We start from the raw sequence: 57,671 nt of genomic DNA, 5'->3' as shown, positions 1-57,671 counted from the left end.
AATGGAAGACATCGAGCGGATCGAAGTGTTCCGTGGCCCCAATACCGTCAGCTACGGCGCCAACGCCCTGATGGCGGTGGTCAACATCCTCACCCGCAACCCCGCCGACAGCCATGGCACGCGGCTGAAGGTCACCCGCGGCCAGGACGGCATCAACGACTACTACGTCAGCCATGGTTTCGGCTGGGACGGTGGCGACCTGCGCCTGTCGCTGTCCGGCATGCAGGACGACGGCTTCGACAGCGACCAGTTCGGCCAGGACTACCGCGACAGCCGACGCCTGAACCGCTTCAACCTCAGCGTCAGCCACAACCTGGCGCCCAACCAGACCCTGGAATGGCAACTGGCGGCCAAGGAAGGCAGCAACCAGCGACCCTACACCTACGAGCCGGTGTTTCCCTTCGTCACCGCCCGTGGCGACAACGCCGACGTCAACGCCAAGGACTACGCAGGTTCGGTGCGCTGGAACATCGATTTCAACCCCGAGCACAGCCTGTACGTCCAGGGCTCGGCCCAGCACTTCGACCGCCAGCAGGTGTGGCGTGCCTGTGACGCGGCCCTGGCGTTCAGCCCCGAACTGACCCGGTTGTGGCAACTGAACCCCGACTACGCCGAGCAGGTGGCCCGCCGGGCTTTCGACCCGCCCAACAGCAGCGACCCGGTGCAGCAGGCCCTGCGCGACCAGATCAAGAACCAGTGGGACAACCTCGGCGGCAAGCAGGTGGTGTGCGGCGACGTCGACCAGAGCACCCGCGAGACCCGCTACGACCTGGAGATCCAGGACACCCTCAGCCTGACCGACAACCTGCGCTTGCTCAGCGGCATGAACTACCGCTACGACCGGGCCGATTCGCAGACCTATTTCAACGGCGCCCTGGACGACCAGACCTGGCGCCTGTTCGGCCAGTTGGAATGGCGCGCCGATGAGCATTGGATCCTCCAGGGTGGGGCGATGTTCGAGGACACCCGCCTCTCCGGCAGCTCACTGACCCCGCGCCTGGCGGTCAACTACCTGATCACCCCGCGCCACGGCCTGCGCGCGGTGTACTCCGAAGCGGTGCGCTCGCCCGACATGTTCGAGAACAACGTCAACTGGAGCTACCGGGTCAACAACCTCAGCCCCACCGCGTTCGGCCAGCAGCACGCCGAGTATTTCGTCAAGACCCGTGGCCCGGGCAACCTCGACCAGGAGCGCATGCGCTCGCGGGAGCTGGGCTACAACGGCCACTTCAGCGACATCGACCTGAGCATGGACGTGAAGCTGTTCTATGACGAGATCACCGGCATGATCAGCGAGCCGCTGCGCAACAACCAATACATCGCCAGCAATGCCAACAAGGCCCGTTTCAGCGGCAGCGAGGCGCAACTGGACTGGCGCCCTACCCTGCACGACCGCTTGCGCCTGACCTATGCCTATGTCGACGCCTGGGCCAGCAATCCCGCCGACCGCCGTCTCAGTGCCCGCAACAGTGGCTCGGCCGGGTGGATGCGCGACTGGGGCGACGGCTGGTCCAGCGCGCTGTTCTACTATGGCGACGACGCCCTCAACCAATACCGCTACGAGCGCCTCGACCTGCGCCTGGCCAAGCGCATTCGCCTGCAGGGCACCAGCCTGGAACTGGCCGCGCTCTGGCAGCAGCGCCTGGACGACGAGCCGATCACCGCCCCGCAGAATCGCTATGACAGCCGCCACCGCCTGAGCGTCAGCGCGGAGCTTGAGTTCTGATGCGCCGGCTGCTGGGCCTGCTGCTGTTATGCCTGTGGCCGCTGGGGTCGCTGTCGGCCGGCGAAGTCCTGCTGGTCGGCGCCGAAGACCAGCCCGGTATCCGCAGCTTCGTCGCGGCCCTGGACGCACGTCGCAGCCACGACCAAGTACGTTTCCAGACAGTGGCCGAGCTGCCACGCCCGGGCCAGTTGAAAGCCGACATCCGCCTGGTGCTGCTCGACGGCGTCGCCCTCGACTGGCGCATGACCGAGGCGGCCGGGCCACCCGCCCTGGCCTTGCGGGTCAGCCGGGTGCAGGCCGAACAGCGCCTGGGCAAGGCCCGCCCGGTCTTCCTCAGCCTGCTGTGGAGCGACCCGCCCCCGGCCCGGCAACTGCGCCTGACCCGCTACCTGCTGCCCCAGGCACGACGGGTCGGGGTGCTGTACGGCGAGCACAGCCGCTTCCTGCTCGACGAACTGCGCCTGGCCGCCAGCCCGCTGGGCCTGGAGATCGTCGCCCAGGACTGGCCCGACCCGCGCGACAGTCGTCCGTTGCAGCACCTGCTGGGTAGCAGCGACGTGCTGCTGGGCATCGACGACCCCCACCTGTACAACTCCACGACCGCCAAGAACGTGCTGCTCAGCAGCTATGGCCGGCAAATGGCCTTGATCGGGCCGAGCGCCGGCTTCGTCCGCGCCGGCGCCCTGGCCAGCACCTACAGCGACCAGGACGACTGGCTGACGGTGCTCGACCGGCTGCTCGACCAGGCGCCGGCCCACTGGCCGCGCAGCCTCTACCCCGAGCACTTCGGGGTCAGTGGCAACCAGCAGGTGGCACGGGCCCTGGGCCTGGAGCCGATCGATCCGAAGGCCGCCGCCCTGGCCCTGGCCGAAGGAGAACCCACCCCATGAGCAGACGCCTGAGCTGGGACATCCACACCCGTACCCAGATCATCAGCCTGGGCCCAGCGCTCCTGTTGACCCTGCTGCTGATCAGTTTCTTCACCTTCGTGCGTATCCAGGACCTGCGCCAGGAGCTCAACCACACCGGCCAACTGATCGCCAACCAACTGGCCCCGGCCTCCGAATACGGGGTGATCTCGGGCAACAACGAGGTGCTGGAGAGCCTGATGCGGGCCACCTTGAGCATTCCCCACGTGCGCTTCCTGGAGGTGCAGGACAGCCGCAACCACATCCTGGTGTACGTGGAACAGGGCAGCGAGAACAGCAGCCGCTCCCAGCGCGTGGAAGTGTTCCAGGCCCCCATCCGCCTGCAGCAGATCCGCCTGGACGACGACTTCCTGCAACAGGGCGACATGCCCACCCCGAGCGTCGGCGACGATTACCTCGGGCGGGTGATCGTCGGCATGTCCGACGATGCCTTCAGCCAGCGCCAGCAGGAAATCGTCATCAAGGCCGGCATCCTCGCCCTGTTCGCCCTGCTGTTCACCTTCCTGCTGGCGCGACGCCTGGCCAGGAGCCTGGCCAAGCCGATCAGCGACATGGGCCACGCGGTCAAGGCGATCCAGCAGGGCGAGTTCAATGCGCCGGTCCCGGTGGTCGACGACAGCGAACTGGGCCACCTGGCCCGTCACATCAACAACCTGGCCAGCGCCCTGGAGCAGGCCAGCCACGAGCAGAAACAGGCCATCGCGCAATTGATCCAGGCCCGCGAGGAGGCCGAGCAGGCCAACCGGGCCAAGTCGGACTTCCTGGCGATGATGAGCCATGAGCTGCGCACCCCCATGAATGGCGTGCTCGGCATGCTGCAGTTGCTGGAAACCACCCAGCTGACCAGCGAACAGGCCGAATACACCGCGGTGGCCAGCGAATCCACCGGCCACCTGCTCAAGGTGATCAACGACATCCTCGATTTCTCGCGGATCGAGCGCACCGCCCTGGAGCTGGAACACATCGGCTTCAACCTGGGCGAACTGATCGCCAGCAGCGTCCAGTCGTTCCAGCACAGCGCCCAGCAGCGCGGCCTGGACCTGCGCCTGCAACAGCAGACGGGGATCGAACGGCTAGAGGTGACGGGCGACCCGACGCGAATCCGCCAGATCCTGCTGAACCTGATCGGCAACGCCCTGAAGTTCACCGAACAAGGCGAAGTGCACGTGCAGACCCACTGGCAGGTGCTCGATCAGCAACAGGTCTGGTTCACCTGTGCAGTGCGCGACACCGGTATCGGCATCGACAACGAACGGCTGGAGATGATGTTCGTCGCCTTCCAGCAGGCCGACAGCTCGATTTCCCGGCGCTACGGCGGCACCGGCCTGGGCCTGGCGATCGCCCGCACCCTGGCCGAGCGCATGGGGGGCCGCTTGCGGGGCGAGAGCCGTGAAGGCCTGGGCTCGACCTTTACCCTGGAGATCCCCCTGACCTTGGCCAGCGCCCCTGCGGCCCTGCTCCCAGGCAACGTAGAGCAGGGCCAGCCTGCCGCCTTGGGCGGCCGGATCCTGTTGGTGGAGGACAATCCGGTCAACCAGAGCGTCATCGAGGCCATGCTGCGTAGCCTGGGCTTCGATGTCAGCGTGGCGCTCGATGGCCTGCAGGCCATCGAGCAGGTGCAGCAGCAGTCGTTCGCGGCCGTGCTGATGGACTGCCGCCTGCCCCGGATGGACGGCTACGAAGCCACCCGGCGCATCCGCCTGCTACCCCGCGGCGCCCAAGTACCGATCATCGCCCTGACCGCCAATGCCCTGCAGGGCGACCGCGAGCGCTGCCTGGCCATCGGGATGAACGATTACCTGAGCAAACCCTTCAAGCGCACCGACCTGCAGCAGGTCCTGCAACGTTGGCTGCCCGGGCAGACAGCTGCGACTGGCGATAAAAGCTAAATTGCGGCAGTCTAGAGGCTGGACAGAACCCATCACTGGGCCTGAAAATACCGGTTTCAGTGCACACCTGTACTTCTTTTGCCAGGTGCGCTGTGACTTTCACCACAACGCAATAGTCTACCTGTAGGCTGCCGCCCCGGACTCAGAGGGTTCCGGGCCGGCCGGGAAGATTCATCCCCTGCCGCAGGGGGTTATTGAGGAGCTCGCATGACCAAACAACACGCCTTTACTCGGGAAGACCTGCTGCGCTGCAGTCGCGGTGAGCTGTTCGGCCCCGGTAATGCGCAACTGCCCGCCCCGAACATGCTGATGGTCGATCGCATTACCCATATCAGCGAGGAAGGCGGCAAGTTCGGCAAAGGTGAATTGGTCGCCGAGCTGGATATCAATCCGGACCTGTGGTTCTTCGCCTGCCACTTCGAAGGCGATCCGGTCATGCCGGGCTGCCTGGGCCTGGACGCCATGTGGCAGCTGGTCGGTTTCTTCCTCGGCTGGCAGGGCCTGCCGGGCCGTGGCCGTGCGCTGGGCTCAGGTGAAGTGAAGTTCTTCGGCCAGGTCCTGCCGGAAGCGAAGAAGGTCACCTACAACATTCACATCAAGCGCGTCCTGAAGGGCAAGCTGAACATGGCCATCGCCGATGGCTCGGTCAGCGTCGATGGCCGCGAGATCTACACCGCCGAAGGCCTGCGGGTCGGCGTGTTCACCTCCACTGACAATTTCTAAGGGTTATTCGCATGCGCCGCGTCGTTATCACTGGTCTGGGCATCGTATCGTGCCTGGGCAATGACAAAGCTACCGTCACCGAAAACCTGCGCAAGAGCCGTCCGGGCATTCGTTTCAACCCGGAATACAAGGAAATGGGGCTGCGTAGCCAGGTTTCCGGTTCCATCGACCTCAACCTCGAAGAACTGATCGACCGCAAGGTCTTCCGCTTCGTCGGCCACGCCGCCGCCTATGCCTACCTGGCCATGGAACAGGCGATCAAGGACTCGGGCCTGACCGAAGAACAGGTGTCCAACCCGCGCACCGGCCTGATCGCCGGCAGCGGCGGCGCCTCGACCCTGAACCAGATGGAAGCGCTGGACATCCTGCGCGAGAAGGGCGTCAAGCGTGTCGGCCCGTACCGCGTCACCCGTACCATGAGCAGCACCGTCTCGGCGTGCCTGGCCACGCCGTTCAAGATCAAGGGCCTGAACTACTCCATCGCCTCGGCCTGCGCCACCAGCGCACACTGCATCGGCACCGCCATGGAGCAGATCCAGATGGGCAAGCAGGACATCGTCTTCGCCGGCGGCGGTGAAGAAGAGCACTGGAGCCAGTCGTTCCTGTTCGACGCCATGGGCGCCCTGTCCACCAAGCGCAACGAGACGCCGGAGCTGGCCTCGCGCGCCTACGACGCCGACCGTGATGGCTTCGTCATCGCGGGTGGTGGTGGCATGGTGGTGGTCGAGGAGCTGGAACACGCCCTGGCCCGTGGCGCCAAGATCTATGCCGAGATCGTCGGCTACGGCGCCACTTCCGACGGCTACGACATGGTCGCCCCGAGCGGCGAAGGCGCGATCCGCTGCATGCAGCAGGCGCTGTCCACCGTCGACGCCCCGATCGACTACCTGAACACCCACGGCACCTCGACCCCGGTCGGCGATGTCGCCGAGATCAAGGGCGTTCGCGAAGTGTTCGGCGACAAGGCACCGAAGATCAGCTCGACCAAGAGCCTGTCCGGCCACTCCCTGGGCGCCGCCGGTGTCCACGAAGCGATCTACTGCCTGCTGATGATGGAAAACAACTTCATCGCCGGCTCCGCCAACATCGACGAGCTGGACCCGGAAGTCGCCGACATGCCGATCCTGTGCAAGACCGAGGAAAACGCCAAGGTCGACACCGTCATGAGCAACAGCTTCGGCTTCGGTGGCACCAACGCCACCCTGGTGCTCAAGCGCTGGCAGGGCAAGTGATGCCTTGAAGGCCTGTTGAAAACGCCCCGACCGGTTCGGGGCGTTTTCTTTTGTACCGCCTCCCAGGCCGCCCTCACAGCCTGTGCGGGGCCGCTTCGCGCCCCAATACCATCCAGACCGCTCAATGCCCTTTGGGCAGTACCGCCAGGAAATTGCCCCGCGCCACCTTGTCCGCCACCTCTGGCGGCAAGGCATCCAGGAACGGGTCGAAGGCGTGCATCTGCTCCCCCAGGCTGGAGAACCGCCCGACCACATCGGACCCTAGCATGAAACGATCGGGAAACCGTTTCACGAGCTCGACCCAAGCCTGCCTGGGCTTACCCTGCCCATCCAGCAGGTAGGGCTCCAGCACGCTCCAGGACAGGTCGACATACAGGTTCGGATAGTCCTCCAGCAGCCGACCCAGCAGCGGCAGGAGGAAGTTCATGCGCGTCTGGTGGCGGTGGATCTCCATGCTGGTCCCGGCATGGGCCCAGATGAAGCGGGTATGCGGATGGTTACGCAGCGGCTCCTCGATTTCCGCCAGGTACAGCGGATTACGCTCGCGCTTGGAAGTGACGTTGGAGTGGATCAATACCGGCAGGTCACGCTCAGCCGCCAGGTGGTAGATCCGGGTCATGGCCTCGTTGTTGGCCCTGGGGGTGTCGCCGGTGGTCAGGGCGGTGAGGTCGTCGTGGCGGGTGAAGACCTCGCCGATCCCCTGCCAGAGCCCGGGATACAGGTCGAGCATGCGCTCGATATGGCTGACGGCGTTCTTGTCCACCGGGTTGAAGCCACTGAGAAACGGATGGAAGCGACGCCGTTGCTCCGGCGGCAGGCGCTCCAGGGCGGCCGCCACATAAACATCGGTAGCGCTGTACCAGTAGGCATCGGCATCATCCCCGGCGTAATAGCGTGGGCGCTTGGGCTCATCCTCGTGCCATTTCTTGGCCACCGGGATGCCCGAGATCATCGATTGCTCGATCCCCGCCTCGTCCATGGCCTTGAGCAAGGCCGGCATGCCCTCGCTCTCCTGGAAGAAATCGACGTAATGCAAGTGGGCGTCACTGTAGCGGTAGTCACGTGCCTGCGCGGCCAGGCACAGCCCTCCAGACAACAGCAAGCAGGCCAGTGCTCTGGCGATCATGGGCAGCTTCCTTCTCCAAGTACGAACAGAGTAGACCGGCAAGCACAGCGGACGGTTCAGCGACGGCCGCCAACCCGCTATGCTTGGGGCATCCACCGCCTTGCCTGGAGCCCTGTCATGAGCAGCCCACTGGTCATCCACCCACGCGCCGAATCGGTCGAGGGCCAGCCCATCCTGCGTCCGCTGCCTTCGGCCCAATGCCGCAGCGTCGGCCCCTTCGTGTTCTTCGACCACATGCTGGAGACCGACTACGCACCGGGCAGCGGCATGGACATCCGCCAGCACCCGCACATCGGCCTGTCGACCCTGACCTACCTGTTCGAGGGCGAGATCCTGCACAAGGACAGCCTGGGCTCCGAGCAACGCGTGCTGCCCGGCGAGGTCAGCTGGATGACCGCCGGCCGCGGTGTCGCCCATGTCGAACGCACTCCCGTGGACAGCGTGGCCGCAGGGTCGCGCCTGCATGGCCTGCAGGTCTGGCTGGCATCGCCACGCGAGGCCGAGCAGGGACCGGCCAGCTACAGCCACCACCCAGCGGACAGCCTGCCGGTCAGCGACAGCCTCGGTGTGCGCATCTGCATGATCGCCGGCGAAGGTTTCTGCCTGCGATCCCCAGTACCGGTGCTCTCCCCTACCCTCTACGCCCATGTGCGGATGCAGCCGGCCACGACCCTGAACGTGCCGACGGAGCATGCGCAGCGTGCCCTGTACCTGCTCGATGGTGAACTGCTGCTCGGAGAGGATGAGGTCGACCCGTGCAGCCTGGTCGTGCTGCCGGAGGGCGAAGAGGTGACGCTGTACGCGCAAAGCGAATGCCAGCTGGTGCTGATCGGCGGCGCACCACTGGATGGGCCACGGCGGATGAACTGGAACTTCGTAGCCAGCGATCCGGAGCTGATCGAACAGGCCCGTGCGCGCTGGGCGGCGGGTGACTGGCCCAGGGTGCCGGGGGAGACTTCGCGGATCGAATTGCCTCGGTGACGAGGGGCCGCTGCGCGGCCCCACCCTGGCACCTCAGCCCTGGAAGACCTCCGCCAGCAGGTTGTGCATGGCACGGAAGGCCCGCTCCGAGGTACGCCGGTCATACTGCATCTTGCCCGGCACGTTCGCCCCAGGATCGGTGAACGAATGCACCGCCCCACCATAGCTGACCAGTTGCCAGTCGACCTTGGCGGCGCTCATCTCATCCTCGAAGGCCGGCAACTGCTCCTTGGCCACCAATGGGTCGGACGCCCCGTGCAGCACCAGCACCGAACCCTGGATACGCTTGGCATCGGCCGGGTTCGGCGTGTCCAGGGTGCCGTGGAAGGAGACCGTGGCCTTGAGGTCGGCCCCGGCACGGGCCAGTTCCAGGGCGCAACAGCCACCGAAGCAGAAACCGAAAGCCGCCACCTTGCCCGGCTCCAGCAGCGCCTTCGATTGCCCCAGCAATTGCGCCAGGGCTTCTTCCATGCGCTTGCGCAGCTCGCCGCGATCGTTCTTCAGCGGCATCATCGCCGCCCCCGCCTCATCGGGGTTGGATGGCCGCACCGATTGCCCATACAGGTCGGCGATCAGCACCACATAGCCTTTCTCGGCCACTTCCTTGGCGATCCGCTCGGCACCCTCGCCAATCCCCATCCAGTTCGGCGCCATCACCAGGCCCGGCTGGGGCAACGCGCCCGGCGTGTAGACCAGGCGGCTCTCATAAGCCTTGCCCGACAGGTGATAGACCAGCGACTCGGCGATTACCTTGCTCATCAAACCCTCCTTGCACCATGAAAAAAGCCCGCCGAAGCGGGCTTTCCTTGCATCAACTCAAGCAGACAGCTCGACCAGCAGCTTGTTCAGGCGACGAACGTAGGCCGCCGGATCCTTCAGGCTGTCACCGGCCGCCAGGGCCGCCTGGTCGAACAGGATGTGCGACAGCTCGGCGAAGCGATCCTCGCTCTGCTCGTTGTCCAGCTTCTCGATCAGCGGGTGGCCCGGGTTGAACTCGAAGATCGGCTTGGCTTCCGGTACCTTCTGCCCGCTGGCTTCGAGGATCTGGCGCATCTGCAGGCCCAGGTCCTGTTCGCCGATGGCCAGGATCGCCGGCGAGTCGGTCAGGCGGTGAGAGACCCGCACCTCGGCGACGCTGTCGCCCAGCGCGGTCTTCAGGCGCTCGACCAGGCCTTCCTTCTCCTTGGCAATCTCTTCCTGGGCTTTCTTGTCTTCTTCGGAATCCAACTGGCCCAGGTCCAGGTCGCCGCGGGCGACATCGACGAAGCCCTTGCCGTCGAACTCGTTGAGGTAGCTCATCAGCCACTCGTCGATGCGGTCGGTCAGCAGCAGGACCTCGATGCCCTTCTTGCGGAAGACTTCCAGGTGCGGGCTGTTCTTGACCTGCGCGTAGGTTTCGCCGGTCAGGTAGTAGATCTTGTCCTGGCCTTCCTTGGCGCGGGCCAGGTAGTCGGCCAGGGCGACGCTCTGCTCGCCACTGTCGTCATGAGTGGAGGCAAAGCGCAACAGGCCGGCGATCTTCTCCTTGTTGGCGAAGTCCTCGGCCGGGCCCTCTTTCATCACCTGACCGAAGTTCTTCCAGAAGCCCTTGTACTGCTCGGGCTCGTTCTTCGCCAGCTTCTCCAGCATGTCCAGCACGCGCTTGGTCAGGGCCGTCTTCATCGAATCGATGATCGGGTCCTTCTGCAAGATCTCGCGGGAGACGTTCAGCGACAGGTCGTTGGAGTCGACCACACCCTTGATGAAACGCAGGTACAGCGGCAGGAACGACTCGGCCTGGTCCATGATGAACACGCGCTGCACGTACAGTTTCAGGCCGCGTGGCGCTTCGCGCTGGTACAGGTCGAACGGCGCACGGGCCGGCACGTACAGCAGCGAGTTGTATTCCAGCTTGCCTTCGACCTTGTTGTGGCTCCAGGCCAGCGGGTTCTCGAAGTCGTGGGCGATGTGCTTGTAGAACTCCTGGTACTCCTCGTCCTTGACCTCGGTGCGCGGACGGGTCCACAGGGCGCTGGCGCGGTTGACGGTTTCCCATTCCTGGGCCGGCTGCTCCTCGCCCTCGGCGGCCGCAGGCTGCTGCTTGGGCAGCTCGATCGGCAGGGCGATGTGGTCGGAGTATTTCTTGACGATGTTGCGCAGGCGCCAGCCGTCGGCGAACTCTTCCTCGCCCTTCTTCAGGTGCAGGACGATACGGGTGCCGCGCTGGGGCTTGTCGACGGTGGCGACTTCGAACTCGCCCTCACCCTTGGACGACCAGTGCACGCCCTCGGCGGCTGGCAAGCCGGCGCGACGGCTGAAGACGTCGACCTTGTCGGCGACGATGAACGCCGAATAGAAGCCGACGCCGAACTGGCCGATCAGGTGCGAGTCCTTCTTCTGGTCACCGGTCAGGCTCTTCATGAAGTCGGCGGTGCCGGACTTGGCGATGGTGCCCAGGTGGGTGATGACGTCCTCGCGGCTCATGCCGATACCGTTGTCCTCGAGGGTCACGGTGCCGGCGTCCTTGTCGAAGCTCACGCGGATCTTCAGATCGGCATCGCCCTCGAGCAGTTCAGGCTTGGCCAGGGCCTCGAAACGCAGCTTGTCGGCGGCGTCGGAGGCGTTGGAGATCAGTTCGCGCAGGAAGATCTCCTTGTTCGAGTACAGCGAATGGATCATGAGGTGCAGCAGTTGCTTCACCTCGGTCTGGAAGCCCAGGGTTTCTTTTTGAGTCTCCACACTCATGGTCTTCAAAACTCCGATCTGATTGCAGTTGTCGCCTGGCGGCCGCGGTGGCCTGCGTTGAATGGCGGATGTCCTGCAGATGGGGGCTCGCCTGGCTATTTCAAGGGCTTTTCCGGTTCGATCTTGAAATGGGCCCGGGCAGTGGCGATCGGCGAGTCGCGATCGCCCTGCCAGGCGGTGATGGCGACGTTGGTCACCCGGCGGCCCTGGCGCCACAGCTGGCACTGGGCGAAAGTGTCGCGGTAGTGCCCGGCCCGCAGGTAATCGATGGAGAAGTCGATGATCTTCGGGATACTGGCGCTTTCGCTGTAGATCAGCAGGTACAGCGCCGCCGACAGCTCCATGAAGCCTGCGATCACGCCGCCATGGATCGCTGGCAGCAATGGGTTGCCGATGTTGTCCTGGCTGGCAGGCAGGCGGAACAGCAGGTCGTCGCCCTGGCGCTCGCATTCGATGCCGATCAGCCCGGCATAGGGGATCAACGCCAGCAAGGGCCGGTAGTCACCGACGGCATGGGCCTGGTTGAGACGTTCGCGGACATCCCGTGGAATCATGCCCTGCCCTCCTTGAGGCTGTTGCCGAAATGGATTCCGCCCTTGACCTGCGAGCCCAAGCGCATGAAGGTGCCGACCACCTGGCAGATCGGCTGCGCGGGGTCGTCCTGGTAGGCCGTGCCACGGGTGAAGATCACGTCGCGGGTCACCCGGTAGCATTGGGCATGGCCGAAGATGTCCTTGCCCGCCTGGGCCGGATGCATGTAGTCGATGCGCAGGTCGAGGGTCGGGCAGACTTCGAAGCGCGGCAGCGCGCACAAGGTCGCCATGCCGCAGGTGGTGTCCATCAGCGTGGTCAGGGCGCCGCCATGGACGGCGCCAGTCTGCGGGTTGCCGACGATCGCCGGCGACCAGGGCAGAACCAGGGTCATGCCGTCGGCATCGGCATGATGCACACGCATCTGCAACAGCTGGCAATGTTTCAAGGCCGACAAGAAACGTTCGGCCATGGCCATCAAGGTCGTATCGGTCATCTGCGGCTATTTCCGTGATCGATTTCACAGCGGCATGAAAACGGTGAAAAGTCCATATAGATCCGCGTGTTATATATCTGACATGTTTGCGGAACTTATTCCGCTTACTTGAACTCGAAGGAACAAGTCAGTTATTCCACCAAGGAGAGACACCCCCATGCGTAAACCTTTTGCTTTTGCTCTGATGCTGGCCGCTGCCATGGGTCTGGCCGCTTGCGACAAAGCGAGCGAGGACAAAGCCCAGGACGCACAGCAACACGCCGAGCAAGCCCAGGAGAAGATGGGCGAAGCTCAGGATAAGATGAACGAGGCCGCCAAGGAAAACGCCGAAGCCGCCAAAGATCAGGCCGAAGCGCAGCAGAAGGCCGCCGAGGAAGCCGCCCCGGCTACGCCGGCTCCGGAAACCGCACCTGCCACCCCTGCTCCGGACACCGCGCCGACCGAGCCAGCCAAGCAGTAAGCGGCACATACAAAAAAACCCGACATTGTCGGGTTTTTTTGTGCCTGGCGCTTTAGATGAAACGCTTCAGTTAATGCTACCGGTACTTTCCTTGCCCGCGTCCTGCGGTACATGTTCCGTCGGCGTGAAGACCATGACGTCCAGTACATCGGAGTGGAATTCCCGGCGATAGAGGATAAATACCACACCAACGCTCATGGCCATGAACAGCCATGGGCTGATGAACCAGCTCAACATGGCCATGCCGAAATAATACGAACGCAGGCCGAAGTTGAACTGGTTGGCTGCCAGCGACAATACCCGGGCCGCCCGCGATGCGAATGCCTTGCGCTCCAGTTCGTTGACCTGGCGCTCACCGACCATGGGCGCCGAGCCGACCAGCACGGCGGCGAAGTTGTACTGGCGCATGCACCAACTGAAAGTGAAGAAGGCATAGACGAACACCATCGCCAGGCACAGCAGCTTGATTTCCGACATCCCCTGGGAGGCCTGCTGTACCAGCGGCAGGTCCGCCAGCAGCGACAACGCCCGGTCCGAGGCGCCCAGCACGGTGAGGATGCCGGCCAGGATGATCAGCGTACTGGAGGCGAAGAACGAGGCATTGCGCTCCAGGTTGCCGATCACGCTGGCGTCGGCGATGCGGTTGTCGCGCAGCAGCATGCGGCGCATCCAGTCTTCCCGGTAGAGGTGCAGCACACTGGCCAGGCAGGCGGTGTCACGGCCTTTCCAGATGGCATAGCGGGTGTAGCCGCCCCAGCAAAGGGCGAACCAGCAAACCGCCAGCAGGTTGCTCAGATTGCTTTGTATGAAGCTCATGCAGGCTCCTGATCGTTCCGGTGCACAGAATGATATAGACCGGCTTTCGACGCTCGGTCGACGGAAAAGGCACGCCTTGGTCGTAAAAAATCCAGGAGGAGATGGGGTTAAGACTGTCAGGCACCCTACCGGGGCCGCCCCGCGCGCCAATGTTGCTAACCGACCGGTATTGGGACCTGCGATGAAAAAACCCCGTGCCCTTGCGGACACGGGGTTTCGGTCTCGACCATCGACGGGCGCCCTTCGGCTTGTGGCCGGCGCCCACCTGACGGTGTCAACGCATCACGCCAGCGCCTCGCGCGGCTTGCCGAGCATACGGTCGCAGGCCACGGCAGCGGCCAGGGTGATCACCGACGGCACCAACCAGGCCAGGCCCTGCTCGCTCAGCGGCAGGTGCGCCATGGCATCCGGCAGGAGGTGCGCCAGGCTGCTGCCCTTGATCGCATCGACCATGCCGAACAGCAGGGATACCAGCATCACCGGCGCCAGGATGCGCACCGGCGAGTTCCACAGCTCCTTGCAGAAGCTCAGGCCCACCACCACGATGCAGGGCGGGTAGATGGCGGTCAGCACCGGGATCGAGAACAGGATCAGCTTGGTCAGGCCCAGGTTGGAGATCAGCAGCGAGAAACCAGCGAGAATCACCACCAGCGCACGGTACGACAGCGGCAGGATCTGGCTGAAGTACTCCGCGCAAGCGCAGGTCAGGCCGACCGCGGTGACCAGGCAGGCCAGGGCGATCAGCACGGCCAGGAAGCCGCTGCCCAGCGAGCCGAAGGTGTGCTGCACGTAGGCATGCAGAACCGCCGCGCCGTTGGTGGCGCCCATGGCGATGTCATGGCTGCCGGCACCCAGGCGGAACAGGCTGATGTACACCAGGGCCAGGCCCACACCGGCGATCAGGCCCGCGATGATGGCGTAGCGGGTGATCAGCTTCGGCGACTCGACGCCCCGGGAACGGATGGCGTTGACGATGACGATGCCGAAGACCAGCGCACCCAGGGTGTCCATGGTCAGGTAGCCGTTGATGAAGCCCTGGGAGAACGGTGAGGCCACGTAGGCCGGTTGCGCCTCGCCGATGGTCCCGGCCGGCAACGCGAAGGCAGCGATGCCCAGCACGGCCAGGGCGATGATCTTCAGCGGCGCGAGGAAGCGGCCGACGGTGTCGAGCAGCTTGCCCGGGTACATGGACACCGCCAGCACCACCAGGAAATACACCAGGCTGTAGATGAACAACGCCAGCGGGCTTTCACCGGTCAGCGGCGCCACGCCCACCTCGAAGGACACGGTGGCGGTGCGTGGAGTGGCGAACAGCGGGCCGACCGACAGGTAGCACACGGCAGCCAGCAGGCCGCCGAAGAACTTGCCGATCGGGCTGCTCAGGGCGTCCATGCCGCCACCGACCTTGGCCAGGGCGACCACGGTGATGACCGGCAGGCCAACGGCCGTGACCAAAAAGCCCAGTGCCGCCATCCACACGTGCGGACCGGCTTGCAGACCGACGATGGGCGGGAAGATGATATTGCCAGCGCCGACGAACAGCGCGAACGTCATAAAGCCAAGCGCCAGGATGTCCTGGCCTTTCAACACTTTCATTTAAGGAAGTACCACACTGCTGAAATCGGGATTCGTGAGGGGATTTCCCCATGGGTCGGGGGAAATGCTGCCCGGCTTGATGAGCCAGACCCGTTTAGCGTGTCGTTCCCTTTTGGGGTACGGGCACAGAGTGAGCGCGTAGGGTAACCGTTTTACCCAGCAAACGCACTGGTACAGTCGTGCTTGTCCGATGTGCGTATGTTCTTGTCGTCTGGGTGACTCTGAGCTGCGAGAATTCTCTCAGGCACCTGATGAGATGTCTGTCTGAAAATTCCTATCAAACCGATCGAATTCATCGTGCATGACGCAGGGGGCGTTGAATCCCTGCTCGCAAGAAACACAAAGGCCACCCGAAGGTGGCCTTTGTGTTGCGTGGGGGGTAAAGCGTATTACTTCTTGATTTCCCAACCGGTCAGCTCGGCCAGGGCCTTGCCGATGTCAGCCAGGGAACGCACGGTCTTCACACCGGCGTCCTGCAGGGCGGCGAACTTCTCGTCCGCGGTGCCCTTGCCACCGGAGATGATGGCGCCAGCGTGGCCCATGCGCTTGCCTGCAGGCGCGGTAACACCGGCGATGTAGGAAACGACAGGCTTGGTGACGTTGGCCTTGATGTAGGCCGCGGCCTCTTCCTCGGCGGAACCACCGATCTCACCGATCATGACGATCGCTTCGGTCTGCGGGTCTTCCTGGAACAGCTTGAGGATATCGATGAAGTTGGAGCCCGGGATCGGGTCGCCACCGATACCAACGCAGGTCGACTGGCCGAAGCCGGCGTCGGTGGTCTGCTTGACCGCTTCATAGGTCAGGGTGCCGGAACGGGAAACGATACCGACCTTGCCTGGCTGGTGGATGTGGCCCGGCATGATGCCGATCTTGCACTCGCCCGGCGTGATGACGCCTGGGCAGTTCGGGCCGATCAGGCGTACGCCCAGCTCGTCGCACTTGACCTTGGCGTCCAGCATGTCGAGGGTAGGAATACCCTCGGTGATGCAGACGATCAGCTTGATGCCGGCGTTGGCCGCTTCCAGGATCGAGTCCTTGCAGAAAGGAGCCGGAACGTAGATCACCGAGGCTTCGGCGCCGGTGGTCTCAACGGCTTCCTTGACGGTGTTGAACACCGGCAGGCCCAGGTGGGTGGTGCCACCCTTGCCCGGGGTGACGCCGCCAACCATCTTGGTGCCGTAGGCGATGGCCTGTTCGGAGTGGAAAGTGCCCTGCGAGCCGGTGAAGCCCTGGCAGATGACTTTGGTGTCTTTATTGATCAGGACGCTCATTACTTGCCCTCCGCAGCTTTGACAACTTGTTGAGCAGCGTCGGTCAGGCTGGTAGCCGCAATGATGTTCAAACCGCTTTCTGCCAGAACTTTAGCGCCCAGTTCGGCGTTGTTGCCTTCGAGGCGAACCACGACCGGCACCTTGACGCCGACTTCCTTCACTGCACCGATGATGCCTTCGGCGATCATGTCGCAGCGAACGATGCCACCGAAGATGTTGACCAGCACGGCCGCGACATTGCTGTCGGACAGGATGATCTTGAACGCTTCGGTCACGCGTTCCTTGGTAGCGCCACCGCCAACGTCGAGGAAGTTGGCCGGCTTGCCGCCGTGCAGGTTGACGATGTCCATGGTACCCATGGCCAGGCCTGCGCCGTTGACCATGCAGCCGATGTTGCCTTCCAGGGCCACGTAGTTCAGCTCGAAGCTGGCGGCGTGGGCTTCACGCGGGTCGTCCTGGGACGGGTCGTGCATGGCCTTGAGCTTCGGCTGGCGATAGATCGCGTTGCCGTCGATGTTGATCTTGGCGTCCAGGCAGTGCAGGTCGCCGTCGGCCTTGATGACCAGCGGGTTGACTTCCAGCAGGGCCAGGTCGTAGTCCTGGAACAGCTTGGCCAGGCCGGTGAAGATCTTGACGAACTGGGCGACTTGCTTGCCTTCCAGGCCCAGCTTGAACGCCAGCTCACGGCCCTGGAACGGCTGGGCGCCGACCAGCGGGTCGATGGTGGCCTTGAGAATCTTCTCGGGAGTGTCGTGCGCGACCTTCTCGATGTCCACGCCACCTTCGGTGGAGGCCATGAACACGATGCGGCGGCTGGAACGATCGACGACCGCGCCCAGGTAGAGTTCCTTGGCGATGTCAGTGCAGGATTCGACCAGGATCTTGCTGACTGGCTGGCCGTTGGCGTCGGTCTGGTAGGTCACCAGGCGCTTGCCCAGCCACTGCGCGGCGAACGCCTTGGCGTCCTCCTTGCTCTTGACCAGCTTGACGCCGCCCGCCTTGCCGCGACCGCCGGCGTGGACCTGGGCCTTTACGACCCACTCGGAACCGCCGATCTTTTCGCAGGCTTCTGCGGCAGCTTCAGGGGTATCGACAGCGAAACCCTTGGAAACTGGCAGGCCGTATTCAGCGAACAGCTGCTTACCCTGATACTCGTGAAGATTCATGCTTTTTACCGTCTTCGTTAGGTACTGCGCTTCGGCGCTGCACCGTTACCGGTGCCGCGCCACCTGTGACCGTTGACCCGCGGGTTGTCCCGAGGGCCCGGTCCGGCGGACGTTCCGCGGTGAGTCTTGCACGCAAGACCCACGACGGGCAGCCCGCCGTGGTTTCTTATAATTAACGCTTCTTACGGTTGGCCACGTGAATGGCACCGCCATTCACTGCCAGCGCGGCTTCGTGCAGCGCTTCGGACAGGGTCGGATGGCTGAAGACCATCATGCCCAGGTCTTCGGCGCTGGTGCCGAATTCCATCGCGATCGCACCCTGCTGGACCAGCTCGGCAGCGGATGGGCCGATCACGTGAACGCCCAGGACGCGGTCGGTCTTGGCATCGGCGATGACCTTGACGAAACCACCGGTATCGTTGGCCGCCATCGCACGGCCGCTGGCCGCGAACGGGAAGGTGCCCACGTTAACCTCAACGCCCTCGGCCTTCAAGGCCTGTTCGGTCTTGCCGACCCAAGCGATTTCCGGGTGGGTGTAGATGACCGACGGGATCAGGTCGTAGTTCATCTGTGCCTTGTGGCCCTTGATGCGCTCGACCACCATGATGCCCTCTTCCGAGGCCTTGTGCGCCAGCATCAGGCCACGTACCACGTCGCCGATGGCGTAGACGCCCGGCACGCTGGTGGCGCAGTAGTCATCGACGTAGATGTAGCCACGCTCGTCGATGGTCACGCCGCTGTCGGCGGCCAGCAGGTCGGTGGTCACCGGGCGGCGGCCGACCGCGACGATCAGCTTGTCGAAGACGATCTTCTGTTCGCCGTTGGCGTCGGTGTAGGTGACTTCGACTTCGTCGCCGTTGACCTTCGAGCCGGTCACGCGGGCGCCCAGCTTGATGTCCAGGCCCTGCTTGGTCAGGGTCTTCAGCGCTTCCTTGGAAACCGCGGTGTCGGCGGCCATCAGGAAGGTGTCCAGGGCTTCCAGGACGGTGACTTCGGCACCCAGGCGGGCCCATACCGAACCCAGCTCCAGGCCGATGACGCCAGCGCCGATCACGCCCAGGCGCTTCGGCACGGCCTGGAATTCCAGGGCGCCGGTGGAGTCGACGATGACTTTCTGGTCGACCGGAGCCGGCGGAATGTCGATCGGACGCGAACCGGAGGCCAGGATCACGTTCTCGGCCTCGATGACTTCGACCGAACCGTCAGGCTTGGTGACTTCGACCTTCTTGCCAGCCAGCAGCTTGCCGTGCCCTTGGATCGAGGTCACGCCATTGGCCTTGAACAGGGTGGCGACGCCACCGGTCAGGTTCTTGACGATGCCGGCCTTGCGACCGACCATCGCGGCGACGTCCATTTTCACTTCGCCAGTGGAGATACCGTGGACGTTGAAGCTCTCTTTGGCTTCCTTGTACTTCCAGGAGCTGTCCAGCAGGGCCTTGGAAGGAATGCAACCCACGTTCAGGCAGGTACCGCCCAGGGCCAGCTTGCCCTCGGCGTCGGTGTATTTCTCGATGCAGGCGGTCGAAAGGCCGAGCTGAGCGGCCTTGATCGCGGCAACGTAGCCGCCAGGACCAGCACCAATCACCACCACGTCGAATTTCTGGGTCATAAAAGATTCCTTATCAGCTTCAAGCTACAAGCCGCGAGCTGCAAGACGCCCCGCTTCCCAGGAAGCGGGTCGCTTGCAGCTCGTAGCTGCGTGATTAGATGTCCAGCAGCAGACGCGCTGGATCTTCCAGCAGGTTCTTGATGGTCACCAGGAAGGTCACGGCTTCCTTACCGTCGATCAGGCGGTGGTCGTAGGACAGCGCCAGGTACATCATCGGGCGAATGACCACCTGGCCATTGATCGCCATCGGACGCTGGATGATGTTGTGCATGCCCAGGATCGCTGCCTGCGGCGGGTTGACGATCGGGGTCGACATCATCGAACCGAAGGTACCACCGTTGGTGATGGTGAAGGTACCGCCAGTCATCTCTTCGATGGCCAGCTTGCCTTCACGGGCCTTCTTGCCGAAGGTGGCGATGCCGTTCTCGATCTCGGCCAGGCTCATCGACTCGGCGTTGCGCAGGACCGGCACCACCAGGCCACGGTCGCTGGAAACCGCGACACCGACGTCGGCGTAGCCATGGTAGACGATGTCGTTGCCGTCGATCGAGGCGTTGACCGCCGGGAAGCGCTTCAGCGCTTCGGTGGCAGCCTTGACGAAGAACGACATGAAGCCCAGGCGCACGCCGTTGTGGGTCTTCTCGAACAGATCCTTGTACTTCGAACGCAGGGCCATGACTTCGGTCATGTCCACTTCGTTGAAGGTGGTCAGCATGGCCATGTTCGACTGGGCTTCGACCAGGCGCTCGGCGATCTTGGCGCGCAGGCGGGTCATCGGCACGCGCTTCTCGGTGCGGTCACCAGCAGCGGTGACCACTGCAGCGGCAGCGGCGGCGGCAGGCTTGGCAGCCGGAGCAGCGGCAGGCGCGGCCTTCTTGTTGGCGATGGCGGCGACCACGTCTTCCTTGGTCACGCGGCCACCCTTGCCGGTGCCGGCAACGGCAGCCAGGTCGATGCCGTTTTCTTCAGCCAGTTTGCGTGCGGCCGGGGCAGCGACCGGGTCGTCCTCGCCAGCGTCGGCGGCAGCCGGAGCGGCGGCGGCAGCGGCAGGTGCAGCAGCCGGGGCAGCGGCGGCGGCGCCTTCAACGATCGAGCCCAGGACTTCGTCGGACAGGACGGTGTCGCCCTCGCCCTTGACGATGTCACCCAGCACGCCGTCGGCGGTGGCCAGGACTTCCAGGACGACCTTGTCGGTCTCGATGTCGACGATCAGCTCGTCACGCTTGACGGCTTCGCCCGGCTTCTTGTGCCAGGTGGCAACGGTGCCGTCGGCGACCGATTCCGGGAAGGTTGGGGCTTTGATCTCGATAGCCATTATCAGTGATTCCTTAAATTCGGTTTCAGGTGCGCGAAGGCATTAGACAGTGAAGGCATCCTGCAGCAGTTTTTCCTGCTGCTCGGCGTGCATCGATGCGTAACCACAAGCGGGCGCGGCGGACGCTTCGCGACCGGCGTACTCCAGGACCAGCGCCTTGTTGTGGCGGGTCAGGATACGGCGCATGTGGTGCTGGCTGCTGTACCAGGCGCCCTGGTTCATCGGTTCTTCCTGGCACCACACCGCATGCTTGAGGTTGGTGTACGGAGCAAGGATCTCGACCAGGTCGTCCTCAGGGAACGGATACAGCTGCTCGATACGCACGATGGCGATGTCTTCGCGGCCTTCGGCACGGCGTTTTTCCAGCAGGTCGTAGTAGACCTTGCCGCTGCACAGCACGATGCGCTCGACCTTGGCCGGGTCGTGGGCATCGACTTCCGGGATCACGGTCTGGAACGAGCCTTCGGCCAGTTCTTCCAGGGTCGAGATGGCCAGCTTGTGGCGCAGCAGCGACTTCGGCGTCAGGACGATCAGCGGCTTGCGCAGCGGACGGATGACCTGGCGACGCAGCAGGTGGTAGATCTGTGCCGGCGTGGTCGGTACGCAAACCTGGATGTTGTGCTCGGCGCACAGCTGCAGGTAGCGCTCCAGGCGTGCCGAGGAGTGCTCGGGGCCCTGGCCTTCGTAGCCGTGCGGCAGCAGCATGGTCAGGCCGCACAGGCGCCCCCACTTGTGCTCGCCGCTGGTGATGAACTGGTCGATCACCACCTGGGCGCCGTTGGCGAAGTCACCGAACTGGGCTTCCCAGATCACCAGCGCGTTCGGCGTGGTGGTCGAGTAGCCGTATTCGAAGGCCAGTACCGCTTCTTCCGACAGGAAGGAGTCGTACAGCTCGAAGCTCGGCTGGCCGGCGAACAGGTTCTGCAGCGGCAGGTAGGTGCTGGCGTCCTTCTGGTTGTGCAACGCCGCATGGCGGTGCGAGAAGGTGCCGCGGCCTACGTCCTGGCCGGTGATGCGCACCGGGTGGCCTTCGAACAGCAGGGTCGCGTAGGCCATGGTCTCGGCGTAGCCCCAGTTGATCGGCAGGCCGCCGGCCTGCATCTTCTGGCGGTCTTCGTAGATTTTCGAGACCTGGCGCTGGACCACGAAGCCTTCCGGCAGGTCGAGCAGCTTGGCCGACAGGTCCTGCAGGGTCTTGAGGTCGAAGCGGGTGTCGTGACGGGCGGTCCAGGCATGGCCCAGGTATGGGCGCCAATCGACGAACAGCTCGCGGTTCGGCTCCTTGACCAGGCTCTTGACCACGTGCAGGCCGTTGTCCAGCGCATTGCGGTACTCGTCGATCTTGGCCTGGGCGCGCTCGGCGTCGATACGCCCGGCCTGGATCAGGGACTCGGCGTACAGCTCGCGGGTGGTGCGCTGCTTGGCGATCTGCTGGTACATCAGCGGCTGGGTGCCGCTCGGCTCGTCGGCCTCGTTGTGGCCGCGACGGCGGTAGCAGACCAGGTCGATGACCACGTCACGCTTGAACTGCATGCGATAGTCGATGGCCAGCTGGGTGACGAACAGCACCGCTTCCGGGTCATCGCCGTTCACGTGCAGGATCGGCGCCTGGATCATCTTGGCGACGTCGGTGCAGTACTCGGTGGAACGCGAGTCCAGCGGGTTGCTGATGGTGAAACCGACCTGGTTGTTGATCACGATGTGCACGGTACCGCCGGTCTTGAAACCGCGGGTCTGCGACATCTGGAAGGTTTCCATGACCACGCCCTGGCCGGCGAACGCCGCGTCGCCGTGGATCGAGATCGGCAGGACCTTGTCACCGACACGGTCGTTGCGACGGTCCTGGCGGGCACGCACCGAACCCTCCACCACCGGCGAGACGATTTCCAGGTGGGAAGGGTTGAACGCCATGGCCAGGTGGACTTCGCCGCCGGTGGTCATCACGTTGGAGGAGAAGCCCTGGTGATACTTCACGTCACCGGAGCCCAGCTCGTTCATCTTCTTGCCTTCGAACTCGTCGAACAGCTCGCGCGGGTTCTTGCCGAAGGTGTTGACCAGCACGTTGAGACGGCCACGGTGGGCCATGCCGATCACGACTTCCTTGGTGCCGTAGGAGCCGGAGCGCTGGATCATTTCGTCCAGCATCGGGATCAGGCTCTCGCCACCTTCCAGGCCGAAGCGCTTGGTGCCTGGGTACTTGGTGCCCAGGTACTTCTCCAGGCCCTCGGCCGCGGTGACGCGCTCGAGCAGGTGGGTCTGCGCGTCGACGGAGAACTCGGGACGGCCACGGACGCTTTCCAGGCGCTGCTGGAACCAGCTGCGCTGCTCGGAATCGACGATGTGGGTGAACTCGGCGCCGATGGTGCGACAATATGTCTTCTGCAACGCGTCGAAGATTTCGCGTAGGCTCGCCTCCTCCTTGCCGATGTACAGGTCGCCGGCACGGAAGGTCGTATCAAGGTCGGCATTGGTCAAGCCGTAGTGATTGATCGACAGGTCTACGGGCGCAGGGCGCTGCCACAACCCCAGCGGGTCGAGCTTGGCAGCCTGATGACCGCGCATACGATAGGCCTGGATCAGTCGCAGTACTTCAACCTGCTTCTTCTCGTGTTCGCTGCTCACGCTCCCGGCGGAAACCGGCTGGGCGCGGCGCTGGTTCTTCGCCAGCAGTACGAAATGGTCGCGGATTGTAGAGTGCGATACATCGGTAGCGGTGCTGCCGTCGGCGGGCAACTTCTGGAAGTAAGTGCGCCACTCTTCTGGCACAGCGTTAGGGTCGTGCAGGTAGAGCTCATAAAGCTCTTCCACATATGCAGCGTTACCACCTGAAAGGTGGGCGCTTTCCCACATGCGCTGCATCACGCTTTCTTGCATGCTTGGTCACCCTCGGTTAGGGGACTGATCGGCAAGAGCCACAGCAAACCTGGAAAAGTCCGAGTACAGCGACTGAACCACGCCACCGAGGATCCTGCAGATTTTCCGGGTACCAGCCCGGAAGCCCCTGCTGGTCTCATATCTTCATAGGTAATGAGCGCGGGCTTTGTGGGCCCTTGCTCGGGTTTTACCTCGGTGCGGGCTCACCACCCGCACCTCGGCTTGCAACGGTTACAGCGGTCTTACATCAAGTGCCGCTTTGCAGCAGCATGTTACGTACGTGACCGATCGCCTTGGTCGGGTTCAGACCTTTCGGGCAAACGTTTACGCAGTTCATGATCCCGCGGCAGCGGAATACGCTGAACGGGTCATCCAGGGACGCCAGGCGCTCCTGGGTCTTGGTGTCACGGCTGTCGGCCAGGAAGCGATAGGCCTGCAGCAGCGCGGCGGGACCGAGGAACTTGTCCGGGTTCCACCAGAACGACGGGCAGGAGGTCGAGCAGCAAGCGCACAGGATGCACTCGTACAGGCCGTCCAGCTTGTCACGGTCTTCCGGCGACTGCAGACGCTCGATGGCCGGGGCCGGCGTGTCGTTCTGCAGGAACGGCTTCACCTTCTCGTACTGCTTGTAGAAGATGCTCATATCGACGACCAGGTCACGAATGACCGGCAGGCCCGGCAGCGGACGCAGGACCAGCTTGTTGCCCTTGACCACCGACGACAGCGGGGTGATGCAGGCCAGGCCGTTCTTGCCGTTGATGTTCATGCCATCGGAACCGCAGACACCTTCACGGCAGGAGCGACGGTAGGAGAAACCTTCGTCCTGCTCCTTGATCAAGGCCAGCACGTCCAGCACCATCAGGTCCTTGCCACCGGTGTCGACCTGGAAGGCCTGCATCTTCGGGGCCGAATCGGTGTCCGGGTTGTAACGATAAACTTCGACTTGCAACATAGCGGCCACCCTTAGTAAGTCCGGACTTTTGGTTCGAAGGCCGGTACGGTCTTCGGCGCGAAGTTGACTGCACGCTTGGCCACGCGCTTCTCACCCGGGTAGTACAGGGTGTGGCACAGCCAGTTTTCGTCGTCACGGTCTTCGAAGTCTTCACGGGCGTGGGCGCCACGGGACTCTTTACGGGCTTCGGCCGCGATGGCAGTAGCTTCGGCGACTTCCAGCAGGTTCTGCAGCTCCAGCGCTTCGATACGCGCGGTGTTGAAGGCCTGGGACTTGTCGTTGATCTTGACGTTGGCGATACGGTCGCGCAGGCCGGCCAGCTGCTCGATACCCTTCTGCATGTATTCGCCGGTACGGAATACACCGAAGTAGTTCTGCATGCAGCTCTGCAGCTCGCGCTTGAGGCTGGCGACGTCTTCGCCAGCGGTACGCTCGTTGAGCTTGTTCAGGCGGTTCAGGGCCACGTCGACGTCGGTGTCGCTGGCGTCGCGGTACTCGATGCCTTCGCTCAGCGCCTTCTCCAGGTGCAGGCCGGCGGCGCGACCGAACACCACCAGGTCGAGCAGCGAGTTGCCGCCCAGACGGTTGGCGCCGTGGACCGATACGCACGCCACTTCACCTACGGCGAACAGGCCTTCGATGATGTGATCCTGGCCGTTGGCGTCCATGGTGATGGCCTGGCCATGGATGTTGGTGGCGATGCCGCCCATCATGTAGTGGCAGGTCGGGATGACCGGCACCGGCGCGACGACCGGGTCGACGTGGGCGAAGGTCTTGGACAGTTCGCAGATACCTGGCAGGCGGCTGTGCAGCACTTCCTCGCCCAGGTGGTCCAGCTTCAGCAGCACGTGGTCCTTGTTCGGGCCCACGCCGTTGCCGGCGATGATTTCCTTGACCATGGAACGGGCGACCACGTCGCGGCCGGCCAGGTCCTTCGCGTTCGGCGCGTAACGCTCCATGAAGCGCTCGCCGTGGGCGTTGATCAGGTAGCCACCCTCGCCGCGGCACCCCTCGGTGACCAGCACACCGGCGCCGGCGATGCCGGTCGGGTGGAACTGCCACATCTCGATGTCCTGCACCGGCACGCCGGCACGCAGGGCCATGCCGACACCGTCACCGGTATTGATCAGGGCGTTGGTGGTGGAGGCATAGATACGGCCAGCACCGCCGGTGGCCAGTACGGTGGCCTTGGAACGCACGTAGACGGTCTCGCCGGTCTCGATGCAGATGGCGATCACACCGACGATGGCACCGTCCTGGTTCTTCACCAGGTCGACGGCGTACCACTCGTTGAGGAACACGGTGCCGTGCTTGACGTTGTTCTGGTACAGGGTGTGCAGCAGCGCGTGACCGGTACGGTCGGAGGCCGCGCAGGTACGGGCAGCCTGGCCACCCTTGCCGTAGTCTTTCGACTGGCCGCCGAACGGACGCTGGTAGATGCGGCCGGTTTCGGTACGGGAGAACGGCAGGCCCATGTGGTCCAGTTCGAAGACCGCGGCCGGGCCTTCCTGACACATGTATTCGATCGCGTCCTGGTCACCGATGTAGTCGGAACCCTTGACGGTATCGTACATGTGCCAGCGCCAGTCGTCGTTCGGGTCGGCCGAAGCGATGGCGCAGGTGATGCCGCCCTGGGCGGACACGGTGTGGGAACGGGTCGGGAAGACCTTGGTGATGACCGCGGTCTTGTGACCGCCCTGGGCCAGTTGCAGCGCTGCGCGCATGCCGGCGCCGCCGCCACCGATGATGATGGCGTCGAAGGAAATCGTTGGAAGGCTAGCCATGAATCAGATACCCCAGAGAATCTGTACACCCCAGACGAAGTACGCGAACATCGCGACGCCGCAAACCGCCTGGAACAGGAAACGTACCGCAGTCGCCGACTTGCCGAAGGACATCGGCGTCAGGTAGTCGGTGGCGATGGTCCACATGCCGACCCAGGCGTGAGCGCCCAGGGCCACCAGGGCCAACAGACTGAAGATACGCATCGCGTTGTTGGAGAACAGGCTGTGCCACTGGGCATAGTCGATGCCCGGGTGGGCCACGAGGTAGCCGATCAGGAAGATGAAATAAGCCGCGAGAACGACCGCAGAGACGCGCTGCGCCATCCAGTCATAGAGGCCCGAACGCGACAGGTTCGTGACATTGGTTACCATACCCAAACTCCCGCCAGAACGATCACCACCACGGAGATGACAATCACGATTTTCGAGCCCAGCTTGCCGCCTTCCAGCGTCTCACCGATGCCCATGTCCATGATCAGGTGGCGTACGCCAGCCACCAGGTGATACAGCAGGGCGGACAGCAGCCCCCAGGTCACCAGCTTGGCCAGCGGGCTGGTCAGACACGCCTTCACTTCCGCGAAACCTTCCTCGGAACCCAGGGACTTGCTCAATGCATAGAGCATGATGGCCAGGCCGAGAAACAGGATGACGCCGGAGATACGGTGAAGAATGGACGTGTAAGCGGTGATCGGGAGTTTGATGGTCCTTAGGTCTAGGTTTACAGGTCGTTGGCTTTTCACGGCTTTTTTCACACTGAAGAGCCCCTAGCTAACAGGGCAAAGTTGTTGGTAAGTGTACTGGTCAGGTACCCACCACCCAGGGAGCGACGACCCCCAGCGGAACGGGCTTGCAAGCCCCTGGCGGTCGGTTGCGGAGTATAGACAGTTAGGCTGCTTATGACAACGTGAGGGGCTAGCCCAAATAGCGCATTGCCTTTGGCGAACAAAAGGCGTAAACGGGCGACAATTTCGCGAAAAAACAAGGCTGCGAGGGCGTTTCAACCAGCCTTTAGGCAAATTGACATTCGAATTTATCCCTCTATAGTGGTGCGGGCCCTGCGTGGGGGGTCTGTCTGATGATTTCAAGCATTAATAGGAGGCCACATGGCTGACAAAAAAGCGCAGTTGGTCATCGAGGGCGCAGCCCCCGTCGAGCTGCCCATTTTAACCGGCACCGTTGGTCCCGATGTTATCGACGTCCGCGGGTTGGGGGCTACCGGTCACTTCACCTTCGACCCTGGCTTCATGGCGACCGCATCCTGCGAGTCGAAGATCACCTATATCGATGGCGACAAGGGTGTCCTGCTGCACCGCGGCTACCCGATCGAACAGCTCGCCGAAAAATCGGACTACCTCGAAACCTGCTACCTGCTGCTCAACGGCGAACTGCCGAACGCCGAGCAGAAGGCCCAGTTCGTCAGCACCGTGAAGAACCACACCATGGTCCACGAGCAGCTGAAATCCTTCTTCAACGGTTTCCGTCGCGATGCCCACCCGATGGCGGTGATGTGCGGCGTGGTCGGCGCCCTGTCGGCGTTCTACCACGACTCCCTGGACATCAACAATCCGCAGCATCGCGAGATCTCCGCGGTACGCCTGGTCGCCAAGATGCCGACCCTGGCGGCGATGGTCTACAAGTACTCCATGGGCCAGCCGATGATGTATCCGCGCAACGACCTGTCGTACGCGGAGAACTTCCTGCACATGATGTTCAACACCCCGTGCGAGATCAAACCGATCAGCCCGGTACTGGCCAAGGCGATGGACCGGATCTTCATCCTCCACGCCGACCACGAGCAGAACGCCTCCACCTCCACCGTGCGCCTGGCCGGTTCCTCGGGCGCCAACCCGTTCGCCTGTATCGCCGCCGGCATCGCCGCGCTGTGGGGCCCGGCCCACGGCGGCGCCAACGAGGCGGTGCTGAACATGCTGGACGAGATCGGTGACGTGTCGAACATCGACAAGTTCATCGCCAAGGCCAAGGACAAGAACGATCCGTTCAAGCTCATGGGCTTCGGCCACCGCGTGTACAAGAACCGCGACCCGCGCGCCACCGTGATGAAGCAGACCTGCGACGAAGTGCTCAGCGAGCTGGGCATCAACGATCCGCAGCTGGAGCTGGCCATGCGCCTGGAAGAGATCGCCCTGACCGATCCGTACTTCAAGGAGCGCTCGCTGTACCCGAACGTCGACTTCTACTCGGGCATCATCCTCAAGGCGATCGGCATTCCAACCAGCATGTTCACCGTGATCTTCGCCCTGGCGCGTACCGTGGGCTGGATCTCGCACTGGAAGGAAATGCTCTCCGGCCCGTACAAGATCGGCCGCCCGCGCCAGCTGTACACCGGTCACGAGCAGCGTGACATCGTTGACCTGAAGGATCGCGCCTAAGGGTTGCCTGGCAACGCCGGATGCGTGACATGAAAAAGGCCACCCTTGGGTTAACGCTGTTCACTTAAGTCTGATGTGACATCGATAGGGGCTGCCTTGCAGCCCTTCGCGGGCGAGCCCGCCCCCACAGGAGCGTGCATTCCTTGAGGTTTGCAGCGTACTTGTGGGGGCGGGCTCGCCCGCGAAGGGCCGCAAGGCGGCCCCAATTGCTTAAGTGAACGGCATTAACCCTTGGGTGGCCTTTTTCTTTGGGCTGGCGTACGAATATCCGTTTGAGCGGTGGCACCACCGCCGGGGCCGCTTCGCACCCCTAGGACCGAAAGCTCCGTAAACACCCCAACCCAGCCTCCACCGAGATGGAGCACAACCTCAAGGCTTCTCGGCCAACTGCCGCAACCCCTTGAGCGTATTGAACGGCGCATCCACCACGAACGTGTTGGCCAGCCACGAAGGCACGCTTCCCCCAGGCTCGGTATGCATTTGGTAGGTCACTTCGGTACTGTCCCCCTTGGGCACCAGCTTCCAGTACCCCTTCACCTGCGCCACCCGCACATAGCCCTTCTCCTCGGGAATGTATTTGGGATCCTCCTCGATCCTGCGGGTCACGCTGCCGTCGGCCTCGACGGTGGTGGTCACGTGCAGGACCGAATCACGCGGCGTCACCGGCCAGGGCGTATTGAACTGGGTATAGGTCCAGCTCTGGTCACCTTCATGCTTGAGCAACTTCTGCGACTTGCACTCATGGATCCAGGCACAGGCGCCCGCCACATCCTCCTGCAGCGCCTTGACCTTGGCCAGCGGCGCCTTGATCACCGTCACCCCACGGTAGGCCTTGTATTTGGAGCCAGGCACCTCGCTGAGGGACACCTTGATCCCCTCCTCGTCCTTGGCTACCTGCCAGTTCTCGGCCCAGGCGGCCGGCGCCAGCAGGACACCCATGCCACACAGCAGTGCAATACGCTTGAACGATCTCATCATCTTTGTCCTTGTTGTCGAAGTTCCAGCCTGTCACGCCGCCGTCATCCGCTCCAGCCAACCGAGAATCCTGATCGCTTCGTCACGGTCGTCGCCGCACACCTCCACGTCCGCCCTGAAACCACCACACACCTTCGGCCGCTCGGGCTTGCCGAACAGGTCGCAGAGGTTTTCCACGGTCAGGTGCAGGCAACGCTCACCCGCCGGCTTGCCCTGGGGCATGCGCGGCATCGGCGAACTGATGGAAGGTGCGATGCAGCAGGCGCCACAACCCTCTCGGCATTTCATGAAAACAGGACTCCCTGGAACAGAATGGGACGAGCGTCCCTGGATGGTAACCGCTCAAACATACGTTTGAAATTGCTGGCCGGATGAAATCTGCCCTGACCGGGCAGTCAGTTGGACCGACTACTGACGGAATTCGAAATCGATGGCTGCCCCGTCCACGTCACGCCGGCTGTCGTTGCGCAACTGCAGCTGCATCTCGTTGCTGATCAAGCGGCCATTGAGCTGGAACGGACTGTCGTCGGACATCGGCTTTACCGGGAACATGGACGGCAACAGCGGCGCGCGGCCTGGCGTCGAGGTGCCGACGTCGGGCTTGAGGTCCTTGACCATCTCCACAGGCAGGCTCAAGTCCAGCTTGGGCTTTGGCAGCGGTTTCGCCACGGCCTTACGCAGTGGTTTGCGCGCCACGGGCTTGGGCTTGGCCACGACCGCGCCGGGTTTCGATTGCGCCTGGACCGCCGGTTGTGCAGCCTGCAGCGCCCCACTGGACAGGCACAGCGGCACCAGGCAGAAGAACAGGGCAAGAGAGCGAAGCGCTTTCATCGACATCGAAGGCCAGCTGCAAAGATGCGTATGCTCTCTGTTCCTTTCGCGCCTGGCAAGCCTACAGCAGCGAACCTGCCGGCGCCTTGCACAGCTGGTGGGCCAGCAACCCGAGGGTGATCACCGCGCGCTCCGCCTCCTTGTTCCACGGAATACCGCAATTGAGCCGGATGCAGTGGTTGAACTGCTCGGTGTTGCTGAAGATCAGCCCCGGCGCGATGCTGATCCCCTGCTCCAGCGCCCGCACGTGCAACTCCTGGGTATTGACCCGCCCCGGCAGGCTGACCCAGAGGATGAAGCCCCCCGTGGGCCGGGTCATCTGCGTACCTTCCGGAAAGTGCTGCTGCACTGCCAACTGATAGGCGCTGAGGTTCTTGCGGTACTCCTGGCGGATGTAGCGCAGGTGTCGATCATAGCCTCCGTTCTCCAGGTAGGCCGCCACGCCCATCTGTGTCACGCTGCAGGCCGAATGGGTGGTGAAGGTCTGCAGGCGCTGGATCTCGTCCTGGTAGCGCCCGGCGATCATCCAGCCAACACGCACCCCTGGCGACAAGGTCTTGGAGAAACTCGAGCAGTAGATCACCCGGTCCAGGCGATCGAAAGCCTTGAGCGCCTTGGTGCGCCCCTGCTCGAACATCAGCTCGCCGTAGATATCGTCCTCGACGATCTGGATGTCGAAGTCCGAGGCCAGGCGCAACAGCTGCTTCTGGCGCTCCTCGGGAATGGTGCCGCCGAGCGGGTTGCTCAGCCGCGGGGTCAGCACCAGGGCCTTGATCGACCACTGGTTGGCCGCCAGTTGCAGGGCCTCGAGGCTGATGCCAGTGGACGGATCGCTGGGAATCTCGATGACCTTCAGGCCCAGCAGGTCGGCCAGTTGCAGCAAGCCGTAGTAGGTCGGCGATTCGGCGGCGATCAGGTCGCCCGGCCGGGTCAGCACCCGCAGCGACATCTGCAGGGCATCGACGCAGCCGTGGGTGACCACGACCTCGCGCGGATCGACCAGCACCCCGGCATCGCGCATGCGGATAGCGATCTGCCGGCGCAACGGCTCGAAGCCGGGGCTGAACATATAGCTGAACGCCCGTGGGCTATGGAAGCGCGTGACCTTGGCCAGTTGCTGGTGCAGCGCCCGCACCGGCAGGTAGTCCACGTGGGGCACCGCCGCACCGAACGGGAACACGCCATCGCGCCGTGCCTCGGTCAGCACCTGCTGGATGATACTGGCGCGGGTGACCAGGCCAGGCCGCTCGACCCGGGCGATATCCGGTGTCTGGGCGGTCAGCGCTGGGGTCTGGTGCACGTAGTACCCCGACTGCGGACGCGCGCGGATCAGCCCCTGGTCCTCCAGGTTGGCGTAGGCCTGCAGCACCGTGGCGTGGCTGACGTTGAGCTGGGCGCTCATCTTGCGTACGGACGGTACGCGCTCGCCGGGCTGGTAGACACCCCGGCGGATGTCGTCGGCCAGTTGCTGGGCGATGCGCTGGTACAGCAGCAGGTTGGTCATGGCGGTTTCTCGAAGCGCAAACGGGTTCGTTGTTCTTGTGCGGCTCACTGACGAGACAGAATACCGTAACAGTTGCAAAGTGTACTGGGACAGATCGCAGAATAGTCAACAATACAGTTGCGTGACAGCCATGCGATGGATGCTGGCGCTTCGTTCCGACGAATGAAGAACTGGCCTCGTTCGCGCCCGATATGATCTGCGCCGGCCCTTTTGGGGGCGCTTCGCGACACAAGGCCGCTTTCACAGGTACGGCGCTGGATTACAGCGCAGCGTCGTACCTGTGAAAGCGGCCTTGTGTCGCGAAAGGGCTGCGCAGCAGCCCTGGCTCGAATATCAGCGCACCGGCGCCAGCTTGCCCTTGTCGTCGGAGAAGACGATCTCCACCCGCCGGTTCTGCGCCCTGCCCCGCTCCGAGGCATTGGCCTCGACCGGGTACTGGTCGCCATAACCCTCGACCTGGATGCGCTTCTCGTCGACACCGAGGTCGACCAGCATGTCGGCCACGGCCTGGGCCCGGTCGCGAGACAGCTTGAGGTTGTCCTCGGGAGCGCCGGTGCTGTCGGTATAGCCCTCGATGCGCACCACCCGACGCGGGTTGAGCTGAAGGAACTGGACCAGCTTGAGGACTGTGCGGCTGGCCGAGTTCTTCAGGTCGGCGCGCCCGGTATCGAACAACACGTCGCCCAAGGTCATCACCAGCCCTCGGTCGCTCTGCTCGGAAGCCAAGGCGGCGATCTGCGCCTCGACCCACTTGCCCTGCTGCTGCACACTGGCCAGCTTGGCCTCGCGCAAGGCCAACTGCAGGCGCTGGCGCTCCAGATCGAGCTTGGCCAGCCGCTCCTGGTTCAGCGCCAATTTGGCGTGCTCGCCGGCAATCTCGCTGTAGCGCCGGCTCAGGTAGGCATAGTGGCGAACATCGGCCCCGGTACCGATGTAGCTGGACAGACGCTCGGCCTTGGCCAGCGACTCGCCTGCGCGGATCACATCGCGGGGAGCGCTGCGCAGCACATCGGAATCGTCCTTGACCCGCTGGAATGCGGTGCTGGCCTCATCCAGCGCCGAGGCGCTGCGCTGGCTGGCGCAGCCCTGCAACCCGACCAGCGCCAGCACCGCCAGGGCGGCCATCGATGGCTTGCCCATCATGGCTGCACCTCCAGCTGCTTGCGCAGGCGCGTGACCCGCGATTGCAGCAGCTCGAGCTGCTCCTCGCTCTTGCTGGTCAGCACCTGGGCCTCGGCCAGACGCGCATCCAGCTCGGCCTGCTCGGCACGCATGCGCGCTTCACGGTAGCTTGCACGGGTCATGTTGGCCTTGGCCCGCGCCAGTTTGTCTTCAGCCAGCTTGAGCGCCTCCACCTGGTCGGTGGCGCCGACGGCCTTGGCCTGCTCCAACGCCTGTTCGGACAAGCGCAGTTGCTCGTTGGGCGCCGGATCGTTGGCGCAGCCCGACAGGCCAAGCACGACCAGGGCCAGGATCAATGGTTGGGTTCTCACGCAATCTTCCTACTGTTTGGGAGCATCCTGCGGCCCCTGCATCTGTGCCTTCCAGCGCTCGACATTGCGCTGCAGCACCGCCTCGGATGCCCCGGAAATCGGCAATTCTGTCAGTTTTTTCGCCAGTTGTCCGCGCAACCAGGCGTCATTGCAGGCCGAATTGTGCGACACGGCCAGGTACAGGCCCGGGCGGTCCACCGGCAGGCCACGGGCGATCAGGTCGTTGCCCATGCCCAGGCTCTGCATCATGCCCATGCCCGCATAACGGCCAGCCAGCACGTAGTCGACCTGACCCAGCACCAGCTTCTGGAACGCCTGGGTCAGGTTCTGCGCCGGCTCCAGATTGAGCTGGGCCTTGGCAAAGGCTTCGAAGGCCGGCGTCAGGCGTGCCCTTTCCGAGAGGCTACCCCGATAGCGGGCCAGGTCCGCCGGGCCATCGAACACCACCGAGGCGTCATGACGAGTCCAGACCAGATACTCGTTGAGCTGCAGGGGCGGATGGATATAGTCCAGCGCGGTCAACTGGCCTACCTGCATGGGGGTATCGACCAGCAGGTCCATGCGCCCGCTGCGTACCTCCTCCAGCGCCTGCTCGCGCTTACCGGCGTGCAATACCTCGAGCGACACGCCAAGCTCCCTGGCCACCTGGCGCAGCAAGTCGACATTGGCGCCGATCAGGTGCCGGGGATCGTTCGGGTCCTGCCAGGAATACGGTGGCGCATCCGGGCTGCCGGTCGCCACCAGGCGCTCGCACTTGCCCGCCGCCATCGCCAGCGGCGACAGCAGCGCTGCCACGCAGGCCAGCGCCCTGCCCGTTCCGCGAAACTCCATGCCTCACTCCTCACGCTATCAACCCTGCAGGCTCGGCCTCGCACACAAAAAAAGCCCGGCCCCCTGCAGGAGGGCCGGGCTTCTTTATAAGTGAAGCAGGCGGATCAGACCAGCTTTTCCAGCTCCGGAACCGCTTCGAACAGGTCCGCGACCAGGCCGTAGTCGGCGACCTGGAAGATCGGCGCCTCCTCGTCCTTGTTGATCGCCACGATCACCTTGGAGTCCTTCATGCCCGCCAGGTGCTGGATGGCACCGGAGATACCCACGGCGATGTACAGCTGCGGCGCGACGATCTTGCCGGTCTGGCCGACCTGCATGTCGTTGGGCACGAAGCCTGCGTCGACCGCGGCGCGGGAAGCGCCGACGGCAGCGCCGAGCTTGTCGGCCAGGGCGTACAGGTGCTTGAAGTTGTCACCGTTGCCCATGCCGCGGCCGCCGGAAACGACGATCTTGGCAGCGGTCAGCTCAGGACGGTCGGACTTGGCCAGCTCTTCACCGACGAAGGCGGACTTGCCGGCGTCGTGCACGGCGCCAACAGCCTCGACCGCAGCCGAGCCACCTTCGGCGGCCACGGCGTCGAAGCCGGTGGCGCGCACGGTGATGACCTTGACGCCAGCGCTGGATTGCACGGTGGCAATGGCGTTACCGGCGTAGATCGGGCGCTTGAAGGTGTCGGCGGATTCGACCGAGATGATCTCGGAGATCTGGTCGACGTCCAGCAGTGCGGCGACGCGCGGCAGGATGTTCTTGCCGTTGGTGGTGGCCGGGGCCAGCACGTGGCTGTAAGCCTTGCCCAGCTCGGCAACCAGCGGGGCGACGTTTTCCGGCAGCAGGTGGGCGTAGGCGGCGTTGTCCGCGACCAGCACCTTGGCAACGCCGGCGATCTTGGCGGCGGCCTCGGCAACGCCAGCGACGTTCTGGCCAGCGACCAGCACGTGGATATCACCACCGATCTTGGCGGCGGCAGCGACAGTGTTCAGGGTAGCCGGGGCTACGGCACCATTCTCGTGTTCAGCGACAACCAGGATAGTCATTTAGATTACCTTCGCTTCGTTCTTCAGCTTCTCGACCAGTTCGGCCACCGACTTGACCTTGATACCGGCGCTGCGCGCAGCCGGCGCTTCGACCTTCAGGGTCTTGTTGGTGGAGGCGGTGGAAACGCCCAGCGCATCCGGCGTCACGGTCTCCAGCGGCTTCTTCTTGGCCTTCATGATGTTCGGCAGCGACGCGTAGCGTGGCTCGTTCAGGCGCAGGTCGGTGGTCACGATCGCCGGCAGGTTCAGCGCGACGGTCTGCAGGCCGCCATCGATCTCGCGGGTGACGTTCAGCTTGTCGCCAGCGACCTCGACCTTGGAGGCGAAGGTGCCCTGGGCATAGCCGGTCAGCGCAGCGAGCATCTGGCCAGTCTGGTTGTTGTCGCTATCGATGGCCTGCTTGCCGAGGATCACCAGTTGTGGCTGTTCCTTGTCGACCACGGCCTTGAGGGCCTTGGCCACGGCCAGGGAGTTCAGCTCTTCACTGGTTTCGACCAGGATGGCGCGGTCGGCGCCGAGGGCCAGGGCGGTACGCAGCTGCTCCTGGGCAGCGGTGGGGCCGATGGTAACGGCGACGATCTCGGTGGCCACACCCTTCTCTTTCAGGCGCACGGCTTCTTCGACGGCGATCTCGCAGAAGGGGTTCATGGACATCTTGACGTTTGCAAGGTCGACGCCGGAGTTGTCCGCCTTGACGCGAACCTTGACGTTGTAGTCGACCACTCGTTTGACAGCTACAAGAACCTTCATGGATTCCTCGTTACTCTCCGGTGAAAAGAATGTCGCCTGGGGCAATTAGGCTTTGTACGAAAAGTGCCTGCGCGATCTTTCGTACAAACCCTACCCCTGCGATTGCGCGTGGGTACAAGGGCACCTCTAAAAACGTTCCGGCGCAGAGGAAATTTCCAGTGACCGATAAGTCCTATCGCGACTGCCAGGGCAAAACCGACGGGTCATTTCCTGTCGTGGCGTGTAGACTCCACTACAAAACGGGATTCGGCCTGAAAACCCTGCTCCACGCCTGGTCTTTAGGGGTGCACCTGCGCCCGACGGTCAGCCTACGGCGAGCGTAAAACCGCTCGTATCTTGACCGTAACACCCAATCCGGTCAATACGGCAAATTGGCCAGCCTCCAGCCGCGCTCCAGTGATTTTACTGGGCTCCGGCAAATTCAAACAAACGTTTGTATTGGACCCGCCAAGTGGTGTAGATATAATGCGCGGCCAAGAGAAAACGGTGTAGTCCGTCGTTCACGAAGCTACAGCTTGCGTAGCCGTGCGTAGGCATCCGACACCCAATAAGACAAGCAACAGCGATGAGCCTTGAGTAGGAGAGAACCAGTGGAACGCGAATACATGGAATTCGACGTGGTCATCGTCGGCGCCGGCCCGGCGGGCCTGTCCGCCGCCTGCCGCCTGAAGCAGAAGGCCGCCGAAGCCGGTAGCGAGATCAGCGTCTGCGTGGTCGAGAAAGGCTCCGAGGTCGGCGCCCACATCCTCTCCGGCGCGGTGTTCGAACCCCGTGCCCTGAACGAGCTGTTCCCCGACTGGAAAGAGCTCGGCGCGCCGCTGAACACCGAGGTCAAGCGCGACGACATCTATGTGCTCAAGGATGCCGGCAGCTCGACCAAGGTCCCTGACCTGTTCGTGCCCAAGACCATGCACAACCAGGGCAACTACATCATCTCCCTGGGCAACCTGTGCCGCTGGCTGGCCCAGCAGGCCGAGAACCTGGGCGTGGAGATCTACCCGGGCTTCGCCGCCCAGGAAGCGCTGTTCGACGACAACGGCGTAGTCCGCGGCATCGTCACGGGCGATCTGGGTGTCGACCGCGAAGGCAACCCCAAGGACGGCCTGTACACCCCCGGCATGGAGCTGCGCGCCAAGTACACCCTGTTCGCCGAAGGCTGCCGTGGCCACATCGGCAAGCAGCTGATCAAGCGCTTCGACCTCGACAGCGAGTCCGACGTCCAGCACTACGGCATTGGCCTGAAGGAAATCTGGGAAATCGAACCGGCCAAGCACGAACAAGGCCTGGTGGTGCACACCGCCGGCTGGCCGCTGGATGTGCTGAGCGCCGAGAACACCGGTGGCTCCTTCCTCTATCACCTGGAGAACAACCAGGTCGTGGTCGGCCTGATCGTCGACCTGTCCTACGCCAACCCCTACCTGTCGCCGTTCGATGAGTTCCAGCGCCTTAAGCACCACCCGGTGATCAGCCAGTACCTCGAAGGCGGCAAGCGCATCAGCTACGGCGCCCGCGCCATCTGCAAGGGCGGCCTGAACTCGCTGCCGAAGATGGTGTTCGACGGTGGCGCACTGATCGGTTGCGACCTCGGCACCCTGAACTTCGCCAAGATCAAGGGCAGCCACACGGCCATGAAGTCCGGCATGCTCGCCGCCGAGGCAGTGGCCGACGCGCTGGCCGCCGGCCGCGAAGGCGGCGACAAGCTCGAGGGCTATGTCGATGCCTTCAAGGCCAGCTGGCTGTACGAAGAACTGTACGCCAGCCGCAACTTCGGCCCGGCCATGCACAAGTTCGGCCCGATCTTCGGCGCAGCCTTCAACTATGTCGACCAGAACTGGTTCGGCGGCAAGCTGCCGTTCACCTTGCACGACACCAAGCCGGACTACGCCTGCCTCAAGCTCGCGGCCGACGCGAAGAAGATCGACTACCCCAAACCCGACGGCAAACTCAGCTTCGACAAACTCAGCTCGGTGTTCCTCTCCAGCACCAACCATGAAGAAGAACAGCCCTGCCACCTGAAGCTCGCCGACCCGAACGTGCCGATCGCCAGCAACCTGCCGCTGTACGACGAGCCGGCCCAGCGCTACTGCCCGGCTGGCGTGTACGAAGTGGTCACCCAGGAAGACGGCAGCAAGCGCTTCCAGATCAACGCGCAGAACTGCGTGCACTGCAAGACCTGCGACATCAAGGACCCGGCCCAGAACATCACCTGGGTCACCCCTGAAGGCGCGGGCGGGCCGAACTACCCGAACATGTAAGATCCACTGCGGGCCCCAGGGGCCGCTTTGCAGCCCCAAATGGCGACTGAAGGCCTTGAATGACCACATGAGGCCTTCCCCGCCCCACGAAAAAGCCCCCTGGCCACATGGCTCGGGGGCTTTTTCATATCTGGCAGTGCGTACTTCCTCGATCAGGCGCTATCGCCTCATTTGTCACCACACATGATCGGCACAGGCTCCGCGGCGAACCCCAAGGGCTCCCGACGCCCGAAGTACAAGGCCGTGAGCAACCCGACCACACCCATGGCCAGACAGAAGCCGACACACACCCACGGGCTCCACGGCATCAGCGCGATCAGCGCCAGCGGCGTGGTGCTGGCCCACAGGGCGTAGGCGATGTTGTAGGTGAAGGAGATACCAGAGACACGAATCTCGGCCGGGAACAACCCGACCATCACCGACGGCACCACCCCCACCACACCGCAAGACAACCCGGCCAACGCATAGGCCAGCCAGGTCCAGCCCACCTGCCCCACCAGGCTCGCGTACAGCGCACCGATCCCCACGGGCAGCAGCAGGCTGTAGATCACCAACGCGCGCCAGGCACCGATGCGGTCGACCAGCATGCCTGCCAGCACGCAGCCGATGTTGAGAAAGACGATCCCCACGCTGCTCAAGGCGAAGGTGTCTGCGGCGGCGATGCCGAAGCGCTGTTGCATCACTGTCGGGGTGATCACCACCAGCACCACCACCGCCGAGGTCAGCACGCAGGTCAACAGTGCCGCCGGGACCAGGGCACGGCGATGCTCGCCCAGCACGCTGCGCAGCGGGAAGGCCACCGGCTGCGCCTGGCGCTCGCGCAAGGCCAGGAACACCGGCGTCTCGCTCAGCCAACGGCGCAGCCAGACACCGATGACGCCAAAAACACCACCGAGCAGGAAGGGATAACGCCAGGCGTAGTCGAGGATCTCCTGCGGGCTGTACAGCTGCGCCAGCAAGGTCGCGGTCAGGGCGCCAAGCAGGTAGCCAAACGTCAGCCCGGCCTGCAGGAAGCCCAGGGCATAGCCTCGCCGCCCGGGCGGGGCATGCTCGGCGACGAAGGTCCAGGCACTGGGCACCTCGCCACCCACCGCCGCGCCCTGCAGGATGCGCAGGGCCAGCAGGAGCAGCGGCGCGGCATAGCCGATGTCGGCGTAGGTCGGCATCACCCCGATCAGCAAGCACGGCAGGGCCATCATCAGGATGCTCAGGCTGAACACCCGCTTGCGCCCCAGGTGATCGGCGAAGTGGGCCATGAGGATGCCCCCCAGGGGCCTGGCCAGGTAGCCGGTGACGAAGATCCCGAAACTTTGCAGCAGGCGCAGCCATTCGGGCATCTGCGGCGGAAAGAACAGCTGGCTCAGGGTCAGGGCGAAGAACACGAAGATGATGAAATCGTAGATTTCCAGCGCGCCGCCCAGCGCCGCCAGGCCAAGGGTCCGGTGGTCGCTGCGGCTTAACCGGGCCTGGCGCGGGGTATCGATGGCAGTCATGGCAGGGGTCCTGCAGATCGGCAAAGGGCAAGAGGATAGCAAATGCCCGCTGCCTGTGGTCCTGCATGCCTCAGCTCGTGCGGCTGAACACGGTCTGGGCGAAGTTCATGCGTGGCCTGGGACGCGGCGCCCCGGCACAGAGCCCAGGCGGCAGGGGCACCTGCCCCACCACCACCGGCAGGTCGATGATCGCCATGAACGACTCCAGCGCCTCGCTGTCCGGCACCCTGGCCAGGCTGACATTCACCGCATGCCGTTCGGCCTGCGGCACCGCGGGTACTTTCAGGTGCTGCGCGTGGTACAACAGGGCATGCTGAATCTGCGGGCTGACGCGGCAGAAGCGCGCCAGGTCGACGCCGGCATGGCTGGCCAGCTCGATATTGCCGACCAGCAGGTTGAACGGCTGCAACGCGCTCTCGACCAGGCGTTGCAGGTCGTCGAAGCTGTCCACGGGGGCGATGCGGTAATAGCCCAGCCCATTGAGCATCTTCTCCAGTTGCAGGCGCTGGCAGGGGTGCTCTTCGGCGATGAGGATGCGCATGGATTTGTTCGGCATCATCCGGACCTGGGCAGTTGGCTGTTGAGAGACGCTCCCTGACCATACTGCGCCAGTGCAGGCTGCCGCCAGGACGGTGCCTGGCGGGGTCTTCATTGATAGTTGTCGGGAAACCAGGAGAAATCAAGTCGCCAGCACCGGGAATTTCCACGCCCTGGGGTTTTCAGCGACGCCCCTGCCTGCCAGGGACCACCTGGCCATCGACCGGCGTCTCAGGACTCCCACTGGCGCATGCGCAGCCGGCAGTGCTTCATGGCATTGACGATGTGCTTTTCCACCAGGCTGCGCGAGATCCCCAACTGCTCGGCGATCTGCTGGTGCGACAGGCCCTCGAGCTTGCGCAGCAAGAAGCTGTCGCGGCAAGGCCCACTGAGTTCGTCCAGGGCCCGCTGCATCAGGTCCAGGCGCTGGTCCAGTTGCAGGCGCTGCGATAGCGCCGGGCCATGCCAGCGCTCATCGCTGTCGAGCACTTCCAGCGGCTCGGCCTGGCGCACCAGGTGGCGCCGATGACGATCGACCACCAGGTTCAACGCGGTGCGATAGAGAAAGGCGCGCGGATGCTCGATCCGCTGTGCGTCGGTACGTTCCAGTACACGCAGGTAGGCATCATGGGCGACATCCTCCGCCGCCTGGCGATTGCCCAGGCGCGCGGATAAGAAGCTCACCAGTTCGCGATAGTAATGTTCCACGACGGCACCTGGGGTCTCCCTGCTGACGCTGAAAAACAGGGGTGCGGGACTTGAGTGATATCAACACGGCATCTTACAAATTATAATTATTCTCAGCAACATACAGCCGTCGCCTCCCTCCAGCTAAATCTCCGCTCCTTGCCTTCGTTTATCTGGGACCGCCTTGCACGCTACGATCTGGCAGCGAGCGGCCATCACCTCTGGCTGGAAGTACGCATGAGACGTTTAACCAACACCCGCCGTCGTATCCTGCTCGGTGGCCTGGGCTTGCTTGGCCTGGGTGCGCTGCTGGCCTGGAAGACCCTGCCATTCGGCGCGCTGCCGGTCGATACCGTGACCGTCACCCGCGCCGACATCGAGAGCAGCGTCACCGCCCTGGGCACCCTGCAGCCGCGCCGCTACGTCGATGTCGGCGCCCAGGCCTCCGGGCAGATCCGCAAGTTGCACGTGGAAGTCGGCGACGAAGTCCGCCAGGGCCAGTTGCTGGTGGAGATCGATCCCTCCACCCAGCAGGCCAGGCTCGACGCCGGGCGCTACTCGATCGAGAACCTCAAGGCCCAGCTCGCCGAACAGCGCGCCCAGTTCCAGCTGGCCCAGCAGCAGTACCGGCGCCAGCGCGACCTGGCCGCCGCCGGCGCCACCCGCGAAGAAGACCTGCAGGCAGCCAACGCCCAGCTCAAGGTGACCCAGGCCCGCATCGACATGTACCAGGCGCAGATCCGCCAGGCCCAGGCCAGCCTGCGCAGCGACGAGGCGGAGCTGGGCTATACCCGCATCTATGCCCCCATGACCGGTACCGTGGTCGCCGTGGACGCCCGCGAAGGCCAGACCCTCAATGCCCAGCAGCAGACACCGTTGATCCTGCGCATCGCCAAACTCTCGCCGATGACCGTCTGGGCCCAGGTGTCCGAGGCCGACATCGGCAAGGTCGAGCCCGGCATGACTGCCTACTTCACCACCCTGGCCGGTGGCAAGCGCCGCTGGACCAGCACCGTGCGGCAGATCCTGCCGATCCCGCCCAAGCCGCTGGACCAGGCCAGCCAGGGCGGCGGCAGCCCTACCAGCGCCACCGCCGGCACCACCGGCGCCCAGGTGGTGCAATACACCGTGCTGCTCGACGTGGACAACCCGGACGGCGCTCTGATGGCCGAGATGACCACCCAGGTGTTCTTCGTCGCCGGCCAGGCCAGCCAGGTGCTCACCGCGCCGCTGGCGGCCCTGGACGACGCCGGCACCGACGGCCTGCGCCTGGCCCAGGTGCTCACCCGCGACGGCAAGGTCGAACAGCGCAAGGTGCGCACCGGCCTGAGCGACCGCCTGCGCGTGCAGATCCTCGATGGCCTCGCCGAAGGCGAGCAACTGGTCATCGGCGCCCCGGCCGCCAGCGGAGGTTGAATGACAGCGCCCCTGATCGAACTCAGCGACATCCGCAAGCACTACGGCGGCATCGACTCGCCGAAGGTGGAAGTCCTGCGCGGCATCAGCCTGAGCATCCACCCCGGTGAGTTCGTCGCCATCGTCGGCGCCTCCGGCTCGGGCAAGTCGACCCTGATGAACATCCTCGGCTGCCTCGACCGCCCCACCAGCGGCAGCTACCGCTTCGCCGGCAAGGATGTCGCCGAACTGGACAGCGACGAACTGGCCTGGCTACGCCGCGAGGCCTTTGGCTTCGTGTTCCAAGGCTATCACCTGATCCCCTCCGGCTCGGCCCAGGAGAACGTCGAGATGCCGGCCATCTATGCCGGCACCCCGGCCGCCGAGCGCCACGCCCGCGCAGCTGCCCTGCTCGATCGCCTGGGCCTGGCCAGCCGCACCGGCAATCGTCCGCACCAGTTGTCTGGCGGCCAGCAGCAGCGGGTGTCGATCGCCAGGGCCCTGATGAACGGCGGCCACATCATCCTCGCCGACGAACCCACCGGCGCCCTGGACAGCCACAGCGGCGCCGAAGTCATGGCCCTGCTCGACGAACTGGCCAGCCAGGGCCATGTGATCATCCTCATCACCCACGACCGCGAAGTGGCGGCCCGGGCGCGACGGGTGATCGAGATCCGCGACGGCCTGATGATCAGCGACTCGGCGGCCGACCAGCCTGCCGGCCAAGCGCACCCCGGCCTGCAGGCCGACGACCTGCGCCAGCGCCTGGACCGCGGTGCCACCCTGCGCGGGGCCTGGAAGGGCGAATTGCTCGAGGCCCTGCAAGCGGCCTGGCGGGTCATGTGGATCAACCGCTTCCGCACCGCCCTGACCCTGCTCGGCATCGTCATCGGCGTGGCCTCGGTGGTAGTGATGCTGGCTGTCGGCGAAGGCAGCAAGCGCCAGGTCATGGCGCAGATGGCGGCGTTCGGCTCGAACATCCTCTACCTCAGTGGCCGCCACGCCACGCTGCGCGAGCCGGCCGGCATCGTCACGCTGGACGATGTCGCCGCCATCGCCCAGTTACCCCAGGTCCAGCGCATCATGCCGGTGATCGGCGACCAACTGACCGTGCGTCACGGCAACAACAACCAGCAGTTCTATGTCGGCGGCAATAACACCCAGTTCTCCGAGATCCTCAACTGGCCAGTCGTCGAAGGCAACTTCTTCACCGAAGCTGACGAACAGGCTGCCGCCGCCGTCGCGGTGATCGGCCAGAAGGTCCGGGACAAGCTCATGGAGCCTGGCAGCGATCCGCTGGGCCAGTACCTGCTGATCGGCAACGTGCCCTTCCAAGTGGTCGGCCTGCTCGCCGGCAAAGGTGCCAGCTCCGGCGACCAGGACAGCGACGAGCGCATCGTAGTGCCCTACTCCGCCGCGTCCGTGCGCCTGTTCGGCAAGCAAGACCCGGAATACGTGATCATCGCCGCTGCCGATTCGAGCCGGGTTAGCGAGACCGAGCGGGCAATCGCCCACCTGATGCGCCAGCGCCACCAAGGCAAGCAGGACTTCGAACTGACCAACGACGCCGCACTGATCCAGGCCGAGGCGCGCACCCAGAACAGCCTGTCGCTGATGCTCGGTGCCATCGCCGCGATTTCCCTGCTGGTCGGCGGTATCGGCGTGATGAACATCATGCTCATGACCGTGCGCGAACGTACCCGCGAGATTGGCATCCGCATGGCCACCGGTGCCCGCCAGCGCGATATCCTGCGTCAGTTCCTCAGCGAGGCGGTGATGCTATCGATGGTCGGCGGGGTGACGGGTATCGTGCTGGCACTGTGCATCGGTGGCGGCCTGATGCTCGCCGGCATCGCCGTGGCATTCGCCCTACCCGCCATTCTCGGCGCCTTCACCTGCGCCGTCATCACCGGCGTGGTGTTCGGTTTCATGCCGGCCCGCAAGGCTGCGCGCCTCGATCCGGTCAAAGCCCTTACCAGCGTATAGCCCATGACATTGCCAAGCCGCATCAGCCTGTTGACCCTCAGCCTGGCCCTGGCCGCCTGCAGCACACCGCCCGCCCCCGAGGCCGGCATTGCCGCGCCGCCAACCTGGCAATCCCGTGCCGACGCTCCCAGCCAGGCCCTGCCGGATGCCCATTGGTGGCAAGCCTTCGCCAGCCGCGAGCTGGACCGCCTGATCGAACGCGCCCGGCACAACAGCCACGACCTGGCCGCCGCCGCGGCACGGGTGCGCCAGGCCCAAGCCCAAGCCGTGATCGCCGGCGCTCCGCTGCTGCCGGAACTGACGTTCGGCTTGGACGGCAGCCGCCAGCGCCTGTTGCGCGGCGACGGCAACGACCAACTCGACGCCAGCAGCAGCGAGCGCACCAGCACCTCATTCGGCACGCGCTTGAGCGCCAGCTACGAGGTCGATTTCTGGGGCGGCATCCGCGCCGCCCGCGACAGCGCCCTGCATGGCCTGGACGCCAGCCGCTTCGATCGCCAGACGGTGGAGCTGACCCTGATCAGCGCCGTCGCCGATAGCTACCTGCAGGGCCTGGCCCTGGAGGAACAGCTGCGTATCGCTCGGCTCAACCTCGAAAACGCCCGGGACGTGCTGGGCCTGGTCGAGGCACGCCAGCGTTCTGGCTCGGCCACGCGACTGGAGCTGGCGCAGCAACGCAGCCTGGTGGCGGCACAAGAGCGCCAAGTGCCCCTGCTGGAGCAGCAATGGCAGGACAACCGGATAACCCTCGCCACCTTGCTCGGTGATCCGGTGCAGGCATTGCCGGACACCAACGAATCGATCGGCGCGCTGCGCTGGCCGGCGATCGGCAGCGGCGTGCCCAGCGACCTGCTCGGCCGGCGCCCCGACATTGCCGCCGCCGAGGCCCGCCTGGCCGCCGCCAGCGCCAACGTACAAGTGGCCAGGGCCGCCATGTTGCCCAAGCTGACCCTGGGAGCGGACCTGGGCAGCGGTGCACGGACCTTCGGCGATATCCTCGACAGCCCCTTCTATACCCTGACTGCCGGCATTGTCGCACCCATCTTCAACAACGGCCGCCTGCGCGCCGAACGTGAACTGGCCAGTGCCGAACAGGAAGAGCTACTGCACGACTATCGCGCCGCAATCCTGGCAGGCTTCGCCGACGTGGAAAAAGCACTCAATGCGATCCATGGCGTAGACCGCCAGCAGCAGTGGCAGGACCAGGAGGTACAGGAAGCCCGCACCGCCTTCGACCTTGCGCAGCAGCGCTACAGCGCCGGCGCCGAGACGTTGCTGACCGTGCTGGAAACCCAGCGCACGCTGTATGTCGCCCAGGACCAACAGGCGCAACTGCACCTGGCTCGGCTGCAGGGCAGCGTAGCGTTGTACAAGGCATTGGGAGGTGGCTGGCAGGTCGAGCGCTGATGCCTGTCAGATAGCGTCAAGGGGCTGGGTGATCTCCCACAGGTAATTACGCGATTCCTGTGGGAGATCACACAGCCCTACGGGCTGCGCTGTCGCGCAGAGAACTCAATTCGTAAGCGCGACGCGGCCTGTGTGGGAGCGGGCGTGTCGAGGCGTCGAACCGCCGCGAAGAATCCAACGCGGTGGCTGGCACCGGCTACGCCGGTGTTCGCGGGCACGCCCGCTCCCACAAGGACCCTGCTAAATCAATAAGTTATGTATTGTTCTATGAGAGTCCGCCCGCCGCCCAGGCGCCGCGCTGTCGCGCAGCAAACAGGATGCGCATGACTTTAGATCTGCGCTGACATCTAGATACTGAAAAGCATTCGGCGACTGATCCGCGTAAGTCAGCCGCCGAATGCTTTGCTATGGTTCCCAATGCGCGGGAAAGAGGCCGTAGACAGCACTGGTGTGCAGCTTTGCTCCCGAATGAGAGAGTGGCCCAAATGGCATCGGCGTTAGTCCCTGTCGGCACAGCTTGCTGTGACCACGTATAGAAGAGTGAACACTTCGCCGCCATTGAACCCGCGGACCTGTTTTTTCGCTAGAAAGAACAGTGGGTTACCTTTTGTTTGATAGAAGCTGGCTTGCCTGCGATGGGCCGCAAAGCGGCCCAAGATTACCTAACACTGGCATTAGGCTAAACCCGCACGGTGTCAGCGCCGCGCCAGTTTCAGGTTGCGGGCATACCAGGGCCGCTGCGGCACCTTCGGCCGCAAGCTGGCAAACAGGTCGTCATCAGCGAAGATGATGCGCAGCGCCAACTTCATGGTCTCTGGGTCCATCTCCACACTGTGCCCCGGCCGCAGCCCCGGCACCGTGGAGCAGCCATGGGTATCCGGCCCCAGCCATGGGTCGGCTACCTCTACCCAACGCCCCGGCGCGAACCACGGTACACCGTTGACCTCGGTGCGCCGCACCTGGCCGGGATGCACACGCTCATGGGCGCGAAACCAGTCCTCGATGCGATCATCGATCCAACCATGGAAGTGCCAGAACACCGGGTTTACATGGGACGAGAACGGGTCGCCGAGAAAGTCGTTTTCCGCTTCGAACCAGCGTGCGGCAAAGTCCTCCGGCTGGCGCGCGAACGGCACCGGCAAGCCGCTGGACGGGTCGCGCGGCACCGAGGCCCAGCGCATGTGCAACCAATCGTGGAGGCCCAGCTCCATCTCCGAACCGAACTGCCCGAGGGTGAGAGTACTCAGGTAATGCGGGTCGGTGTACCTCGACTCCCAGACCTGGAAGTTCCCGTAGAAGGTATCCGGCGTCTTGATATCGCGCACCCACTGGGTATACGCGGCATCGTCCGAAGCCAGCCAGGTGGGTGGCAAGGCCGTACCGTCATGGTTGTCGAAATAGCTGGCGAAGCCGACTCGGTCGCGTTCGAGCTCTGGCTGCGGGAGTGGGAAACGCGCCCACGACGGCAGGTCCTGGATGGCCCGGGCGGCACGCAGCATGTGCCGGTGCATGAAGAAAAAGTCCTCGCCCGAGCCATTGCGATCCTTGTGCCGGCCACGGGCGTCACGCTCCTGGTCGCGCGGCCCAGGCTGCCAACCCAAGCCGCGTAGGGCCGCCTGCTTGTCCTTGTCGAGGTTGTGCCACTTATCACGCGAGGCATGCCACAACTGGTGGAACAGACGGTGCTCCGGCGCAATCAGCCAGGCCAGCAAGGCCGAGGACAAAGGCGTGCGCTCGCGTGCCTCGGGGAAACTGCGCTTGAGCGCAAGAAATTTGTTGTCCTGCACGGGTAGGGTCAACGAACGCCCCAGCGCCGCGATGCGCCCATTCAGGGTGGCCTGCCCGGCATTACCGAACCCACCCCAGACTTCGTCGAGTACCACCGTGCACTGGTAGTCCGCCTGGTCTTCCCCCGGCCAGGTAGGAAACAGCCGCCAACGCAAGGCCCTGTTCGTATCCACCAGCAGGTCACCAAGCACTCGGTAACGCGGCTCCTCGGTACCCCGCAGGCGCTCAGGCGTGTCCAGGTAACCACGCAGGCCGCGGCCACTTGGGGCAACATCGAGAAACATTTCCAGTTCACCCTCAGGCAGGCCGGGCAGCCCGGCATCTTCCCCCTGCAGGGTAAAACGCCAGATACCGCGCAAGGTGTCGCCCAATTGCTGCAGCGCCGCGTCGGCCAGTTCCACCACCGCCTCGCCGGGGGTTTCCGGAAACTGCTCGTCAAACCGCTGGCGTTGCACGTGCTGCGCATACATCGCGCCGGGCACCGCCACGCCTGCCAATGCCACACCGGCGATGAACCCGCGTCGAGAAATCGTCATTGCAACTACCTGAGCATTCATTGCGGCCGTGGAGCACGGCCCGTCCAAGGCTAAAACGTTGCGCCATCGGCGAAATTTAGCGCCAAGCGTGGCTCAGCCTGGTGCGAAGCTGGCGATAAATTTACCCGGCCGTCGCTCGTTCACCTGATACCCAAGCCCTGCCCAAGCAGCACGCTTCATGTCGGCAGGCCGCCCCGATCAATCGTGCAACGAGATGGCAATGACCAAGACCCGTTCCCGCAAGGCCCTGTACATTGGCCTACCCCTGGCCCTGGTGGCCGCCCTGGGGGGTGCCGCCGGCTATTTTTCCTGGCAACAGCAGCACGCCGGCTACCCGCTGAAAATCGTGCAACAGGCCAACGACCTGCACGAGCACATGCTGTCGTTCGACAGCCATGTCACCGTGCCCCTCGATCTGGGCAGCGCCGGCCACGAACTCGACAAGGACGGCCCGGGCCAGTTCGACCTGGTCAAGGCCAACCGTGGTCGCCTGTCCGGTGCGGCACTGACCATCTTCGGCTGGCCGGAAATCTGGAACGGCCCAAACGCCCCGCACCGCCCTACCCCCGGTTTCGTCGATGCCGCCCGGCAGGAACAGGAAGCCCGCTACAAGATCATCAGCGGGATGGTCCGTGACTTCCCCAACCAGGTCGGCATCGCCTACACCCCCGACGACTTCCGCCGACTCAATGGCGAAGGCAAGTTCGCCATCTTCATCAGCATGCTCAACGCCTACCCACTGGGCCACGACCTGTCGCAGCTGGACTTGTGGGCTGCGCGCGGCATGCGCATGTTCGGTTTCAGCTACACAGGCAACAACGACTGGGCCGATTCCTCGCGCCCACTGCCGTTCTTCAACGACACCGCCGATGCCCTTGGTGGCCTGTCGCCGCTGGGTGAGCAGGCGGTCAAGCGCCTCAACGATCTGGGCGTGATCATCGACGTATCGCAGATGTCCACCCTGGCGCTTGAAGATGTCGCCCGCCTTACCCGCGCACCAATGGTCGCCTCGCACTCCGCGCCCCGGGCGCTGGTAGACATCCCTCGCAACCTCTCCGACAAGGAGATGCAGTTGATCAAGGACAGCGGCGGTGTCATCCAGGTGGTCGGCTTCGGCCAGTACCTCAAGCCCCTGAGCAAGCCGGTGATGGAAAAACTCGACGCCCTGCGCGCGCGCTTCGACCTGCAACCCCTGCAGGGCCTGGCCAACGCCCTGATGCCGGGCGATGCGGTGATCGCCATCTGGCCCGAAGCGCGTTTCGGCGAATACGCAAGCGCGCTGTACAGCACGCTGGAAGAAGAACCCAAGGCTACCCTCGCGCAGTACGTCGACGCCATCGACTATACGGTGAAGAAAGTCGGCATCGACCATGTCGGCATCAGTTCGGACTTCAACGATGGCGGCGGCCTGGACGGTTGGAACAACGTCGGCGAAATCCGCAACGTCACCGCCGAGCTGCTGACCCGAGGCTACAGCGAAACGGACATCGCGAAACTCTGGGCGGGCAACTTCCTGCGCGTCTGGGAACAGGTGCAGAAAGCCGCCCATCCCGTCGCCAATCGCTGATCAAGGCCCGCACACACATGAGTAACCGCCGCACCTTCCTCAAACAGGCCGGGCTGTTGGCCGCCAGCCTGCCACTGCTACCCCAGGCTTTGGCCCAACCCGCCAAGCCGTTGGCCGGCCCGGACAAGTGGCGCAACCTACGCGAGCTGTTTCCACTCGACCCGCAGATTGCGCATTTCGCCAACTTCCTGGTCACCGCCCACCCACGCCCGGTACAGGAAGCCATCGACCGCCACCGCGCCGACCTCGACCGCAACCCCGCCGCGCTGATGGACTGGGAAAGCCAGTACGAATGGCAGCGCGAAGATGAAGTACGCGAGTGGGCCGCGCGCTACCTGGAGGTCGGCCCGCGCCAGATCGCCCTGACCGGCAGCACCACCGAAGGCCTGGCGATGATCTATGGCGGCCTCAAAGTCGGCGCCGGGCAGGAGATCCTGATTACCGAGCACGAACACTATTCCGCGCAGAAGGCGCTGGAGTTCCGCAACCAGCGCCAAGGCACCGCGGTGCGCCAGATCCGCCTGTTCGACGACCCATGGACGGTCTCCACCGACCAGGTGCTGAGCACCCTCGACAAGGCCATCAAGCCCAACACCCGGGTGCTGGGCATGACCTGGGTGCACTCTGGCAGCGGCGTCAAGCTGCCGGTGGGCGAGATCGGTGAACTGGTGCGCCGACACAACCGCGAGCGCAGCGAAGCCGAGCGCATCCTGTATGTGGTCGACGGCGTGCATGGCTTCGGCGTGGAGAACGCCCGCTTCGCCGACTTCAACTGCGACTACTTCATCGCCGGTACCCACAAGTGGATGTTCGGCCCGCGCGGCACCGGGATCATCTGCGCCGCCTCCACCGGCATGCAGCACCTGGTGCCCAGCGTCGCCACCTTCTCCCGCGATGAGGACTTCGCCACCATCATGACCCCGGGCGGCTACCACGCCTTCGAGCACCGCTGGGCCGCCGGCGAAGCGTTCAAGCTGCACCTGCAGCTGGGCAAGGCCGAGGTGCAGCAGCGCATCCACCAGCTCAACAGCCTGCTCAAACAGCGCCTGCTCGAGCACCGCCAGATCCAGCTGGTGACCCCGCGCAGCGAACAGTTCTCCGCCGGTTTCACCTTCTTCCGCATCAAGGATCGTGAAGCCGACGCCGTCGCCGCGCACCTCACCACCAACAAGGTGATGTGCGACGCCGTATACCGCGACGTCGGCCCGGTGATCCGCCTGGCGCCAAGCCTGCTCAACGACGAGCAGCAGATAGACCGGGCCATGTCCCTCATTACCCAGCAACTTTGAACAAGGCATCTTCCATGAGCGCACCTCTGCACCGCCTCACCCTGGCCGCCGTGCTGGCCGCCTGCAGCCTGCCGGCCCTGGCCGCGCAGCCGTCGGACAAGCCCGGCACGGTGTTCCGCGACTGCGACAAGACCTGCCCGGAAATGGTCGTGCTGCCCGCCGGCACCTTCACCATGGGCACCCCGCCCGACGAGATGGGTCGCCAGGACGACGAAGGTCCGCAGCACCCGGTGACCTTCGCCAAGCCGTTCGCCATCAGCCGCTTCCAGATCACCGCCGGTGAATGGGCCGACTACCAGAAGGCCACCGGCATCGTCATCGCCGACGGCGACGATCGTCCCGGACGGCGCTGCACCAACAGCAAGCCCAGCTACCAGCAAGGCCCTCGCCAGCCGGCGGTGTGCATGAGCTACGAAGACATCGAGCACTATGTGGCCTGGCTGTCGAAGAAGACCGGCAAGCACTACGCCATGGTCAGCGAAGCCCAGCGCGAATACGCCGCACGCGGCGGCAGCACCGGCATGTTCCCGTTCGAGCCGGACGCCAATCTCGAGATCAGCAAGAACGCCAACGTCTACGGCCCCAAGGACGGCTTCAGCTACAGCTCACCGGTGGGCAGTTTCCCGGCCAATGCCTTCGGCGTGTACGACATGCACGGCAACGTCTACGAGTGGGTCGCCGACTGTTACCACGACAGCTATGTCGGCGCGCCGGCCGACGGCAGCGCCAGGAAGGAAGCCGACTGCCGGCAGATCTCGATCCGCGGCAACGACTGGGGCGAGGCGCCGATCTTCTCGCGCTCGGGCAACCGCAACACCACAGTGCGCGACGACCGTGGCGACTGGATCGGATTCCGCGTGGTCCGCGAGCTGTAAAGCGCCCGGCGGCGGTAAATTCTCCGCCAGCAGGCTCGTTCCTATCGGTGTACTTGCGCAGGACACGGGGCGCCCTTCAGCGGCGCCCCCACTCGACCATCCAAGGAACCGCAACCATGAGCCAGACCTCTTCCCCCGAAAAAATCCACGACCTCATCGGCGTCGGCTTCGGCCCTTCCAACCTGGCCCTGGCCATCGCCCTGGAAGAGCTCGCCGAGACCAACGGCCACGCCCTCGACGCCCTGTTCATCGACAAGCAGACCGACTACCGCTGGCACGGCAACACCCTGGCCACCCAGAGTGAGCTACAGATCTCCTTCCTCAAGGACCTGGTTTCGCTGCGCAACCCTACCAGCCCCTACAGCTTCGTGAACTACCTGCACCAGAAGCAGCGCCTGGCCGACTTCATCAACCTGGGCACCTTCTACCCCTGCCGCCTGGAGTACAACGACTACCTGCGCTGGGCCGCCGAGCACTTCGCCACCCAGGCGGTGTACGGCGAGGAAGTGCTGCGCATCGAACCTGAGCTGCGCGAGGGCAAGGTCGACCACCTGCGCATCGTCTCCCGCGCCCCGCAGGGCCGTGAAACCCAGCGCCGTGCCCGCTCGGTGGTGGTCGGCAGCGGCGGCACGCCGAAGATCCCCGACGCCTTCCGCGCCTTCAAGAACGACCCGCGGGTATTCCACCACTCCCAGTACCTGAGCGCACTGCAGCAGCTGCCTTGCAACGAAGGCAAGCCGATGCGCATCGCCGTGGTCGGCTCCGGGCAGAGCGCCGCCGAGGCCTTCATCGATCTCAATGACAGCTATCCATCGGTCAAGGTCGACATGATCCTGCGCGCCTCGGCCCTCAAACCGGCCGACGACAGCCCGTTCGTCAACGAGATCTTCGCCCCCGAGTACACCGACCTGGTGTTCAACCAGCCCCACGCCGAGCGCGAGAAGCTGGTCAGCGAATACCACAACACCAACTACTCGGTAGTCGACGTCGACCTGCTCGAGCGCATCTACGGCATCCTTTACCGCCAGAAGGTCGCCCATCAGTACCGCCACGCCGTACTGTGCCGCCGCACCATCGAAGAGGTGGTGGAAACTGCCGCAGGCATCGAGCTGACCTTGCGCGACCTGGCCACCGATGTGCGCCAGACCCACCGCTACGACGCGGTGATCCTCGCCACCGGCTACGAACGCCGCTCGCACCGCGAATTGCTGGCGCCACTGCAGCAGCACCTGAAGGACTTCGAGGTGGACCGCGACTACCGCGCGCTGGCCAACCCCGCGTTCGGCGCCAACGTCTACCTGCAAGGGTTCTGCGAAGCCTCCCACGGCCTGAGCGACACGCTGCTGTCGGTATTGCCGGCACGCGCGGCGGAGATCGGCCAGTCGCTCTACCAGCACCTGGGCAAGCAGGCCAGCAACGCGCCGGCCAGCCTGCGCCAGACCTGCGCCTGAGGACGGGAACCAGCCGATGAGCACTTCCAACCGCGGGGCCCTGCGTGAATTGCTGGCCCTGCTCAGGCCATTCTGGCCGATCGTCACCCTGTCCATCTTCCTCGGCATGATCGGGGGCCTGAGCGTGACCACGCTGTTGGCCACCATCAACGGCGCGCTGCACGCCGAGGGCGACCTGGGGCACAGCCTGATCCTGGGCTTTGCCGGGTTGTGCCTGCTGGCACTGGTGAGCACGATCCTGTCGGATATCGGTACCAACTATGTCGGCCAGCACATCATCGCCCGCCTGCGTAAAACACTGGGGGAGAAGGTGCTCGCCGCGCCGATCGAGCAGATCGAGCGCTTTCGCAGCCACCGTCTGATTCCGGTACTGACCCATGATGTCGACACCATCAGCGACTTCGCCTTCGCCTTCGCGCCCCTGGCGATCTCGCTGACGGTGACCTTGGGCTGCCTGGGCTACCTGGCCATGCTGTCATGGCCGATGTTCCTGCTGATGCTGGCGGCCATCGCCGTGGGCACCAGCGCCCAGTACCTGGCGCAATCGGTAGGCGTGCGTGGCTTCATGGCCGCCCGCGACGCAGAGGACGACCTGCAACGCCAGTACAACGCCGTCGCCGGTGGCGCGAAGGAACTGCGCATCCACCGCCCACGTCGCCACCGCATGTTCGTGCATGGCATCCAGGCCACCGCGGATTTCATCTGCAAGACCCAGATCCGCGCGATCAACACCTTCGTGATCGCCAAGACCTTCGGCTCCATGCTGTTCTTCGTGGTCATCGGCGTCGCACTGCTGATGCACGGTGCCGGCCCTGGACAGGACAAAGCGGTCATCAGTGGCTTCGTCCTGGTGCTGCTGTACATGAAAGGCCCGCTGGAACACCTGATCGGCACGCTGCCCATCGTCGGCCGTGCCGGCATCGCCTTCCAGCGCATCGCCGATCTTTCCCGGCAGTTCTCCTCCCCCGAGCCGCACCTGCTGCTGACCGACGCACCGGCTGCCAAGGCCACGGTGCGCAGCCTGGAACTGGTCGAAGTGAGCTACGCCTTCCCAGCGGTGGGCGATGCCGCGCCCTTCCGACTGGGGCCGGTCAACCTGCGGATCGAACAGGGCGAAATCGTCTTCATCGTCGGCGAGAACGGCTGTGGCAAGACCACGCTGATCAAGCTGTTGCTGGGACTCTACGCACCACAACAGGGGCATATCGCACTGGATGACAAGATCATCGATGCCAGCGACAGGGACCAGTATCGCCAGCTGTTCACCACGATCTTCGCCGACTACTACCTGTTCGACGATGTGATCCAGGGTGAACAGAGCATTCCCGAAGATGCCAACCAGTACCTGGAACGCCTGGAAATCTCACACAAGGTGAGCATCCAGGACGGCAAGTTCACCACCACCGACCTGTCCACCGGGCAACGCAAGCGTCTGGCGCTGATCAATGCCTGGCTGGAGCATCGCCCGGTGCTGGTGTTCGACGAGTGGGCGGCCGACCAGGACCCGACCTTCCGCCGGATCTTCTACACCGAGCTGCTGCCCGACCTCAAGCGCCTGGGCAAGACCATCATCGTGATCTCCCACGATGATCGCTACTTCGATATCGCCGACCAGTTGGTACGCATGGAAGCCGGTCGCGTGGTCACCCAGCACGTCCCGGCCTGACCACTCCGACGAGCGCGGCGCACGGCCCGGCCTGTCCGGAGCACGGCGCCGCGATCCGCCCGCAAGGAAGCTGGAACAGTCGACGCCATAGCATTACCCCCTCGGGGTTTTCATCAGATAAATCGCAAAAGACAGATTGTTGATTCTGTTTTTCCGGTTTTCAATCCGTGATGCGTCTAATTATCAGTTACTGATTATTCCAAAAGAAAAACTGCCCACTTCCTTCAGGAGTCCCTTTCACCCATGCACCGCCCGAATCTGTCCCCGACCCCTCTGGCACGCGCCGTACGTCCATCGCAGTCGAACCGTACGGTACTGCCGGGCGCCCTGCTCGCCCTGATGCTGCTGGGGAGCAGCGCAGCGCACGCCGAGCAGGTCTCCGTCAACATCACCGCCCAGCCGCTGTCCACCGCCTTGCAGCAACTGGGCCAGCAGACTCAGATGCAGATCCTCTACAGCCCAGAGTTGGTGCAAGGTTTGAAGTCCAGCCCGGTATCCGGCTCGCTGTCGACCGACGAGGTGCTGCAGCGCATGCTCCAAGGCAGCGGCCTGTCCTACCGCGTGGACGGCCACACCATCCTGCTGATGCCGCCACCCAGTGCCGGCGAGGCCGCACTGGAGCTGAGCCCGACCTCGATTTCGGGCATGGCGCCGGGCTCGGTCACCGAAGGCTCCGGCCTGTACACCACCTACATGTCCAGTAGTTCGACGCGCCTGAACCTGACCCAGAAGGAAACCCCGCAATCGGTCACCGTGGTCACCCGCCAGCGCCTGGACGACCAGAAGCTGACCAACCTGACCGAGGTGCTCGAGGCCACCCCAGGCATCACCGTGCTCCGCACCGGCATCGGCGCCGAGAACGACACCTACTGGTCGCGCGGCTTCCAGATCAACAACTTCGAGATCGACGGTGTTCCCACCTCCCCTCGCCTGGACAACACCACCCAGAGCACGGCGATGTACGACCGTGTCGAGATCGTGCGTGGCGCCACCGGCCTGATCAGCGGCACCGGCACCCCGTCGGCGACCATCAACATGATCCGCAAGCGCCCGACCGCGACCTTCCAGGGCAGCGTGACCGCCGAAGCTGGCAGCTGGGACCGTTACGGCACCGGATTCGACGTCTCCGGCCCACTGACCGACAGCGGCAACGTCCGCGGGCGTCTGGTGGTCGACTACAAGACCCAGAACTCTTTCGTCGACCGCCTCGAGCAGGATACGCAGCTGATCTACGGCATCTCCGAGTTCGACCTCAGCGAAGCAACCATGCTGACCGTCGGTTTCAGTTACCTCAAGACCCAGGTCAACGACCCGCTGCGCACCGGCTTCCAGGTCCGCTACGCCGACGGCAGCAAGACCGACTTCAGCCGCTCGAAGAACAGTTCGCCGACCTGGTCGTACAACGACCGCAAACAGACCAATGTCTTCACCTCCCTCGAGCATCAGTTCGACAACGGCTGGAGCGGCAAGGTCGAGCTCAGCCACAGCGTCATGGACTTCGACGAGCTGATCAACTACATGAACGGCGAGATCAGTTCGGTGGACGGCTCCGGCGCCTACATGTACCCCAACCGCTGGTCGGGCAAGCCTCGCCAGAACAACCTCGACGCCTACCTGACCGGCCCGTTCACCCTGTTCGGTCGCGAGCATGAGCTGATCACCGGCGTCACCCTGTCCCGCTACACCGAAAACACCCCGGATTACGGTGGCTGGTTCGGTCCCTGGACCGGCTATGACGGCACCATCGACAATATCTGGGACTGGAAAGGCCAGGGCCCGCGCCCGGACACCACCACCGTCGGCAAGACCTACATCCAGGAAAACCAGTACGCCGCCTACATGACCGGTCGCTTCCACGTGACCGACGACCTGGCCGTGATTCTCGGCGGTCGCGTCACCGACTGGCGACGCACCAGCGACTACCAGAACTGGAACGATCCGACGCTCGACAACAAGAGCGACGAAAACCGCCACGGCGTGTTCCTGCCCTATGCCGGCGTGGTCTACGACCTCAACGACACCTGGTCGGTCTACGGCAGCTACACCAAGATCTTCAACCCGCAGCCCTATGGCGTGCACGATGAGAAGTTCAAGGCCCTCGACCCACAGGAAGGCACCGGTTACGAGCTGGGCGTGAAAGGCAGCTTCAACGACGAAAAACTCAACGCCAGCCTGGCGCTGTTCCGCATCGAACAGGACAACCTGCCCGTCTATGTGCGTGCGCCGGACATCTACCGCGCCGAGCAGGACACCACCACCAAGGGCGTGGAGCTGGAGCTCAACGGCGAGCTGGCCGAGGGCTGGCAGGCGTTCGCCGGCTATGCCTACAGCGTCAGCACCGACTCCGACAACAACCGCATCGTCACCAACACCCCCCGTCACAGCGCCAAGACCTTCACCACCTATCGCCTGCCCGGCATTCTGGACAACAAGCTGACCATCGGCGGTGGCGTGAACTGGCAGAGCAAGACCGGCCAGGACCTGCACACCTTCACCCAGGGCAGCTATGCCGTGACCAACCTCATGGCGCGCTACGACATCACCCAGAACCTGAGCGCATCGCTCAACCTCAACAACGTCTTCGACCGCAAGTACTTCTCCTACGTCGACAGCTGGGGCGTGTACGGCGCGCCCCGCAACTTCATGACCAGCGTGCAGTACAAGTTCTGACCGCAACACGACCCAGGGCGCCAGGCCCTGGGTCGTGGGCCTGGCGCCACACCCCACG

The 57,671-nt window shown here is 64.2% G+C and carries 47 protein-coding genes (1 of these 47 running past the window's edge); 18 read left to right on the top strand and 29 right to left on the bottom strand.

Annotation, left to right across the window (positions count from 1 at the left end; all coding sequences use genetic code 11):
- The 5 genes from WCE05_RS15760 to fabB all read left to right on the top strand — a co-directional run.
- Nucleotides 1-1,726, top strand: the 3' portion of a protein-coding gene (locus tag WCE05_RS15760) for a TonB-dependent siderophore receptor (protein ID WP_225790400.1). 422 nt of this gene lie to the left of the window's left edge; only the last 1,726 of its 2,148 coding nucleotides appear in the window; the start codon falls outside the window, past its left edge; the stop codon is at nt 1,724-1,726.
- A complete protein-coding gene (locus WCE05_RS15755; protein WP_368816155.1) occupies nt 1,726-2,616 on the top strand; it encodes an ABC transporter substrate-binding protein in 891 nt (296 codons plus the stop codon). The genes WCE05_RS15760 and WCE05_RS15755 overlap by 1 nt, the downstream gene beginning before the upstream one ends.
- Nucleotides 2,613-4,544, top strand: coding sequence for a response regulator (locus WCE05_RS15750; protein WP_368816154.1), 1,932 nt, complete (start codon nt 2,613-2,615; stop codon nt 4,542-4,544). Before WCE05_RS15755 ends, WCE05_RS15750 begins: the two co-directional genes overlap by 4 nt.
- Before the next feature lie 207 nt (nt 4,545-4,751).
- A complete protein-coding gene (gene fabA, locus WCE05_RS15745; RefSeq protein ID WP_028690473.1) occupies nt 4,752-5,267 on the top strand; it encodes a 3-hydroxyacyl-[acyl-carrier-protein] dehydratase FabA in 516 nt (171 codons plus the stop codon).
- A gap of 11 nt (nt 5,268-5,278) precedes the next feature.
- On the top strand, nt 5,279-6,499 hold the full coding sequence (fabB, locus tag WCE05_RS15740) for a beta-ketoacyl-ACP synthase I (protein ID WP_225790397.1): 1,221 nt from the start codon (nt 5,279-5,281) through the stop codon (nt 6,497-6,499).
- Between the two features lie 121 nt (nt 6,500-6,620).
- Here the strand turns inward: fabB and WCE05_RS15735 are convergent, their stop codons facing one another.
- The gene (locus tag WCE05_RS15735) at nt 6,621-7,625 is read right to left on the bottom strand and encodes an amidohydrolase family protein (protein WP_368816153.1); all 1,005 of its coding nucleotides are present in this window, start codon (nt 7,623-7,625) and stop codon (nt 6,621-6,623) included.
- Nucleotides 7,626-7,742: 117 nt separating this feature from the next.
- Here WCE05_RS15735 and WCE05_RS15730 point away from each other — a divergent pair, with 117 nt between their 5' ends.
- Nucleotides 7,743-8,606 (top strand): pirin family protein, encoded by an 864-nt coding sequence (locus tag WCE05_RS15730; RefSeq protein ID WP_253081564.1) that lies wholly within the window; start codon nt 7,743-7,745, stop codon nt 8,604-8,606.
- Between the two features lie 33 nt (nt 8,607-8,639).
- On the opposite strand, the gene WCE05_RS15725 is transcribed toward WCE05_RS15730, so the two are convergent.
- From WCE05_RS15725 to WCE05_RS15710, 4 genes are all read right to left on the bottom strand, one after another.
- The gene (locus WCE05_RS15725) at nt 8,640-9,365 is read right to left on the bottom strand and encodes a dienelactone hydrolase family protein (RefSeq protein ID WP_368816152.1); all 726 of its coding nucleotides are present in this window, start codon (nt 9,363-9,365) and stop codon (nt 8,640-8,642) included.
- Nucleotides 9,366-9,422: 57 nt separating this feature from the next.
- On the bottom strand, nt 9,423-11,330 hold the full coding sequence (gene htpG, locus WCE05_RS15720) for a molecular chaperone HtpG (RefSeq protein ID WP_225790393.1): 1,908 nt from the start codon (nt 11,328-11,330) through the stop codon (nt 9,423-9,425).
- A 95-nt stretch (nt 11,331-11,425) separates the two neighbouring features.
- Nucleotides 11,426-11,884 (bottom strand): PaaI family thioesterase, encoded by a 459-nt coding sequence (locus WCE05_RS15715; RefSeq protein WP_225790392.1) that lies wholly within the window; start codon nt 11,882-11,884, stop codon nt 11,426-11,428.
- Entirely contained in the window at nt 11,881-12,357 is a 477-nt protein-coding gene (locus WCE05_RS15710) for a PaaI family thioesterase (protein WP_253081562.1), read from the bottom strand. Before WCE05_RS15710 ends, WCE05_RS15715 begins: the two co-directional genes overlap by 4 nt.
- A 157-nt stretch (nt 12,358-12,514) precedes the next feature.
- Here WCE05_RS15710 and WCE05_RS15705 point away from each other — a divergent pair, with 157 nt between their 5' ends.
- Nucleotides 12,515-12,817: a hypothetical protein gene (locus WCE05_RS15705; RefSeq protein ID WP_225790390.1), complete on the top strand. Its 303-nt coding sequence runs from the start codon at nt 12,515-12,517 to the stop codon at nt 12,815-12,817.
- 66 nt (nt 12,818-12,883) lie between these two features.
- Here the strand turns inward: WCE05_RS15705 and WCE05_RS15700 are convergent, their stop codons facing one another.
- From WCE05_RS15700 to sdhC, 11 genes are all read right to left on the bottom strand, one after another.
- Entirely contained in the window at nt 12,884-13,633 is a 750-nt protein-coding gene (locus WCE05_RS15700; RefSeq protein WP_253091003.1) for a DUF599 domain-containing protein, read from the bottom strand.
- A 282-nt stretch (nt 13,634-13,915) separates the two neighbouring features.
- Nucleotides 13,916-15,229, bottom strand: a complete 1,314-nt coding sequence (brnQ, locus tag WCE05_RS15695) for a branched-chain amino acid transport system II carrier protein (RefSeq protein ID WP_225790388.1) — start codon at nt 15,227-15,229, stop codon at nt 13,916-13,918.
- A 389-nt stretch (nt 15,230-15,618) separates the two neighbouring features.
- Nucleotides 15,619-16,503 carry a succinate--CoA ligase subunit alpha gene (sucD, locus tag WCE05_RS15690; protein ID WP_225790387.1) on the bottom strand — a complete coding sequence of 295 codons (885 nt, stop codon included), beginning with the start codon at nt 16,501-16,503 and terminating at the stop codon, nt 15,619-15,621.
- A complete protein-coding gene (sucC, locus tag WCE05_RS15685) occupies nt 16,503-17,669 on the bottom strand; it encodes an ADP-forming succinate--CoA ligase subunit beta (RefSeq protein ID WP_225790386.1) in 1,167 nt (388 codons plus the stop codon). Before sucC ends, sucD begins: the two co-directional genes overlap by 1 nt.
- A gap of 172 nt (nt 17,670-17,841) precedes the next feature.
- The gene (lpdA, locus tag WCE05_RS15680; RefSeq protein ID WP_225790385.1) at nt 17,842-19,278 is read right to left on the bottom strand and encodes a dihydrolipoyl dehydrogenase; all 1,437 of its coding nucleotides are present in this window, start codon (nt 19,276-19,278) and stop codon (nt 17,842-17,844) included.
- A gap of 94 nt (nt 19,279-19,372) precedes the next feature.
- Nucleotides 19,373-20,593: a 2-oxoglutarate dehydrogenase complex dihydrolipoyllysine-residue succinyltransferase gene (odhB, locus tag WCE05_RS15675; RefSeq protein WP_253167903.1), complete on the bottom strand. Its 1,221-nt coding sequence runs from the start codon at nt 20,591-20,593 to the stop codon at nt 19,373-19,375.
- 42 nt (nt 20,594-20,635) lie between these two features.
- Entirely contained in the window at nt 20,636-23,467 is a 2,832-nt protein-coding gene (locus tag WCE05_RS15670; protein ID WP_225790383.1) for a 2-oxoglutarate dehydrogenase E1 component, read from the bottom strand.
- A 247-nt stretch (nt 23,468-23,714) separates the two neighbouring features.
- Nucleotides 23,715-24,419, bottom strand: coding sequence for a succinate dehydrogenase iron-sulfur subunit (locus WCE05_RS15665; protein WP_225790382.1), 705 nt, complete (start codon nt 24,417-24,419; stop codon nt 23,715-23,717).
- Between the two features lie 11 nt (nt 24,420-24,430).
- A complete protein-coding gene (sdhA, locus tag WCE05_RS15660; protein WP_225790381.1) occupies nt 24,431-26,203 on the bottom strand; it encodes a succinate dehydrogenase flavoprotein subunit in 1,773 nt (590 codons plus the stop codon).
- Nucleotides 26,204-26,206: 3 nt separating this feature from the next.
- Nucleotides 26,207-26,575, bottom strand: a complete 369-nt coding sequence (gene sdhD / locus WCE05_RS15655; RefSeq protein WP_225790380.1) for a succinate dehydrogenase, hydrophobic membrane anchor protein — start codon at nt 26,573-26,575, stop codon at nt 26,207-26,209.
- Entirely contained in the window at nt 26,569-26,955 is a 387-nt protein-coding gene (gene sdhC, locus WCE05_RS15650; RefSeq protein WP_225790379.1) for a succinate dehydrogenase, cytochrome b556 subunit, read from the bottom strand. Before sdhC ends, sdhD begins: the two co-directional genes overlap by 7 nt.
- Nucleotides 26,956-27,306: 351 nt before the next feature.
- Between sdhC and gltA the strand changes: the two genes are divergently transcribed.
- Complete coding sequence (gene gltA, locus WCE05_RS15645; protein WP_225790378.1) at nt 27,307-28,593, top strand: citrate synthase; 1,287 nt, start codon at nt 27,307-27,309, stop codon at nt 28,591-28,593.
- A 369-nt stretch (nt 28,594-28,962) separates the two neighbouring features.
- Here the strand turns inward: gltA and WCE05_RS15640 are convergent, their stop codons facing one another.
- The 9 genes from WCE05_RS15640 to WCE05_RS15600 all read right to left on the bottom strand — a co-directional run bounded on the left by WCE05_RS15640 (nt 28,963) and on the right by WCE05_RS15600 (nt 36,011).
- Nucleotides 28,963-29,568, bottom strand: coding sequence for an START domain-containing protein (locus WCE05_RS15640; RefSeq protein ID WP_368816151.1), 606 nt, complete (start codon nt 29,566-29,568; stop codon nt 28,963-28,965).
- Between the two features lie 33 nt (nt 29,569-29,601).
- Nucleotides 29,602-29,856 (bottom strand): YkgJ family cysteine cluster protein, encoded by a 255-nt coding sequence (locus tag WCE05_RS15635; protein WP_225790377.1) that lies wholly within the window; start codon nt 29,854-29,856, stop codon nt 29,602-29,604.
- 120 nt (nt 29,857-29,976) lie between these two features.
- The gene (locus tag WCE05_RS15630; RefSeq protein ID WP_225790376.1) at nt 29,977-30,399 is read right to left on the bottom strand and encodes a hypothetical protein; all 423 of its coding nucleotides are present in this window, start codon (nt 30,397-30,399) and stop codon (nt 29,977-29,979) included.
- Between the two features lie 61 nt (nt 30,400-30,460).
- Nucleotides 30,461-31,903, bottom strand: coding sequence for a PLP-dependent aminotransferase family protein (locus WCE05_RS15625; RefSeq protein ID WP_225790375.1), 1,443 nt, complete (start codon nt 31,901-31,903; stop codon nt 30,461-30,463).
- Nucleotides 31,904-32,236: 333 nt separating this feature from the next.
- Entirely contained in the window at nt 32,237-33,046 is an 810-nt protein-coding gene (locus tag WCE05_RS15620) for an OmpA family protein (protein ID WP_253091006.1), read from the bottom strand.
- The gene (locus tag WCE05_RS15615) at nt 33,043-33,396 is read right to left on the bottom strand and encodes a DUF4398 domain-containing protein (RefSeq protein ID WP_225790373.1); all 354 of its coding nucleotides are present in this window, start codon (nt 33,394-33,396) and stop codon (nt 33,043-33,045) included. The genes WCE05_RS15620 and WCE05_RS15615 overlap by 4 nt, the downstream gene beginning before the upstream one ends.
- Before the next feature lie 9 nt (nt 33,397-33,405).
- A complete protein-coding gene (locus tag WCE05_RS15610) occupies nt 33,406-34,227 on the bottom strand; it encodes an ABC transporter substrate-binding protein (RefSeq protein WP_253101230.1) in 822 nt (273 codons plus the stop codon).
- A 104-nt stretch (nt 34,228-34,331) separates the two neighbouring features.
- Nucleotides 34,332-35,261, bottom strand: coding sequence for an electron transfer flavoprotein subunit alpha/FixB family protein (locus WCE05_RS15605; protein ID WP_225790371.1), 930 nt, complete (start codon nt 35,259-35,261; stop codon nt 34,332-34,334).
- Complete coding sequence (locus WCE05_RS15600) at nt 35,262-36,011, bottom strand: electron transfer flavoprotein subunit beta/FixA family protein (RefSeq protein WP_225790370.1); 750 nt, start codon at nt 36,009-36,011, stop codon at nt 35,262-35,264.
- A gap of 590 nt (nt 36,012-36,601) precedes the next feature.
- Between WCE05_RS15600 and WCE05_RS15595 the strand changes: the two genes are divergently transcribed.
- Nucleotides 36,602-38,266, top strand: coding sequence for an electron transfer flavoprotein-ubiquinone oxidoreductase (locus WCE05_RS15595; RefSeq protein ID WP_368816150.1), 1,665 nt, complete (start codon nt 36,602-36,604; stop codon nt 38,264-38,266).
- A gap of 167 nt (nt 38,267-38,433) precedes the next feature.
- On the opposite strand, the gene WCE05_RS15590 is transcribed toward WCE05_RS15595, so the two are convergent.
- From WCE05_RS15590 to WCE05_RS15580, 3 genes are all read right to left on the bottom strand, one after another.
- Nucleotides 38,434-39,759, bottom strand: a complete 1,326-nt coding sequence (locus WCE05_RS15590; RefSeq protein ID WP_225790368.1) for an MFS transporter — start codon at nt 39,757-39,759, stop codon at nt 38,434-38,436.
- 70 nt (nt 39,760-39,829) lie between these two features.
- Entirely contained in the window at nt 39,830-40,315 is a 486-nt protein-coding gene (locus tag WCE05_RS15585) for a histidine kinase (RefSeq protein ID WP_368816149.1), read from the bottom strand.
- Nucleotides 40,316-40,527: 212 nt separating this feature from the next.
- Nucleotides 40,528-41,004: a sigma-70 family RNA polymerase sigma factor gene (locus WCE05_RS15580; protein WP_225790366.1), complete on the bottom strand. Its 477-nt coding sequence runs from the start codon at nt 41,002-41,004 to the stop codon at nt 40,528-40,530.
- A gap of 216 nt (nt 41,005-41,220) precedes the next feature.
- Between WCE05_RS15580 and WCE05_RS15575 the strand changes: the two genes are divergently transcribed.
- From WCE05_RS15575 to WCE05_RS15565, 3 genes are read left to right on the top strand one after another with little or no spacing between them, the layout of a single operon-like run.
- Nucleotides 41,221-42,399, top strand: coding sequence for an efflux RND transporter periplasmic adaptor subunit (locus WCE05_RS15575; RefSeq protein ID WP_368816148.1), 1,179 nt, complete (start codon nt 41,221-41,223; stop codon nt 42,397-42,399).
- Nucleotides 42,400-44,364: a MacB family efflux pump subunit gene (locus WCE05_RS15570; protein WP_368816147.1), complete on the top strand. Its 1,965-nt coding sequence runs from the start codon at nt 42,400-42,402 to the stop codon at nt 44,362-44,364. It abuts the gene before it with no gap.
- A 3-nt stretch (nt 44,365-44,367) separates the two neighbouring features.
- Nucleotides 44,368-45,771, top strand: coding sequence for an efflux transporter outer membrane subunit (locus WCE05_RS15565; RefSeq protein ID WP_368816146.1), 1,404 nt, complete (start codon nt 44,368-44,370; stop codon nt 45,769-45,771).
- A 695-nt stretch (nt 45,772-46,466) separates the two neighbouring features.
- On the opposite strand, the gene WCE05_RS15560 is transcribed toward WCE05_RS15565, so the two are convergent.
- A complete protein-coding gene (locus tag WCE05_RS15560; protein WP_368816145.1) occupies nt 46,467-48,095 on the bottom strand; it encodes a twin-arginine translocation signal domain-containing protein in 1,629 nt (542 codons plus the stop codon).
- Nucleotides 48,096-48,315: 220 nt separating this feature from the next.
- Between WCE05_RS15560 and pvdM the strand changes: the two genes are divergently transcribed.
- The 6 genes from pvdM (at nt 48,316) to WCE05_RS15530 (ending at nt 57,613) form a co-directional block, all read left to right on the top strand.
- A complete protein-coding gene (gene pvdM / locus WCE05_RS15555) occupies nt 48,316-49,662 on the top strand; it encodes a pyoverdine-tailoring dipeptidase-like protein PvdM (RefSeq protein ID WP_368816144.1) in 1,347 nt (448 codons plus the stop codon).
- Nucleotides 49,663-49,679: 17 nt separating this feature from the next.
- On the top strand, nt 49,680-50,951 hold the full coding sequence (locus tag WCE05_RS15550; RefSeq protein WP_368816143.1) for an aminotransferase class V-fold PLP-dependent enzyme: 1,272 nt from the start codon (nt 49,680-49,682) through the stop codon (nt 50,949-50,951).
- 14 nt (nt 50,952-50,965) lie between these two features.
- Nucleotides 50,966-51,826, top strand: a complete 861-nt coding sequence (locus WCE05_RS15545) for a formylglycine-generating enzyme family protein (protein ID WP_051101450.1) — start codon at nt 50,966-50,968, stop codon at nt 51,824-51,826.
- Between the two features lie 116 nt (nt 51,827-51,942).
- A complete protein-coding gene (locus WCE05_RS15540) occupies nt 51,943-53,277 on the top strand; it encodes a lysine N(6)-hydroxylase/L-ornithine N(5)-oxygenase family protein (protein ID WP_368816142.1) in 1,335 nt (444 codons plus the stop codon).
- Nucleotides 53,278-53,293: 16 nt separating this feature from the next.
- Entirely contained in the window at nt 53,294-54,943 is a 1,650-nt protein-coding gene (locus tag WCE05_RS15535) for a cyclic peptide export ABC transporter (RefSeq protein WP_051101448.1), read from the top strand.
- Nucleotides 54,944-55,186: 243 nt separating this feature from the next.
- On the top strand, nt 55,187-57,613 hold the full coding sequence (locus WCE05_RS15530; protein WP_368816141.1) for a TonB-dependent siderophore receptor: 2,427 nt from the start codon (nt 55,187-55,189) through the stop codon (nt 57,611-57,613).
- Nucleotides 57,614-57,671: the final 58 nt, after the last annotated feature.

Origin of the sequence: Pseudomonas sp. I2, assembly GCF_040984075.1 — a bacterium.
Classification (GTDB): domain Bacteria; phylum Pseudomonadota; class Gammaproteobacteria; order Pseudomonadales; family Pseudomonadaceae; genus Aquipseudomonas; species Aquipseudomonas guariconensis_B.
Note: the sequence above shows the minus strand (reverse complement) of the source record. Positions and strands in the feature narration are given on the sequence as shown.

What these genes read in the sequence shown, in the direction of transcription:
- WCE05_RS15755 (WP_368816155.1), top strand. Translation starts at nt 1,726, where the DNA reads ATGCGCCGGCTGCTGGGCCTGCTGCTGTTATGCCTGTGGCCGCTGGGG.
- WCE05_RS15750 (WP_368816154.1), top strand. Translation starts at nt 2,613, where the DNA reads ATGAGCAGACGCCTGAGCTGGGACATCCACACCCGTACCCAGATCATC.
- fabA (WP_028690473.1), top strand. Translation starts at nt 4,752, where the DNA reads ATGACCAAACAACACGCCTTTACTCGGGAAGACCTGCTGCGCTGCAGT.
- fabB (WP_225790397.1), top strand. Translation starts at nt 5,279, where the DNA reads ATGCGCCGCGTCGTTATCACTGGTCTGGGCATCGTATCGTGCCTGGGC.
- WCE05_RS15735 (WP_368816153.1), bottom strand. Translation starts at nt 7,625, where the DNA reads ATGATCGCCAGAGCACTGGCCTGCTTGCTGTTGTCTGGAGGGCTGTGC.
- WCE05_RS15730 (WP_253081564.1), top strand. Translation starts at nt 7,743, where the DNA reads ATGAGCAGCCCACTGGTCATCCACCCACGCGCCGAATCGGTCGAGGGC.
- WCE05_RS15725 (WP_368816152.1), bottom strand. Translation starts at nt 9,365, where the DNA reads ATGAGCAAGGTAATCGCCGAGTCGCTGGTCTATCACCTGTCGGGCAAG.
- htpG (WP_225790393.1), bottom strand. Translation starts at nt 11,330, where the DNA reads ATGAGTGTGGAGACTCAAAAAGAAACCCTGGGCTTCCAGACCGAGGTG.
- WCE05_RS15715 (WP_225790392.1), bottom strand. Translation starts at nt 11,884, where the DNA reads ATGATTCCACGGGATGTCCGCGAACGTCTCAACCAGGCCCATGCCGTC.
- WCE05_RS15710 (WP_253081562.1), bottom strand. Translation starts at nt 12,357, where the DNA reads ATGACCGATACGACCTTGATGGCCATGGCCGAACGTTTCTTGTCGGCC.
- WCE05_RS15705 (WP_225790390.1), top strand. Translation starts at nt 12,515, where the DNA reads ATGCGTAAACCTTTTGCTTTTGCTCTGATGCTGGCCGCTGCCATGGGT.
- WCE05_RS15700 (WP_253091003.1), bottom strand. Translation starts at nt 13,633, where the DNA reads ATGAGCTTCATACAAAGCAATCTGAGCAACCTGCTGGCGGTTTGCTGG.
- brnQ (WP_225790388.1), bottom strand. Translation starts at nt 15,229, where the DNA reads ATGAAAGTGTTGAAAGGCCAGGACATCCTGGCGCTTGGCTTTATGACG.
- sucD (WP_225790387.1), bottom strand. Translation starts at nt 16,503, where the DNA reads ATGAGCGTCCTGATCAATAAAGACACCAAAGTCATCTGCCAGGGCTTC.
- sucC (WP_225790386.1), bottom strand. Translation starts at nt 17,669, where the DNA reads ATGAATCTTCACGAGTATCAGGGTAAGCAGCTGTTCGCTGAATACGGC.
- lpdA (WP_225790385.1), bottom strand. Translation starts at nt 19,278, where the DNA reads ATGACCCAGAAATTCGACGTGGTGGTGATTGGTGCTGGTCCTGGCGGC.
- odhB (WP_253167903.1), bottom strand. Translation starts at nt 20,593, where the DNA reads ATGGCTATCGAGATCAAAGCCCCAACCTTCCCGGAATCGGTCGCCGAC.
- WCE05_RS15670 (WP_225790383.1), bottom strand. Translation starts at nt 23,467, where the DNA reads ATGCAAGAAAGCGTGATGCAGCGCATGTGGGAAAGCGCCCACCTTTCA.
- WCE05_RS15665 (WP_225790382.1), bottom strand. Translation starts at nt 24,419, where the DNA reads ATGTTGCAAGTCGAAGTTTATCGTTACAACCCGGACACCGATTCGGCC.
- sdhA (WP_225790381.1), bottom strand. Translation starts at nt 26,203, where the DNA reads ATGGCTAGCCTTCCAACGATTTCCTTCGACGCCATCATCATCGGTGGC.
- sdhD (WP_225790380.1), bottom strand. Translation starts at nt 26,575, where the DNA reads ATGGTAACCAATGTCACGAACCTGTCGCGTTCGGGCCTCTATGACTGG.
- gltA (WP_225790378.1), top strand. Translation starts at nt 27,307, where the DNA reads ATGGCTGACAAAAAAGCGCAGTTGGTCATCGAGGGCGCAGCCCCCGTC.
- WCE05_RS15640 (WP_368816151.1), bottom strand. Translation starts at nt 29,568, where the DNA reads ATGAGATCGTTCAAGCGTATTGCACTGCTGTGTGGCATGGGTGTCCTG.
- WCE05_RS15635 (WP_225790377.1), bottom strand. Translation starts at nt 29,856, where the DNA reads ATGAAATGCCGAGAGGGTTGTGGCGCCTGCTGCATCGCACCTTCCATC.
- WCE05_RS15630 (WP_225790376.1), bottom strand. Translation starts at nt 30,399, where the DNA reads ATGAAAGCGCTTCGCTCTCTTGCCCTGTTCTTCTGCCTGGTGCCGCTG.
- WCE05_RS15625 (WP_225790375.1), bottom strand. Translation starts at nt 31,903, where the DNA reads ATGACCAACCTGCTGCTGTACCAGCGCATCGCCCAGCAACTGGCCGAC.
- WCE05_RS15620 (WP_253091006.1), bottom strand. Translation starts at nt 33,046, where the DNA reads ATGATGGGCAAGCCATCGATGGCCGCCCTGGCGGTGCTGGCGCTGGTC.
- WCE05_RS15610 (WP_253101230.1), bottom strand. Translation starts at nt 34,227, where the DNA reads ATGGAGTTTCGCGGAACGGGCAGGGCGCTGGCCTGCGTGGCAGCGCTG.
- WCE05_RS15605 (WP_225790371.1), bottom strand. Translation starts at nt 35,261, where the DNA reads ATGACTATCCTGGTTGTCGCTGAACACGAGAATGGTGCCGTAGCCCCG.
- WCE05_RS15600 (WP_225790370.1), bottom strand. Translation starts at nt 36,011, where the DNA reads ATGAAGGTTCTTGTAGCTGTCAAACGAGTGGTCGACTACAACGTCAAG.
- WCE05_RS15590 (WP_225790368.1), bottom strand. Translation starts at nt 39,759, where the DNA reads ATGACTGCCATCGATACCCCGCGCCAGGCCCGGTTAAGCCGCAGCGAC.
- WCE05_RS15585 (WP_368816149.1), bottom strand. Translation starts at nt 40,315, where the DNA reads ATGCCGAACAAATCCATGCGCATCCTCATCGCCGAAGAGCACCCCTGC.
- WCE05_RS15575 (WP_368816148.1), top strand. Translation starts at nt 41,221, where the DNA reads ATGAGACGTTTAACCAACACCCGCCGTCGTATCCTGCTCGGTGGCCTG.
- WCE05_RS15570 (WP_368816147.1), top strand. Translation starts at nt 42,400, where the DNA reads ATGACAGCGCCCCTGATCGAACTCAGCGACATCCGCAAGCACTACGGC.
- WCE05_RS15565 (WP_368816146.1), top strand. Translation starts at nt 44,368, where the DNA reads ATGACATTGCCAAGCCGCATCAGCCTGTTGACCCTCAGCCTGGCCCTG.
- WCE05_RS15560 (WP_368816145.1), bottom strand. Translation starts at nt 48,095, where the DNA reads ATGACGATTTCTCGACGCGGGTTCATCGCCGGTGTGGCATTGGCAGGC.
- pvdM (WP_368816144.1), top strand. Translation starts at nt 48,316, where the DNA reads ATGACCAAGACCCGTTCCCGCAAGGCCCTGTACATTGGCCTACCCCTG.
- WCE05_RS15550 (WP_368816143.1), top strand. Translation starts at nt 49,680, where the DNA reads ATGAGTAACCGCCGCACCTTCCTCAAACAGGCCGGGCTGTTGGCCGCC.
- WCE05_RS15545 (WP_051101450.1), top strand. Translation starts at nt 50,966, where the DNA reads ATGAGCGCACCTCTGCACCGCCTCACCCTGGCCGCCGTGCTGGCCGCC.
- WCE05_RS15540 (WP_368816142.1), top strand. Translation starts at nt 51,943, where the DNA reads ATGAGCCAGACCTCTTCCCCCGAAAAAATCCACGACCTCATCGGCGTC.
- WCE05_RS15535 (WP_051101448.1), top strand. Translation starts at nt 53,294, where the DNA reads ATGAGCACTTCCAACCGCGGGGCCCTGCGTGAATTGCTGGCCCTGCTC.
- WCE05_RS15530 (WP_368816141.1), top strand. Translation starts at nt 55,187, where the DNA reads ATGCACCGCCCGAATCTGTCCCCGACCCCTCTGGCACGCGCCGTACGT.